Origin of the sequence: Mesorhizobium sp. M8A.F.Ca.ET.218.01.1.1, from assembly GCF_004791165.1 — a bacterium.
In the GTDB taxonomy this organism is placed as follows: Bacteria; Pseudomonadota; Alphaproteobacteria; order Rhizobiales; family Rhizobiaceae; genus Mesorhizobium.
This window is the reverse complement of sequence record NZ_SRUZ01000008.1, coordinates 176,516-230,924: the sequence shown is the minus strand read 5'-3', so window position 1 is coordinate 230,924 and position 54,409 is coordinate 176,516. Positions and strand designations below refer to the sequence as shown.

The window sequence follows — 54,409 nt, the reverse complement described above, 5'->3', positions numbered from 1 at the left end:
AGCCCGCCGCGAGCGGCGGCGCGGCCGGGCCTGACGCGATTTCTTTTGCGGCTATTCGCTGTTGTCGGCGTAGCTCGACTGCGCCGACCTGAAATCGACGACATTGTCGCCGCGCATTGTCGCCAGCACACCCGATGCGCCCGGATCGGTAATCTGCTCCAGCATGGCGCGGAAGCGGTCATTGGTCAGCGCCGACATGGCGGTGTGACGCGCCTGCGCGACATCATCGCTGATGCGTCTGGATTCGGCTGACGGGGCTGATGAAACCGCCGAAGCATCCCGTGCCGGCGGAGTCGAGTTGGCGATGGTTCTGATCTGCAATTCCGGCTCCCTCAAGCCTTAGACATGACCGGTGTAGCGAGAGGAAATTGCTATCCGGTACCGGAAATGCAGCGCAATTTAACGATCCGGCGCGCTGCCCTAGGATCTGTTGAGATTCAGGTCAGGCCGAGCCGAAAACAGTGACTTTCGAGAACCGGAGCGGAGCGTACTTAAGTACGTGAGCACCGGAAGCGCAGGGGGCGTACTTAAGTACGTGAGCACCGGAAGCGCAGGAAGCCACTGTTTGCAGGCCGGCATCACCTGAATATCAACAGATCCGAAAAAAAGGCCGGCAAGGGAAAGTATCCCTCGCCGGCCTGCCTCACCCGCCCGTGGGCCGGCTATCAGAACGATCCCATCATCTGAAAGAAGCCGGCCTTCATCGCCACTACCGGTTACCGCCCAGCGCCGAGGCAAGGCGCACAAGCGAAAGGAACTCGGACCTGTACCCAAACGGGTCGGCTCCTCGGGCGGCAGTGGCAATCTCCATGATCTTGTCGTAGCCGAGCTTCGCGGTCGCATCCTCGTCGCGCAGCTTCTGGCCGAAGGCCGCCACCGCGACGGAGAAACGCTGGTCGGTGCTCGCCTGGTCGAAGGAAGCCACCTCGTTGGCAGAGGTCACCGGCGTGGTGATCAGCTTCGAGACGTCCTCGTTGGGCAGCTTGTAGCGTATCTTGACGAAGGCATATTCGTCCGCATTGGCAACGCCGCCATTGTTGACCGTGGCCTGACCATAGCGCAGCGGATCGATCTGCTCGCCGCCACTGCCTTTGGGCGTGATCTCATAGATCGCGGTGACCGAATGGCCCGAGCCGATATCGCCGGCGTCGACGCGATCATTGTTGAAATCCTCGCGGTTGAGCGCCCGGGTTTCGTAGCCGATCAGGCGATATTCCGAGACCTTGTCCGGATTGAACTCGACCTGGATCTTCACATCCTTGGCGATCGGGAACAGGGTCGAGGAGGCATCCTCGACCAGCACCTTCTCCGCCTCGGCCAGCGTGTCGATATAGGCGGCGGTGCCGTTGCCGTTCTGTGCGATGGTCTGCATCATCTGGTCGTTCAGATTGTCGTGGCCGAAGCCGAACACCGACAGGAAGACACCCGACTTGCGCTCCTGTTCGATCAGGCGCTTCAGATCATCGTCGTCGCTCTGGCCGACATTGAAGTCGCCATCGGTGGCCAGCATCACCCGGTTGACGCCATCCTTGACGAAGGATTGCTGGGCAAGCTTGTAGGCCTCCTTGATGCCGGCCTCGCCGGCCGTCGAACCGCCGGGCGTCAGATTGTCGATGGCGTTGAGGATCTTGTCCTTTTCGGCCGCCTTGGTCGGCATCAGCACGGTGCCGGCCTCTCCGGCATAGGTGACGATGGAGATCGTGTCGTCGGCCTTCAGCTTGCTGACCAGCAGGCGGAATGCCGATTTGAGCAGCGGCAGCTTGTCCGGCTCGTCCATCGAGCCCGAGACATCGATCAGGAAGACCAGATTGGCCTTCGGCTGCTCGGTCGGCTTGATGTCGAACCCTTTGATGGCGACATGCATCAGCTTGGTGTGCTCGTTCCACGGCGTCGGCATGACGCTGACGGTCGAGTTGAACGGCGTCGATGCCGAGTCCGGCCCCTTCCAGTCATAGGGGAAGTAATTGATCATCTCCTCGACCCGGACCGTGTCGGCCTGCGGCACCGACCCTTCCTTCAGCGAACGGCGCACGAAGGAATAGGAGGCGGTGTCGACATCGATCGAGAAGGTCGAGACCGGGTCTTGCAGGGCCGCATGCACCGGATTGGTCTTGAAGTCCTCGATGCGGTTGCGGTTTTCCTCTTGCGGCGCGATCTGATCCGCCGGTGCGGTCGGCTGCGGCGCCATCAGCTTGGATTCGGCAGCCGGCATGCGGGCAACCCGCGACGGCGCGCTTGTCGTGCCGTCGACCGCGAACTCGCCTGTCGGGGCCGGCGCTGGCTTGTAAGCCCGCAAAGTGGCCGACTCGGGTTCGTTGACCGTTGCCGGGGCCTCATTCGGCGTCACGTCACGCGTGCGTCCGTCCTGCTGCGCCACGCCGCCTGCGGCAGTCGTCTGCGGCTGCGGCGGCGAGGCTGGTGGCGCAAGCGCGTCGCTGGCATCGCGGCTTTCCACATCCGCGTCGGCCTTCTTGTCTTTCGCCAGTTCCGTCGGGGCCTGCTTCGGCTCGGCGGTGGTCGGCTTCACGGTAGCCGGCTTGTCGGCCAGCGTTTCGGTGATCTTCTGGTCGCCGCCAAATTTGGGCGGCTGTTCCCTCAGCATATGGAAGGTGGCGTATCCGGCGATCGGCAGGGCGACGAGCCCGGCAAGGGCCGGCGTGGCAATGAGTTTCTTTTGCATGATCTCGCTCCAGAGCTTTTGTGCTCGCTCTGTGAGACGAAGGCCGCCGGCCGATCCTTGGGTGACAGCAGAAATATTTTCCTGGTCGTAGGCGCGCAGGGCGGCCTCGAAGGCACGCGCCTTCGCGCTCTCGCCGGGTGCGGGTATTGCTGCGTCACGCAGCTTTCTGAGTTCGTTGTCGTCGACCATGGTCACACTTCCCCGGCTGAACGCATCAACGTCTTCAGCCGTTTCTTCGCTTCATGGATGTGCCAGGAAACCGTCGTCTCCGAGATCGCCATCGCCTCGGCGGCGGCCGCGTGGCTCAAGCCTTCGCCATAGACAAGCATCACGGCATCGCGCTGCTTGTCCGGCAATTGCCGCACCGCCGCCCACAGCGCTTCGGCAGGGTCTTCGCTCTCGGCCGGGGCCTCACCCGAAATCAGCGCATGGACGCCATAGGCCTCGGTCTTGACCGTCTCGCGCGCGGTCTTGCGCATCATATCGCGCGCGGCGTTCATCGTCATGGTATAAAGCCATGTCGTGAACGCACCGCCGCCGCGATAATCGCGGATCGTCTTGCCGAGCCGGACGCAGACTTCCTGGGCGATGTCTTCGGCATCGGCCTTCCTGCCGCACCAGCGATAGGCGGCGCGATAGACGAAGTCGTAGTGACGCTCCAGCAATTTGCCGAAGGCCCCCCTGTCTCCGCCCTTCGCCCGTCCGATCAGTTCGGCGTCGGAGGCTTCGCTCTCATCCAGCATCATCGCCATCATTTGCCTGTTGGACGAAGGCTAATGGCTAATCCTTGGGGTGATGGAAAGATTTTTTTCGAACAGGGCCTTTTGCAGCTAGGGGCAGGTTGAGATTCAGGTCAGGCCGGCCTCACCTGAATATCAACACGCCTGGCCCGCCGCCCAGCCCGACGACCATGCCCACTGGAAATTATAGCCGCCGAGCCAGCCGGTGACGTCGACGACCTCGCCGATGAAGAACAGACCAGGTATCGATTTCGCCCGCATGGTCTTCTGGTCGAGCCCGTTGGTGTCCACCCCGCCGAGCGTCACTTCCGCCGTACGGTAGCCCTCTGACCCGGCTGGCTTGATGCGCCAGTCGTTGACCGCGGCCTCGATGGTTTTGATCTGGGCCTCGGAAAGATCGGCAAGATTGCCGTCGAGCCCGGTTCGCTCGGCTATCGCCTGGGCAAGCCGTTTCGGCAAGTGATTTGCCAGCACCGTCTGCACCGCTTGCCGGCCATTGCCGCGCTTGGCGACGCGGACGAGCTCAGCCACATCCGTGCCCGGCAGCATGGCGATGCGGATTTCATCACCCTCGCGCCAGTAGGAGGAGATTTGCAGGATGGATGGCCCGCTTACGCCGCGATGCGTGAACAGCATCGCCTCGGAAAACCGCGCCCTGCCGCAGGCAATCTCGGCGTCGACGGCGTTCCCGGCCAGGGGCGAAAGCCGCTCGAGCGTTTTTGCATCGAAGGTCAGCGGCACCAGGGCAGGCCGTGTTTCGACGACGGCAAGGCCAAACCGATCGGCAAGTTCGTAGCCGAAGCCCGTCGCGCCCATCTTGGGGATCGACTTGCCGCCACAGGCCACCACCAAGGACCGGCAAGAGACCGAGCCGGTGGAAAGCCTGAGTTCAAATCCTTCCTCGGTTTTGCTGACGGTCTCGACGGAAGTCGACAATACCAGCTCGGCGCCCCTGCCCTGCATTTCCGAGACCAGCATGTCGATGATCTGGCGCGCCGAGCCGTCACAAAACAGCTGCCCCAGTGTCTTCTCGTGATAGGCAATGCCGTAGCGTTCGACGAGCGCAATGAAGTCGCGCTGCGTATAGCGGCTGAGCGCCGAGATGCAGAAATGCGGATTCCTCGAGATGAAATTCTTCGGGCTCGCATGGATGTTGGTGAAATTGCACCGACCGCCGCCGGAGATGCGGATCTTTTCGCCAGGTGCCGCCGCATGATCGAGGATGAGCACCGAACGGCCGCGCTTGGCGGCCTCCACGGCGCACATCAATCCGGCGGCGCCGGCGCCAATGATCACGACATCATAGGATTGCATCAGGCTGATCGTTCCCGCATGACCCGCGCCGCTTTAGCGGGCGAGCCGGTCATCCGCCTGATACCTCCAATGTGGCGCGCGGCCAACAGGGTGGCGAAGGCTCAGACCAGCGTTTCGGCGAACAAATCCGTCAATCGCTTCCAATGCCGCTCGGCACCGGCTGCATTGAAGACACTATGGTCGGGCACACACCAGCCATGCGCCATGCCGACATAATTCTCGATCGTGTGGTCGACTTCAGCATTCCGCAGCGCCTCTTCCAGCCTCGTCGACTGTTCCGGCGGAAAGCTCCGGTCGACGCCCGCCATACCGACATAGATGCGCGCCTTGATGGAAGCCGCCTTGCGGTGCGGACTGTCGGCGGCATCGCTGGCGAGGTTGCCGCCATGGAAACTGGCGGCGGCCCGGATCCTGTCGGGATAGGTCGCGGCGGCGTTGAGCGCCCGCGCGCCGCCCATGCAATAGCCGACGACACCAACAGGTCCGGCGATCCTCTCGGCGGCCAGAGCATCGAGGAAGGCGCTGCCGTCGCGGATGGTCATGCCCTGCGTCGTGCCGCCGCTCAGCATCAACAGCAGGGCCTTGGTCTTTGCCTCGGCAAAGGCGGTTTTGGGATCGAACGGGCCATACGGCGCATAGCGGTAGAAGAGATCGGGCACCAGCACGGCATAGCCATGCCCCGCGAGGCGCTCGGCCATCTGGTCGAGCACCGGACGCGGACCGAAAATATCCATGTAGATGATGATGCCGGCCCTGGCGGGCGAGGCTGGACGAAACAGCCGTGCCTTCGCCGTGCCGTCCAGGGTCTTGATCTCGATGTCCTGCTTCGTCATTGCGCGCTCCGCCGGTTGCCAGGCGATAGATATCCGCGCCGCCCGCCAGGGCAAGCCGCAACCTGCCGATCTCGGTCAAGTTTCCGTGCGGTTCGGAGGAATGCCTATACTCCGGCGAACGCCGCCATGTGGAAAGCCTGGACATGGGCCGGATAGCGATGCTCAGCGCCGTAGGGACAGGCGTTGCGGTCGAGGCAGCCGCCGGCACGGCAAGGCGCACCATCCGTGCCGCGCACATGCGCCAGGCACGCCTGGTGCGCGAAGCCGTCCACCGAATAGGCGCCGACTGGACAGGACTTTAGGCAGGGTTTTTCGATGCATGCGTCGCAAAGGTGAATCGCTGCGTCAGCTTCGGGGGTCGCGATCTCCCGATCGAACAGCAATGCGCCGCGATAGGCGTGCCAGAGCCCATATTTCGGATGCATCAGGATCCCCAGCGGCGACGGTTTCAGCCCCTCGGCCCGCATCGCCCATCGCTGGAACGGCAGATACGGGCGGTCCGAAGGCGACACAGCGCGCGCGCCGAAATCGTCGGCAACGGCGCCGATGACCGCGCGCGACCATGTGTCGAGCGGATTGATGGCGGACGGTGGCTGCTTCTCACGCCACCGCAGGAAGTGCGGCCACGGCGCCGCGCCCGCCTGCCCGACCAGCAGCACCGACCTGGCTGGGACGCCTGATGAGCCTAGGGGAACGTCTTCGCCATCGACGAAATTGAAGCCGCCGCGGACAATTAGTCCATATCGGACCAGGGCCCCGCTGAGATGATCATAGCTACGGATCATCGGGCTTCAGCTTCGCTTTTAGCTCGCGAACTGCGTCGCTCTCGTTTTGGATCGTGCGGGTGAGAACAGCCGTAGACCTTGCGAATCCAAGCTTGTCCTCGGTCGTCAACGATCATCACAGCGCACGTGTATCCGGTTTCGTCCGCCGAGCACTGCCTGGTTTTCGGGAGATCGAACTCAATTTCAATTTGGCTAGAACAAACCCGAAGACCCTTTGCGGCAGTTTGAGTTTCGATCATTGACCGGTATTTGGCGGCTATCGAAGCGAATTCCGACAACGTACCTGATAACTGGCCTGATAAGTCAATCAGGATTTTGGCCGTAGAGTGCTCTCGTGCGTGCGCGTGAAGTTTGCCGATGGCCCAATAACCATCGGCGTCGTTGTTGCGGCTGATGAATGACGCGGCGACATCAGCCGCGATCCCCCTCAATGCCTTTCGACCCATCTCGATCTCCGACCGCCCGCCCGGAGAATAGCGGCGGCGTCGGCAAGAATCATCCCTTCCGGTCCGGATCGGAGAACGCGCTCCGCCAGACTTCCTTGTGGATGATGTTGGCGACTTTAGCCCCGCCTGACTCGGGCTCCTTTCAGGTGAAGGCGTCGGGCATCGACCCTTTCTTCTTGGCGATGAAGTCCTTCAGGGCTTCGTCGATGCCTTCATCAAGGTGCGGCGCCTCGTAAGCCTCCAGCCAGCGGCGGGCGAGATCGTTGGCACGCTGCGGGGCGGTCTTCTGGCCTTCGGCCAGCCACTGCTCATAGGAGTTGTTGTCGGCGATCGACGAGCGGTAGAAGGCGGTCTGGAAATTGGCCTGGGTATGGTCGCAGCCGAGATAGTGGCTGCCCGGGCCGACCTGGCGAATGGCATCCATCGCCTGGCCGTTTTCCGACAGGTCGACGCCTTCGCAGAATTTCTGCTGCATGCCGAGCTGGTCGATATCCATCATGAATTTTTCGTAGCAGGACGCCAGCCCGCCCTCGAGCCAGCCGGCCGAATGCAGCACGAAATTGGTGCCGGCGAGAATCGTCGAGTTCAGCGTGTTGGCGCTCTCATAGGCTGCCTGTGCATCCGGAACCTTGGACGCGCAGAGCGAGCCGCCGGTACGGAACGGCAGTCCGAGGCGGCGGGCGAGTTGCGCTGCTCCATAGGAGACCAGCGACGGTTCCGGCGTGCCGAAAGTCGGCGCGCCCGACTGCATCGATATCGACGAGGCGAAGGTGCCGAACAGCACCGGGGCGCCCGGACGGATCAGCTGCGTGAACGATGCGCCGGCCAGCACTTCGGCCAGCACCTGCGTCAGCGTACCGGCGACCGTCACCGGGCTCATCGCGCCGGCGAGGATGAACGGCGTGACGATGCAGGCCTGGTTATGCCGCGAATAGACTTTCAGGGCGCCAAGCATGGTCTCGTCGAACACCATCGGCGAGTTTGCGTTGATCAGGCTGGTCAGCACCGTGTTGTTCTCGACGAAATCGTCGCCGAACACCAGCTTGGCCATCGCCACCGTGTCCTCGGCGCGCTCCGGCGCGGTCACCGAACCCATGAACGGCTTGTCGGAATATTTGATGTGCGCGTAGACCATGTCGAGATGGCGCTTGTTGACCGGCACGTCGACCGGCTCGCACACCGTGCCGCCCGAATGGTGGATCGACGGCGCCATATAGGCGAGCTTGACGAAATTCTGGAAATCCTCGATCGTCGCATAGCGCCTGACGCCGTCCAGATCACGCACGAAGGGTGGGCCATAGACCGGCGCGAACACGGTCGCATTGCCGCCGATCTGCACCGAGCGCTCCGAATTGCGGGCATGCTGGGTGTAGATGGACGGCGCGGTCTTCAAGAGCGAACGGCAGAGCCCTTTGGGAAAATGCACGCGCTCGCCCTTGACGTCGGCGCCGGCCTCTTTCCACAATTGCAGCGCTTCCGCGTCATCGCGAAAAATGATGCCGATCTCCTCCAGCACCGTGTCGGTGTTCTTCTCGATCAGCGCCAGACCTTCCTCGTTCAGCACCTCGTAGACGTTGATCTTGCGCTTGATGTAGGTGAGCTGGGTGCCGGGACCGCCGCCGGAACGCGCGGCCCGGCGGGCCGCCGCTCCACCGCTGGCGCCGCGCCCACGCCGCGCGTTGGACGCTTCCTGGTCGACTGCCGCGTGTTCGCTCATGATCGCTCTTCCCTGAATATGGCCTGCCTGACTATGGCCGGTCCGTAACCGTTGCGGCCGCATGGCGCGGCTTTCGCCGGATCGTAGCCATGCACCCTATTCGAAACGGCCCGTCCGCGCCAACGCCTGTCGCAAAATCGACAAGAAATCCGATAGATTTTCCAGTCGCTTTCCTTTTGCGGGAAGTCGCAAATCAGCTATGGATACCCGCCCGTTGCGGGTTAGGTATGAACGCCATTATTTTGTGCCTTGCGACACAGTCGCGATGCCGTGAGGAGCTGGGATTAAAATGTCCGACGACGAGATCATCCTTTCTGAACTTTCCGACGACGAGTTGGTGCAGCAGATGCACGACGATCTCTATGACGGTCTGAAGGAAGAGATCGAGGAAGGCACGCGCATCCTGCTCGAGCGCGGCTGGGCTCCTTACAAGGTGCTGACCGAGGCGCTGGTCGAAGGCATGCGTATCGTCGGCGAGGATTTTCGCGACGGCATCCTGTTCGTTCCCGAAGTGCTGCTGTCGGCCAATGCCATGAAGGCCGGCATGTTCATCCTGCGTCCGCTGCTCGCCGCCACCGGCGCGCCCAAGCAGGGCAAGATGGTGATCGGCACCGTCAAGGGCGACATCCACGACATCGGCAAGAACCTCGTCGGCATGATGATGGAAGGCGCCGGCTTCGACGTCATCGACCTCGGCATCAACAATGCGGTCGAGAAGTATCTCGATGCGATCGAGCAGCATCAGCCCGACATCATCGGCATGTCGGCGCTGCTCACCACCACCATGCCCTATATGAAGGTCGTCATCGACACGATGAAGGAAAAGGGCATCCGCGACGACTATGTCGTGCTGGTTGGCGGCGCGCCGCTCAACGAGGAATTCGGCAAGGCCGTCGGCGCCGACGCCTATTGCCGCGACGCGGCGGTGGCGGTCGAGACCGCCAAGGATTTCATGAAGCGCAAGCACAACGTGCGCGCTTCGGCCTGATAGATTCTCCAATGAAATCAGCGAGTTAAGCTGATTTAGTGGCGCCTAAGTGATTGCAACACGTTGCCTCTGAAACCCGCAGATTTCCGGGCTTTCCAACGTGTTGCAATTTATTCCGTGCAACATTGTTGCAACACGGCGCCCTAGGCCCTACTCGCCGTCGTCAAAACCCAGGCCGATCACTTCGTCCTCGCGAAACCATTCGCCCACAGATTCCCCGTTACGGTCGAATCGCGCCAGGCACATGCGCCGCCCCTCCTCCATCTTGATCTCAATCACAGCCGCGGTGATGGTCACAAGCTCGCCAACCACTATCCCCTTACCCTCTGCAGTCATTTGATTTTGCTTTCTAGTTTGGCTTTCCACAGCCATTACCGGTCACGCGGCCGGCAGCCGGGAGTTGGAAACCAGCTAGAAACTGGTCGGACGCTTTTACGGTTTCCCGCTGGACATAGCCATCCGCTCCCGGCATATTACGCCGAGTGAGGATGGCCTGCTAAGGCGATCCTATGCGCCAAGCCCCGGCAAGGGCCGCGCTTCATCCGGTCGCCGGCAAGCGACGGGATATATTCTAGTCAGGGTTTTCCACACCCGCTGACAAAGTTGCGCCTGATTCCCTAAATTTGCAATAATAATCCCCTCGCGGGGAAAGCAATTCTGTTTGCCTATAAGCAGTCACCGCTTTACCGCTTTAATGTCAAAATAAAAGCGGTAGTAGAAAAACGCCGATTATCAGTATATGGACTCCTCATCTATCTTGAGGAGTCGTTTGTGAATGACAGAAAGACTCAAAACACTTTCCGAAGCCTCTGAGATTTTGCGACTCACCAACCGCGGCGTCGCTAAGCTTGCCAGGCAACACGGCCTCTGCATGGTGCGCGGTCGCACTCTGCTATTCAGCGGTGCCGACATCGAAGGCATCAAGGACACATTGCGTGTCGAGCCGACGTCGCCAAGGTCGGCGTCGATAAAACCAGGGCCGTCTGAATATCGCCTAACCAAAAGCCTCATCGAGCTTTCGCGAAAGAAATCTGTCTCGCCCAAGGCGCGCGAAATCGTTCTTGGTCGATCGGGGCGCAAATGACTTTAGAGCCCCGCACCGTCACCAACGACGCCCTAGACAAGCTGCCGTTGTTCGCCAGCGACTTGGAAATCGCAGTCGCGATCGTCGGAAAGAATTACGCCTCGCTATGGAAGCGCGATGCGCTTCCGGTGCTCGAGCGTAGCGGATTCCCGCGCTTTGACGCGCTCCATCAAGGACGACCCGTACCTCTGATCAAACAGTTTTACGGGCTGTATTTCGGACTGACGCAGGGTTTTACGCTGGCAAGGCCGGACGGCGAGGAGCGGGAGTGGCTCGGCAAGCGCCTCGAAAAGAAGATTGATGACGAAGAGCGGAGGCGCGCTGCCGGCGAGGATGTACCCGAGCAAGATCCGGGCAGTCACAGTACGAAGAAGCTAACGGCGATAGCGGAATACAGAGCAAAGAAGGCTACAGAGTATGCAGCGAGGAATGCTCGTTGACATCCTTGTCTGTCGGGCGCCTGCTGATACGGGGATTTGGGAGGGGATAATGAAATACAAGGCAATTCTAATACTGTCTATTGGGCTGGCTTCCTGCGCTACACCACCAAATGACATCAAACCCATCGCGGCGGCGACAACGTATGGCGGCCTGTCGTGCAGCGAACTCTCCGCCAGAGCACTCAGCACAAACAGCAAACTCGGCGACCTAACCGCCATTCAGAGCAGAACTGCCTCCAACGATGCCACTGGCGTCCTTTGGCTGGGGCTTCCAGTCGGGAGCATGGGCGACAAGAACGCAAAACAACGCGTGGCAGAAATCGCCAGGCTGAAGGGCGAGTTGGACGCCATTCAGAAGGCCCGTGTCGCGGGTAAGTGTTAGCCACCTGACATCGGCAACCCGATTGGTTGCCCATCTTGCCTTCCTACTCAGGCGGAGGACGCACCGGTCCCGTGGTGTTCCACTGGATGAACGCGACTTCTTTGCCGGTCACTTCCCTTACCGCCTTCAGCAGCACCTCATGCAGGACGCGTGTCTGCCTGTAGTGGTCGCAATGTGGCGATATAAACGGCTTGATGATGCTTAGATGCAGCGCTTCCGCCGCCACCAAGAAGCGATCAATTTCAGCCTGCGACAACTGTTTCGACGGTTTTGACCTAGCCATTGCGACACCTTCCAAGGGTCGCCCCACCCAAGGAATACAGTCCTACAGTGTTCGATAGGTGTAAAGCGGCGTGCGGCTTATCCACAAGAAGAACGAAAAGAGAACAAAAACCTTGTGGGAAAAGCCAGCCGTGGCGGGCGGCGGAAGCTGAGTGGCTGTACATTAGGTAGCACTGGCTGGGGTTTACGGTGTCGCCTAACGATCGACTGAAACCGCAAACCCCGCGTACCAGGTGGCTCCCCGAAAAAGGGTGGTCGTTCACAGCGACCACCCTTTTTCGGTGTAACCATTTTGGTGACACGTTGCGTTTTTCGCAACTACCCAATTTTTAAATCACACCATTTTTGAAAGCACTGCTTTCACCGGTCAGCGCATTAGCAATCGCTTGACTACAGCGCATGCCGCGCCAGAGTCCCCTTTTATGGCGAAGGGTATCAAAATCGGCGACGAGGTTGCCATCACGGCGACGGTGCGCCGACGCGTCACTGAGGATCGCGTCAGCGTGTCAATTCCGTCCTACGGCTTTCCGCATTCGATTGTCGACCGAACCTCAAAGGTGAAAAAAGGCCAGCCGATCGAACTAATTGGCGACGTCACTCACATAGATGGCGAGTGGGTGACTGTGAACCTTGGCGTGCCGGTGACGGTGAATATGGACACGCTTAGACTTGTGACCGCATACAAGCCACCAGCGAGGAAATCCCCGCTGGTGGACAAGCCGACGTGACTAGATCATCTCTATCGAAAGCTGGGCGTCGCCAGCCAGCACGTCGGAATTGCTGCCGGTCGATGTGCCTTGCAAATTAATAGTCAACGTACCGCTGGCTGTGACACTGAGAACGCAGGAGATCACCTGAGCTACACTTGCGCTAGCTGCTTGAGCCATTCGCTGTAGGATGGCACCGCGGCTGTCGTTGAATACTGCCGTCGCCGTGCCAGTCTTATTGACCGTTGTAAGGAATTCGCCTGCTGTGGCCCCCTTAGTCGTGTTGATCATGGCATGAACAAGGAAGCGCTCGCCCTTGTTCACGTTGAGCGACCCCGACGTGGCCACAGTCGTTGGCGATGCCAGTACCGTGATCGCGCTGTTGGTTGAAGAGACGACTTTCCTGCCTCCTCCCAAACGCGAATTCACCCCGGAAGAGGTGTCAAGATAGGGTGCGACTGTCGCGCCGGTATAGACACCATAGGTCCGGATGTCGCGCGTCTCGCCGCCTGTGCTTGTCCCTGAAATTGCTACCGTGCGGGATGGACGCTCCTGTTCTGGCCCTTCGATTTTGAAGTAATTTGTATTGATGATCTGCACACCATCCCATTCGCCGTTGGTGGCCTTGTCCGTGCCTTGGTTGATCAACCGCACGTTCGGCCCGATGGTCGAGAAATCGCAAGTATCGAGCTTTATTGCCACGGTGTCCGTGTTCGTAAGCTGGATCTTGTAGATAAGCATGTCGGATATGTTCGACTGCGGCGAGTTCTTCAGGTCAATGCCGAACTCGAAGCAATTGATATGACCACCGCGCACTTGGACCAGAGGACGAGTTGTGGTGTGGCGCGTACTGATGCCAGTCACCATGCCGACCAATTCGGGGCGGTCAATCTTGATGCCTTCGGACCCTTCGCCGTCGCCGTAAATGCCTACCTGACAACTGTAGATACGGGGGCATTCGATGTTGAGATCGGCAGGGAATGCGCCAGATGTGTTGGTCAGGTATATCCCATAGCGCATCAAATTGAAGCTTCGCTTATCGGTGAAGTTCAAATCCCGGCGCCCATTGATGCAGGGGCGAATAATGCTCAGATTGTGGACATCGGTAGCTTTAATACCGTCCTGCCACCCAGCCGCGAGCGTTTCCCCCCGAATGTCGAGGTCCATCAGCAGGCAACGCGGTTGATTTCGATTGTTCACACTGTCTGTGTTCGAATATGTGACTTTGAGTCCGGCGCCGGTTTCCTGCCCCAGAGTTGTCAGGGTTAAACTCTGTGCACTGGTTACGTGCTCGAAAGTATCCTGGCTGATCACGAGCCCATCAGTTGCGCCAGCACCAAAGACAATCCGCCCCGCACCATAAGAGATGCCGCTAAGCATGAAATCCATGTTGGTGGCTGAAAGCGTAGCGTTGCAGTAGTAGCCCGGACCATCAGACAGACGCATCGAAAGACCGGCTAATTTCGCGACCGCGATCATGACCTGGAGCGCAGTCGCGTTGTTCGTGCTGGTCCCAACTGTCCCGGTCCAGTCCGAGATGGCGCCGAACATTTCTGGAATCAAGGAAGTTGCAGCGCGTACCCATGCACCTGCCGTAGCGGCAATCGCATCTGCCTTGACGTAGACGCCATTTACGGTGTCGGCCGCCACATGTGCAGAGAAGTCGCCAGACGTCCAAACAAAATCGCCATATCGGCCGGAAAGTTTTAGTGTCGCCTTGGTAAAGGTCGTGGTGTCGATAGCCTTCAGTGCGGCAATGCTGCTTACCGTGGCGGCGGCAAGGCCGCCTGAAATGACGCCCTCAAGCCAAGATCCCCAGGCTCGGACGTCAGGTTTGTATGGCGCCCACTTGCCGGAAGCCGGCACGCCGTCCGTGACGAAGTCGCGAAAAATTGTTGATGCAGGTTGGACCAAAGTGAATCTCTAAGAAAAAGACCCGCTAAGAGCGGGCCGAAAGAAGTGTCAGGGTTTGTGGAACTGGCTATTATTGGTCGTAGCCGGCACCGTCATCGAAGGCGCTACCGTCGTCGTGGGTAATGCCGTCGTCGTAAGGAGTTGGAACGCACGGAGGCGTTTCCGTCTCGTCGGCGGTTTTCGGATCTGTCATCATCGATTTTCCTTTTAGAGGCTGGGCGATCACGCGCCGGCCTCGCCTGCCTTTCGCTGTTGCCAAGCCACATTTTTGTCGATAATATTGTTAATATAATTGGTAATGGAGGTGGGAAGGTGCCTATCGCAAAGCGAGTTATTCCCGACCAAACTGGGATCGACGGTTCACTATCTCATGCGTTTCGGGAGCGGATCAGGCGACTGCGAAGCGAAGCGCGCCTCTCTTTGGCGGCTATCGCATACGAGATGAACATTAGTGGACCATTCCTCAGTCAACTACTTAGAGATGACCATCCCGGCCGCATAAGAAGTATCCACATTCCACGGCTTCGAACTGCCGTCGAAACTCTTGAGGCTCGGCATGGGACAAGCCAGCAGCCCGCCGCAGAGGGGGGTGATATAGAAGGTGGCGCAAAGAACGAAGGTGAGGAGGAGAATGATCTACTTGCGAAGCTAATCCGTCATGCTAACTCATTGGGGTTCGCGGTTACACTTACCCCACTCCAAAAAGCGGAAGGCTAAACAATTCGCCGACGTGCGGGCCATCAGGCTGCGATCGCGCCGAAGCGCGTTGGCTGGTGATCATGGGATGTCCTAAATCAGAAAAAGAAGGCGTCTTCGGACGCTGTTTCGTACATGCTAAGACCGCTTGCGCCGGCCACAGCACGGCCGCAACTCATGATGGCAGCGACGGCAGGGTCGATACGATCTGCAGACCGTGCCTTGTTCGGCCTGCGGTTGCCGGACTGGTCAGTCATCATCACAACGTTGCCGATAGCCCATCGCAAAAGTGGATTTCCATCGTGCACAACGGCACGCGTAAGCATGAGCTGTTCGAAGTCATCGACTGGCTTTGCGAAGTTGGCGAGCGTCTGCGGAAATGCCGCGACCGGTATGTCGTCAGCCTCGAGATTTTCCATAATCTCGCGTGCAAGGTATTGGTCGAACGCGACTTCCCGCACGTCCAGAAGATCGGCAAGCTTACGGATATGATCCTCAACGATGAGGCGGTCGACAATGTCGCCAGGGCAAGCCGTCAAATAGCCTTGGTCACGCCATAGCGGGTAAGGCGCACTATCGTTATCGGCTCGCCTACGAATGCCTTCCTCGGGCGCGAACGACTGCACATGCAGCGCGTAACGGCCGACGTCTATCTCGATGCAGGCCGCCACGGCACACAGGTCAGTCCTCTTCGCCAAATCCACGGCCAACCAGGCCGGCTTACCACGAAGGGATTCAAGATCGACGGGGCTTGTGCACTCGTCCCAAATGGATAAGTCCCACTCGGGATTTGCAGCGCCGTCCTGCCAGATATTAAGGTGCAATTGCTGAAACATCGCCCGATCGGCTGGCCGATGTTCCGCCTCGCGGACCATCTGTCGTAAGCCGTCGATATCGGGATACGGCGGCACGCAACTGAGGCCGGGATTGACCCTGTGCCACACGGCCTCATCGCGCCAATCCTCGTCCTTGTCCGCCTCGAACAAGATCGGCAGGAAAGCTTCGTCCACGATCGCACCAGATGCCACCTGCTTGGCATAGGAGTACATGTCGTAAGCGATGTTTTCGCGGCCAATGCCTGCCGTAGTAGTGACGACGAGCAGGCTGCCAGGCGTCTTCACAAGGCCGGTTTTAATCGCGTCCCAAAGGTCTCTCTTCTTCCAGGCGTGAAGCTCATCAACGAGCGCAAAAACCGGCGTACGTCCGTGCGCCGTGGCAGCATCTGCGGACATTGCACGATAGAAAGCACCGCTCCGCTTATGCGTTATGCGATTCTTGGTGTCCTGAATCTGGAACGCTTCCTCGGTGCGAGGATGGGCCCTGATAACGCCGACCATTTCTTCCAGAGCGATACGGGCCTGGTCGCGATCGACCGCGGAACTAACAACCTGACTGCGCGGAATGCGCTCCGGTCCTAAGTGCAGCATTGCCAGCGCGGCGCCGAGAGTGGTCTTGCGGTTTCCGCGCGGGATTAGCGCAAAGACCGTCTTGATTTTTCTGGTACCATCCGGACGCGTGTCCCCGTATACGCGGCGAATAATGCGCTCCTGCCAGCGATCAAGCTGAAACTGCCTGCCGGTAAGCCGCGATTTAGGGTGGCGTAGAGCCCTGATAAATCGGACGGCACGTTCGCCTTTTCCTTCGGGATCCGGTATTTCGCTGTCATCGAAAATCCAGTCGTTAAATGTCGCCGAGGTCGTCGTCTTCGTCATTGCCAACGGCGCCTCCCTTGTTCTTTGTGCGGCTGGCAGGCGTCAGTCCAAGCTCGGCTGCGAGGCGCCGTGCGGCCTCGATACTTTCCTTAAGGATGGTGGTTTCTGGCCGGCGCTTAGGGCCGTTGCCGGTCTCGAAGGTCAGGCCATGCTTTTGCAAAGCGGCCTCGGCTTCGCGCATGCGTGCAACGGCAACGCAGTAGCTTTCAACGGTGCTCAACTCGTGCGCTGCAATCTTGCGATCAGCCACCAGTTGCGGCACGACTCGACGCCACTCAGCCTTGCCATGAGCCGGCAGCCACGACGGCGCCTTAGGTGCCTGTGACAGCGCACCATCGAGAGATGTGATCTCAGCTTTCCGACCGCGCATGCGTCCTCCTTGTAGCCGTCAAAACGAATAGTTCCGCCGTTGGCGCACGACATCCCAAACGCCAAGCGGCGTCTCCGCTACAGCATTGTCCTGCACGGCCTCACGGTATTCGTAACGTTGGGCAGCCAACTGCATGACGGCGCCGACCAAGTCGGCCGGAACCACAAGCGGATCTGCAAACTCAGTCTCGATGGTAAAGCCGAGTAGCTGTTCCAAATGCGCCTGGGCGGCATCGATTTGCTGCGTAATCATGGCGTCGTCGTCTTCAAAGTCGACGCGCACGAAAGCCTTCTGCTCGGCAAGGGTGACGATTGCCATGGCGTGGAATTCCTATTTCGTGTGAATTGCGAACTTTTGGGACCGCGTGGTCCCGCTGGGATGGCGGAAAGTTGTCGACCGGGTGGGGGTTGTGCGATGGTGGACAGACGGGGAACTAGGGAGCGCCGCAATGAGATTGTTGGTCGTACTATGTGCGATGCTGATCTGCGATCAATCACAGGCGCAGTCGACATCAGATTTGGTCAAGCTCTCCGAAAAGTCGTACGCCGCGTTTGAATGCGCCGCGCTAGCTTCAACAGCGAACTTTAGCGATGAGCAGGCACGCCTGTTCAAACTGGGCTACGAGCAAGGGAAAGTGTTTCTGCAAGCCTATGCTGACGGTAAGATCAAAGATTCTGACGTTGAACCCATAGGGTTTTGGGGAAATATGCACGATGGCCCAAACATCGACTTCAAGTTGGGCGTCATCTGGGCTAGCGCCTACCGCAACACGCACGAAGATATTTGGAAAAAGCCAGACGGCAGTAACGTGAATATTGCGGATTGGACCGACCTTGCGATCCTAAAATTCACCCATCAGGATTGTCGCTCACTCCTGTGATCTATTACGCCCAAACCCACCTTCGCTCTTGATGTTCTTGCGGCGATTGCACAGCCCATTGTAGGGCTGCCAATTGGTGCGATCCCAGAATAGGCGCATGTCACCTTTCGGCGCGATCTTGTGATCAACCATGTCGGCCGGCTTGCCGCATCCACAAGCGCATAGTGGGTTGCCAAGCGATGCTAGCCAGGCCTTGCTTTCGCGTGCCCATTTGCCATCGTAACCACGGCTCGCCGCGCTGCCACGCTTAACGTCATTGGCTGCTTGACGCGCCGTAGCCTGCTTAAGGCGGCAGTCGCACTTAGTGCCCTTGGGCACGCTGAAGCCGCACGGGCATATCACGTTCGGCATGTGTTCTTCCGTGAGGTAAGCAGACGGCAGCGCGAAGCATGCCGCCTGCTAATGACCCTTGGCCGCAGCACGCCGAAACGTGCCAAAGGAGGAGCGGCTGGTATCTGGACAAATGGACAATTGAACAGTCAAAGAAGACCGCTTAGCGGTGGCGCGCTGCATCGTCCTTTCCGTTGTTGGACGTGCCCATTACGTGGTCGCCCTCAATGCCCGCGCCAGATTAGGAAACAGGTCGCGACGCAGCTCGTCCCTTAACGACTACAGCGCTAGCCGCAATGCTTGTGCCACTGTTAAGCGTCAGCACGGTGCGCACATATCGACGATTGCCGATGTAGCCGACCTTCAGTGCGCTTGCCGCAACAAGAGCCGCTGGGAACGAGCCGATTAGGTCGCCGGCAGCGACGTCGGTAAACGTGGTTCCGTCGTCCGACTCCTGCAGTTTGGGCGTGAAGTTGCCCGAGCCGGCAATGGCGCCAGTGTTGATGATTACAGCCGCACCATTGAAGCCGAGCAGGTCGATAGCAGCCGACGTATTGGTGGCGGTGAGTACGGCAGGCGCAACGGCCTGCACAACGCCAAGAGAGTTAGCGAGATCGCGCATTGCGGATCCTTTCAAGAGAGTGGCGGGCGGGCCGAAGCCGCCCTTTATGGTGATGATTAAGCCGAGACCTTGAGCTTACGGAAAGCTTCAGCCTGCGTGTTTGCACCGCCGACGCGACGGCGAGCGTGGAAGCGCACCTTGCCGCTGGTGGCCTGCGAGTACGGGTCGCGAAGGATCGACATGCCGACGCGGTCGAAGATGCGATAACGGCTGAAGTCACCAAAGATGATCGGGAACGTACCGGCTGCGGTGTCGGGCATATCTGGCGCCTCGATGATCGGGCGGCCGAGCAGCGTGGCCGGCTCGCCAGCCTGGAGGCCGGGCTGCCAGATATATTGTTTTGTGGAATCCTTCAGGCGCCTCACCTGTGCAATGGTCGTGCCATTGGCCATCCACACGCCGTTGGCGCGATACTGCGGCTTGAGGGCGTACATAAGGTTGATCAGGCCATCCGCCGTGCCGTCCGCGTCGGCGATAGTCGCGGCCGAGCCAGACACCGTAAACGGAATGCCGGCGTCGGTCATAATACCGGTGGGCTTCTTGAAGCCATCGCCATTGACGAAGGCCACGGCCTCCAGGCGAGCGAACTCTTCAGCCAAGTCAAACGCTACTTCGCTTTCGACATTGACCGCGGCATCTTCAAGCAACTGGAGCGACACGTCGACATAGCACGCCGATTCATTGACCGGGATTTCGACCTGGCCGTAAGTCGAGCCAGTCTCGTTTCGGGCTTCCGTCTCACCGACCCACGACGCAGTGGGCGTGCCAGTGCGCTTCGGCAGAATGACCGATGCGGACGCGGTGCTGCCAACGCGAGCAGCCTGGCGCACAGGCGAAAGCTGCACAATGTTCTTGATGATTTCCGTCTGGAACTCAGCCGGCGCCAGGTAGCCGCCGCGAGTGTCATCCGAGACAACGAGGCTCTTCGTTTCCTCGCCAGGCATGCGCTCGACGCCGTACTTAAGGAAGCTCTTGAACGCCTTGCGCTCTGGCGAAAGCTCCTTGTTGTCGTTGTCGCCCTTGAGGATTGCCGGGCGGTTAAGCTTCGTCTCAATAGCGTCGAGCCGTTCAACCAGCTTAACGTTGTCGTTGGCGGCAGCCTTGGTCTCGACAGCCTTCAGGCGGTCATCGACTGTCTTCTGCAGATCGGCAAGCGCCTTGGTGACCACGGAATCGGTATCGTCTTCGCCCTTGATCTCAAGGGCGTTATTCAGAATGTGCATTATCTAAGGATCCTAGTTTAGATGCGGATGGACTGAGCCAGCCGGTTGATAGCCGTAGCGATCTCGAGTGCTCGCACGGCGGATTTGGCGTCGGTAACGCGAGCGCCGGGGTGCATCGGGATAGCGCAAAGCGACGCCTCCAGAAGCTCCAATTTCGTGATAGTGCGGCCACCGCCCTTGCGCGGCATGGCCTTCTTGGTGATAAAGCCGATCGACAGTCCGCGAACAGCACCGGCCCTTACGAGGCTGCGCACTTCATCCGCGCGCCGCACCTCTCCGACAAGGAGGCGACCCTTTAGCCGCAATCCGTCGCTTGCTTCGGTAGCTTCGGTCCATGCGCCGACAGGGTCGTCAGGGTCGTGACCGAATAGCATAGGCAGCGGTAAGGTAGCGTTCGCAAACGCACCTTTCTCGATGACATCGCCAACGCGGTCAGGCGTAGCGAATGGCCAGGCCAGCCCCTCGATCTCGCCAGCATCGCCGGCAAGAAACTTGGTTTCAAAAAATAGCCGTTCCATTCTTAGGCCGCCTGCTGTTGCGCAATGGGTGGATTGTTGTCGTTGGCGGGCTTGGCCGGCGTTACGTTGGGGTTCGCAAATGCATTGCCCTCCGCATAGGACGGCAGGCCTTCCCATTTGCGGGCTTCGTTGGGATTGATGACGCGACTGGTGATCAGTGAAGAATAGGCAGTGGCTCGTTGGCCGATGTCAGCCCTCGTCAGATCGTCGCGCTCGAACCAGATGCGGAACGTGCGACGGTCGCCAGGGTCGATTAGAGCACGGGTCAGTGCGGCCTCAAGTGCGCGCAGATGTGGCTCCAGACAATAGGTCAGAAACTCTCTGCCCATCTGTTCCGAGTTCGACCACGTGGCCCGATCGAGGCTATAAATCATGGATGGCGGGACACGAAACGCGCGTGCTATCTCGTCTACCTGAAACTTGCGCAATTCTAGGAATTGGCTATCCACCGAAGAGAAGGACAACGGTTTCCATTCCGCGCCGTCCCAGGTGATGGCCGTTCCAGCACCATTGCCGGACCCACCAAACGCAGCGTTCCAGCCAGCTTTGATCTTCGCCAGCGCGGAGTCGCCAAGCTTCACACCTGCAGGAAACTGCAGAACGCCGGCCGGCCTTGCGCCATTAGTGAAAAGCCTCGCGGCGTATTTTTCCATCTGCCAGGCGACGCCGATTGCCTCGGCAGCGAGGTTGAGCGGACACCTCCCGAATGGTCCCGTTAGGTGGATAATGTCTCGAGTAGGTACCACCTGGCCGCTTAGCCTATAAGTCGGTTCGCCTGTATCGGGGGCGTATTGGACCGAAATTATAGCTTGCCTGTAGTGGATGATTTCGGCCGGCTTACCATCAATCCGGTTGACCCAAGCGAGGCCCCCAAAGTCTCGCGTCAAGGATTCAGACACGAGATCGCGGATGGTTTCGAATCCGGATAGCCAGGGCGATGCAAAGCCACGCAATAGCGGACAGGCGGGATGCTCTTCGTCGTCAACCCACGTGTCGCCGTCCTTGCGCTGGACCTTCACCTCAAGGGTTGCGACTGCCTCAGAGATGACGCGTATCGCTGCCGATACGGCAGGCACCGTAAGCGCCGTGCTGGTGGACACAGCGGCAGTGCCGTTCACGGTGGCGCCAAGGATCGCGAGAAGCTCGGCGTCCGGCTCGGCGAGGGATTTGGTCTCGACCGCGGGCGCGGCCTTTTTAGTGAACGGCCACAACTTCGGCCTCCTTCAAAATGCTGGAAACTATGCGGCCGATTGGCACGATGATTTCGCTTCGCTCAAAATTCAGCCGCGGCACGTCACGGTCGGCGATGATGCGAGGGCGACCGCAGCCACGCTTCTGGACCGCGGGAGCGATGAGCAGTGAATCCGAATCCGGTGGATGCTCGAGGTTGTCGAACGCTGCGCCGATCGCAGTCAGCCATGTGCGTCCAGCGCGTTCCAAATCGTAGGCAATGCGCAACACGGCTATGTCGCGTAGCGAAAACCAGCGGCGGCTTCCGCGCTTTTCGCAGAACAGCACGGCGACGGCCTTGGCGCGATGGATAAGCAGGTCAAGCTGACCGCGATGCAGGCCGCACAATGCGGCAGCCTCCGCGGCGGCGAAGCCACGGGTGGTCCAGCCGTTCATGGCGGCCTCCTATTTCAGGTGCAAGATTTTCGATTGGGCAAAATAAAACCGGCCGCCAGCGTCACGCTGGGGCGCGGTTCAACATCAGCGTCACGCTGACGAAATTGGCGAAGGATGAATGCCCTTCTATATATACTGCAGGCTGAGGGGCCAAAAAGCGCCATTTGGCCAGTAAAAATCGACGTCAGCCGAAATTGTTCAATGATTTCGGTCGAAAAGAAAAAGGGTATCCCGTTGCCGAGATACCCTTGCTCCTTACGCCATCCGTACCAACCAAAGCATGACCGAGGCCAAGCTTATGTTCAGTACAAACCGATAGCAGTTGCTATCAGCTGAACGGCTGGCCTCGAATTCGAAAGTGACCACGGTCACCTCCTATCGATCGGCGCGGGGTCCCTTATGGTAGCCGCCTCGCGCTTTTGGCCAACGTATTTGAGGGTTCTCTCCGATTCTCTGCCAGTCTGTAGAAACCCACAACCCGTGCGGCTATTTCGTAGTCAGCATGAATCTGGAGGTGTTCGGTCTTGCGCGCAAGAGGGCGATCAGAAAAATCTTAGGCTGCCCACTCCGGTGTCCCATGATAGCTGTGCTTCGGATCTCTAAACGGGACGACTTTATCCATGCCGGAAGCTCGCCACGCGGCCTGTGCGCTGGTGCGCCAATGTTCGACTTCCCGTTCAAGTTTGGCGATCGTCGCCGCCGTTCCCTTACGCTCGTCTAGGAGCGCATAGGTGCGTCGGATAGACTGCAAGATTGACAAGAGCCGTCCTGCCGCCCAGGCGCGCCGCTGAGCGCGATCTAGGCAAGGGCCGCTGTCGCCCACTATCTCGAGCGCATCGCCCACCAGCAATGCGCTGTGTGCGAATGCGACGGCATCCTCGTCCAACACTTCGTCAACGGCTTGGCGGTTTGCATCGGCGCAGTACTTCGCAGCAACGCGGGCTACGTCAATCGCGTCGGCGCGAGCACGGATGGCGGCACGAATGTTCTTTGACCGTTGCCTCATGGTGCGCGCTCCGCCTTGCGGTTATCGTTAGCAGCCAGTCGGCGCAGTGCGTCGACCAGCTCGGATTTGTCTTCATGGAAACGATGCGGATCCCGGTGCGATGGCACCAACCTGGCAAGCCGATCAGCAATTTCGTGGAGGCGGTCAGCGAGCGTCATGCTGCCTCCGCCAATTCAACCGGCATCGGCTTGAAGTCACCAGAAGCCGTTACGGTCAGAATGCGGCCTATGAGTTCGTCTGTGTCGGACAGGCTATCTAGGCCAACCGCAGCTATAAGCTTCCGCAGCCGCGCCTGACCTTTTTCCTGCTCATGCTTGTCATCGGACTCATACGTGATTTCGATGCCACCTTCCGGCTTCCCGTTATCATCGGTGACCTTCGCAACAATCATCTTGCAGTCGTCCAGGTCAACCGGCGCGGCCGACACGATTTTAACCCGTCTGTCCGGCCGCCGCTCTGGCAGGAGGTCGACAATACGGTCGCCATCCATCTCCAACCGCAATCGTTGGCCGGGCCATTCATCAGCGTCACTGCCAAAGGCTCGTTGCAGTTTGTTAAATACCTCGTTGTCCTCGCCGGTGCCGGTATCGGCCAGAACCTTTAGGATGTGTTCTTGGTCCCCGCCCGGCCCGTCAAGCTTCAGCCGCATCCGATAGTCGCCAAATGGGCTGCCGATGAATTCGGTCTCGAGCAGACGCAACTGGTCGGTTAAGTGGCCTCTGGTCTTGGATGCCGGCTTGCCGTCATCAGGTTTGGCCTTCCGCTCCTTCGGCTTGTAGGCGGTTGGCGGAGTGCACTCGTATTCTTCCCGCTCTAGCCACTTGGTCAGCGTGAACCGCGGCGCGTCGGGCTTGTCCTGTGCGGCCCATGTCTCTCGCCATGCTCGAGCCGACTCCACCATCTCGGCGTGAAGATCGGCGCTAGGCGCCAGCTGGGCATATGCTCGCCTGGCTTCCGGCTTGCCGCGCTTGTAGCCGTAAGCATCCCATAGCTCGTCAAAGCCGGTCTTGGCGATTCGCGTCTCGTCTTGCGCCGTTCCCGCCGCCGTGGCGGCCGATAGGCCAGCCGCAGGCGGTGGCGCCAAAGGCGCGGCGCAGTCAATATCTCTTTCCGTAGCCCCGTCCTGTAGGACGGTCCCGGTAAGAGAGTCTTTGTTACCCACAGGGGATACGCTAAAGCGATTAGCGTTTACCTCGTAGGTACACGCATCTGTGTCCCCATTAGGGATACACAAAATCTCGTATCCGTTGTGTGTCCCTACACGGGATACGCTACAGGTAACTTCACCATCTACAAACTTGGCGAAGTTGCCTGTGTCGGCGATGTTGAACACGGCGTAGTTGGGGAGAAAGCGGCTCGCGTGGCGACCACTTCCCTTGTCCAGTTCAAAAAGCCATCCCCATTCGCATAGCTCGCGATTGCCGCTGTTGATGTGTCGCGTTGTCATGCCCGGCTGGCCGAGCGGGTTGCGCTCCGTCAATACCGAATGCATCCGGCGCACGCTGGCAAGCGAGGTCCAGTCATACTTCTCATGCGCCCAGCCCCAATGAAACTCGATAAGGGCCATGTGCTTATACGACGCGCGCTTGTCGCTGCGCATCAAAGCAACGGCCCGCGTCTGACCAAGCAGCCCGCGCGGGTCGTCAATCTTCCAATATGGAGGGGAGATATCATCTTCCGACATTGGCTTCGCCCTCCAGCGCGGCTACGGCAGCGCGGGTAATCTGGTCAGCCAGAGAGGGATGAAAGCTCGCAACACGCACGCCGCTATTGCGGGGCGCATAGGTGCGCCAGGCGCCATCGGCGTTCTTGGTCAGGCACAAGCCAAACAGGCGCAGCTGGTCGGTGATGGCAATATCAAAACGCGCGTCAGCGCCCGACGCCTGCAGGCGTCGAATGGAAAGGATCTGCAATGTAGGATTTCCCGTTGAACTAAGGGTTAGCCGCCCGCGGCGCCCTTGTGATGGGCTTGCGAGGAGATTGAGGCCGCGGGGCGGATCTGACTGCGCTATCTAGCGAGCCTGTCGAATGGCGGAGTGAATCGACGGCGCTCTAAAGTTGTTGAGGCCGCACTCTAAGGCCATCTGATAGAACGTGTTTGCATCGTAGATGCGGCCAGACTCTCGCCAGAGGCGCCGCGCCATTTTTGTAAGCTCCGGCATGTCGCCAGACGACACTTGACCACAGTCCAGAACCGCCTGCCGGAACTCATCAATTATCCGCTTTGGGATATTCGGCCCGTGGATGAAGTAGCGAAGATACGGCAGGAAATTGTTGTGCCGAAGGATATCCTCATATGAGTTTCCGTTGGCTACCCAATTGTCTCGCCGCGACTTATTGCGTCCGCCTGGGTGGTAATCCGGGTCCGTAAAATAGCGTAGCCTGTGATCCGGCACGGCTTTGCGTTTCAGGATTGAGTGCGCCAGTTGAGCCGCCAATTCGCTGTTTCGTTTCCAGTCTTCGTGGTCGCGAACTTTGCCGGGGTCAAACTCGAGTTTCTCGGCCAGAGATTCCTCATCCGCAGTCAGTTCGATTTTCATGCTGCTGCCCTCCCCTCCTGCTGGGCAATCCACGCCAGGAGCGTCGACTTGCGCGCGCATACCGTCTCGCCCATGCGGAAGTGCGGCAAATGCCCATTGGCAACCGCATGATAGACGGCACGCCTTTTGAATCCAGTCCATGCCGCTATGGCTGCCGCGCCTTCTAGAATGTCGGCTGCTAGATTGTCGTTTGCCGGTTCCACGAAATGCTCCTCCGAAAAAAGTTCTTGACAGGGTTTGGTAAAACTGCGAAAGTGGTGCTGTGATGGGTGCTTTGCGTTCGATTGGACGCGCACCGTACCGCTTTACCGTGATAATGTCAAGATGCTTCGCGCATTCCGCGTGTTGCAAAGATTCCGCGCTTCGGCTACGCCGTGACTATGGCGCTGCGCAAACGAATCCTCCCATCTGGAAAGATAGCCTGGCTCGCCGAATACCGCGATGGCGCTGGCGCGCGTCGATTCAAGCAGTTCGAACTTAAGAAGGACGCAGACGCTTACCTGCTCACGGTTCGCGGTGAGGTTCGCGACGGCAAGCACGTCGCAGCGCGCGCATCAACAACAGTGGCCAAGGCAGCCGAGCTATGGTTGAAGTCATGCGACGCGCGCGAACTGGAGCGCGCCTCTGTGCGCGAATACAAGACCCATGTCCGCAAACACATCGTGCCGCTGATCGGCGCCTCTGTGCTTTCCAAGATGACGGTCGCGAGCATCCGCGCCTTCGAGGACGCGGCGCGCGATTCAGGCTGCAGCGCCGCGATGGTGAAGCGGCTGCACGTTTCGCTTTCGTCTATATTCGAAGACGCGCGCGAGCGCGGGCTAGTCGCCCATAACCCCGTTCGCGATATGCGGCGCAAACGCGGCGGAAAGGATGCTAAGGTCGAGAAACGGCAGAAGCGGAAGGTGCAGGCTGGCGTTGACTTCCCGCTGACCACGGAGGTTAAGGCAATTGTCGGTGCGCTGGATGGCCGTTGGCGCCCTCTCTTACTAACCGCAATCTTCACGGGCCTTCGCGCATCGGAATTGCGCGGTTTGCGCTGGCAAGATGTCGATACTGGCAAGCGCGAGATTCACGTGCGGCAGCGTGCCGACCGCTGGAACGACATTGGATCCCCAAAATCCGACACCAGCGAGCGCGACGTACCGTTGCCACCATTAGTCGCCAACACGCTGCGGGAATGGAAACTGGCATGTCCGAAAGGCAAACTCGATCTCGTATTTCCGAATGGCGAAGGCAATGTCGAGCGGCTTGCCAACATCGTACAGCGCGGCTTTTGCCCTGCTCAGGTTGCGGCGGGTGTTGTCGTAACCGGCGAGGACGGCGAGCCGAAAGCTAAATATGGTGGGATGCATGCGCTGCGGCATTTCTATGCAAGCTGGTGCGCGAACCGAAAGGAAGATGGAGGTTTGGGCTTGCCAATGAAGACAGTTCAGGAAAGGCTCGGCCACAGCACGATTTTGATTACCGCTGGCACTTATGCGCATTTGTTTCCGCGCGGTGACGACGCTTCCGAACTTGATGCAGGTGTGGCGGCAATCCTCGGATAGCCGAAAAAAATGCAACACAATGGAACATTTTCGCGATTTCATAAGAAAAATCAAGGGCAAGAGGCAAGCACAACGTGCGCGCTTCGGCCTGATCCAAGGCATCGGGACGACGAAAAGGAAGCCGCGCCTTGCAGCGCGGCTTTTTTGTTCCCAGATGAGGGACGTGGCTGCCGATCAATTGGCGACGGTGTCTTTGACCGCCCTCGCCGTCGATTTGACATCCTTGCCGACACCCCGAATGGTGTTGGCGCAGGCCGTGAGTGCAAGCGCGCAGGCAAGGATGGCGATCGGCGCAATGCGTAGCAGTTTCATGGACGGTGTCTCCCTCGACAGATAGATTAGCCCCGCAGCGAAAGCCGGTTCTACTTGGTCAAGACGAAAAAAACCAAACCGAATCAGACAGACAGGCTGCTCGTCATCGCCTGCGGAATGATTGCGCGTGAGGTATTGGCCGTCAAGGAACAGCTCGGGCTGAGCCACCTGGAATTGACCTGTTTGCCGGCGGAATTTCATTTCTATCCGGACCGCATCGCGCCGGCCATGGACAAGGCCATCGAAAAGGCCAAGGCGGAGGGTTACGAACACATCTTCGTCGGTTATGCCGATTGCGGTACGGGCGGTCTGCTTGACCGCGTGCTGGAAAAGCATGGCGTCGAGCGCATGGCCGGCCCGCATTGCTTCGCCTTCTACCAAGGCATGGACGCCTATGCGAAGGTCGCCGACGACGACATGATGTCTTTCTACATGACCGACTTCCTGTGCCGTCAGTTCGATGCCTTCTTCATGAAGCCGCTCGGCCTGGACAAGCACCCGGAGCTGATCAAGGACTATTTCGGCAACTACGAGAGACTGATCTATCTGGCGCAGACCGATGATCCTGAACTCGATAACGTCGCGGAAAAAGCCGCTGCTCTGCTCGGCCTCGCCTACGAGCGCCGCTCGACCGGTTATGGCGATCTGAAGCCGGAGTTGGCGCGGGCCGCAACAAACGCCTGAAGGCGTCAGGCTGCTTCTTCCGCCGCCAGCGCCGTCAGCACATCGGCAAAGCTCGTCCTGCAGACAAAACCCAGCCTGTCCCTAGCCCGCGACGCGTCATAGACCCGGTCGATCGAGGAAAACATCGTCCAGCCCTTGCGCGCATAAAGGGCGGGAAATTCGGGATAATAACGCGCCACGACCGATGGAGCGTCGGCGATCAAGTCCGCGCAATCATCGGGCTGGAACGGCGTTGGCGCACAGGCGATGAAGATGTCGAAGCCGAGCTCCGGCGCCTTCTCCAATGCCGCGACATGCGCCCGCGCCGCATCGTCCACCGTCAGCCGCCGAAACAGCAGTTCGTTTGCCTTGGTGTTGGCGTCCGACTGTTCGATCGCATGCGCCATGTCGTCGGCTTCGGGAAAGAAGCGCGCCGTGCGCAGCACGACCACCGGCAGGCCATGCTGAAGATGGTAGAGGCGGCAAAGATGTTCGGCCGAGAGCTTGGTCACTCCATAGATGTTGCGCGGCTCGGGCGACATCGCTTCCGTCAGCCACGCCGCCCTGCGCGCACCGCCCTTGAAGCCGTCGCGTATCGCCTGCGAGATCATCAGCGAAGTCGTTGACGTAAAGACGAAGCGTTGCACATTGGCCGCCACCGCCGCATCGAGCAGGTTTAGCGTGCCTTGCACGTTGGTCGCGATGAAATCGCTGTTGGCATGGCTTTCTATGTTGGGCTTGTGCAGCGCGCCGCTGTGAATGATGGCCTCGATCCGGTTTTCCCCAACGGCACGCATCACGAGGTCACGGTCGGCAATCGAACCGACGATCCGCGTTTCGGCCGACGGAACGGGATCGAGGCCGGTGACGTCATGTCCAAGCCCGCGCAGGCGTGGCGCCAACGCGCTTCCCAGCCAACCCGATGATCCCGTAAGCAAGATTCGCATTCGTCACACCATGAATTTCGATCGTGACGCTGTTAAGCATGGATGACAGGCGCCAGCGACCCGGTAAGTTATGCACCAGACGGCAGCGGCGCCGTTCCAGACAAAACAGGGAATCCTTCGATGAACCTCCGCCCCTTGCTTGCCGTTGTCGGCCTGCTCTGCTGCTCCTTGCCCGCCCTTGCCGACGGTCAAGTGCAGAAACTGATCACCGCCTCCGACAAGGCGCGGCTCGACAAATATGGCGACACCCGCAAGGCAGCACTCGCCGAGGCAAAGGCGGGCAAACCCGCCGAGGTCAAGCAACTCGACGCGCTGCTGGCCAAGCCGCTGGTCGCCTTCTCCGACAAGGATCTCACCGGCAACTGGCGGTGCCGCACGATCAAGGTCGGCGGACTGAGCCCACTCGTCATCTATGGCTGGTTCAAATGCAGGGTGACCGATGATGGCTCCGGCTGGCGGCTGGAAAAGATCAGCGGTTCGCAGCGCACCCAGGGCCGCTTCTTCGACGATGGCGACAAGCGCTCGATCTATCTTGGCTCCGGCTCCGTCAACGACGACCGGGCAAAGCCCTATGGCAGCGGTCCGCAGACCGATCAGGTCGGTTACGCCTTCCGCAACAGCGCCAAGGAATGGCGCATCGAATTCCCCGCGCCATATTACGAATCGAAGCTCGACATCATGGAGTTCAAACGCTGACCGGCCTTCATGTCCTGGTAAGGCTTCCGGCATACCAAGGATTAACCCGCCTGCCCTAAGGTCCGGCCACGTCAGCCGGTCCTTGGAGCATGGCAAGATCAATGGCAGCGTCGGAATCCAATCCGCGACCGATTGTAGTCGTCACCGGCGGCGGCGCGCATGTCTGGGCCATGATCAACGATCTCGCCGACCGCGTCGGTCCTGTCACCGTCGTCCTCGAAATCCCTGAATCTAAAAAACAATTGCTGCGCGGCCGCGCCCGACGCCAGGGCTGGATCTCCGCCATGGGCCAGCTCGGCACCATGGTGCTGAGCAGGCTTGGCAAACGGCTCAACGTCAAACACGCCGCCCGGTTGATTTCCGAGGAGAAGCTTGAAACGGAGCCTCGGCAAGGCCAGGTCATCGTCCATGTGGAATCCGCCAACGGGCCGGAATGCCTGCAGGCGATCGAGACGATCAAGCCCGGCGTCGTGCTGTTGAACGGGTGCAGGCTGATTTCCAGGGAGATGCTGGCCAAAATGCCTTGCCCGGTACTCAACTATCATGCCGGCATCACGCCGAAATACCGCGGCATGAATGGCGGCTATTGGGCATTGACGTCAGGCGATCCGCAGAATTTCGGCACGACCGTCCATCTGGTCGATGCGGGCGTCGACACCGGCGGCGTGTTGAAGCAGGTGCGCGGCAAGCCCAAACAAGGCGACACCATCTCTAGCTATGCGCTGCGCCAGGCGGCGTTTTCGCGCGACATCTGCGTCGAGGCGGTCAGCGATGCGCTGGCCGGAAAACTCGCAACGTTCGATCCAGGGCTGCCATCGAAACAGTGGTACCACCCAACGATCTGGTTCTACGTCTGGACAGGGCTGAGAACCGGCATCTGGTGACGCATCCAGCCTCGGCAAGAGCGCAAACTCGGCCGCCATATTGCTGCATTGACCCCGCCGCGACATGGGTCGCAAACGAATAAACCCACCTTTCATTTTACGACATCCAAATGCGTCGCTTTTGAATGCGCGCGCGTCGTCCCATAACAAGCAGCCTTACGGCGCTTGCGGCAATGCTCGGAATATCGAGGAGCGAGAATTCATGGCCGATCTTATCGTCGTCTACTGGCGCGACATCCCTGCCCAGGTCATCGTCAGGAAAGGCCGGCAGAACGCCAAGCGCGAATTGCCATTGCGCTTCACCGAGGCGATCGACATGTGCGCCATGCGCACCGGCGCCGGTGGCACCGACGACTATCTCGCCGAATGGCGCAAGGCCGAACCGGTTGCGGTCGGTGACGATCTCGAAGCCGAGGTCGAAAAGGCTTTCCACGAGCTCGACGCGAAATACGACCGCGAGCGGCTGGTCGCTCTGGTCAAGGCGGGCGGGAAAGAAAATGTCTGACGAGAACCCGACGGTTACCCAAGCCACGTTGGTCAAGAAGGCTGCGGCGAAATCCGACTACAAGCCGGCCGACGTCTCGCCGCAGCGCCGCGTGCAGCGCTCGTTCGCGGTGAGATTATGGTCCATTCGGCACTCGCGCCTGCTCGAATGGTTTTATGCCCGCTTCGCCGACATGTTCCTGCTGCTGCATCCCTTGTGGAAGGGCATCGGCTATGGCCGCGTCGAGGCCCCGGTGAAATTCATCGAGAAGCGCGTAAAAGGCTTTATGTTCGACTGCCGCATGTGCGGCCAGTGCATCCTGTCCTCCACCGGTATGTCGTGTCCGATGAACTGCCCCAAGCAGTTGCGCAACGGCCCTTGCGGCGGCGTGCGCGCCAACGGCAATTGCGAGGTCGAGCCCGATATGCCCTGCGTCTGGGTCAAGGCCTGGGAAGGTTCGCAGAACATGGTCAACTCCGACAGGATCCTCACCGTGCAGAAGCCGGTCGACCAGTCGCTGCGCGAAACCTCGGCCTGGCTGCGCGTCACCGCGCAGGCGGCGGCAACCCGCGAAGCCGCCGCCGCGCCAAAGACCGGAGCCGCCGCATGACCGGCCGTCAGCGTGACGAGAACCCGGCCGGCATTCACCTGCCGCTCGATCCCCTGCCCGGCCACACCTCGCGCGGCCGGCTGGAGCGCGTGCTGCGGCGCGGCGAATTCGCCGTGACCACCGAGCTCAACCCACCCGACAGCGCCGATCCCGAGGATGTCTACAACAGGGCGAAGATCTTCGACGGCTGGGTCGACGCCATCAACGCAGTCGATGCGTCCGGCGCCAACTGCCACATGTCGTCGGTTGGTATTTGCGCGCTGCTGACCCGCATGGGCTACGCACCGATCATGCAGATCGCCTGCCGCGACAAGAACCGCATCGCCATCCAGGGCGACGTGCTGGGCGGCGCTGCCATGGGCGTCGCCAACATGCTGTGCCTGACCGGCGACGGCGTCCAGGCCGGCGACCAGCCGGGAGCCAAGCCGGTGTTCGATCTCGATTCCATGTCGCTGCTGGAGACCTGCCGCATCATGCGTGACAACGGCAAGTTTCTGTCCGGCCGCAAGCTGACGACGCCGCCGCAGCTGTTCCTGGGCGCTGCCGTCAACCCGTTCGCGCCGCCCTTCGACTTTCGCCCGATCCATCTCGGCAAGAAGATCGCCGCCGGTGCGCAGTTCGTGCAGACGCAGTATTGCTTCGATGTGCCGATGTTCAAGACCTTCATGCAGAAGGCGCGCGATCTCGGCCACACCGAGAAAGTGTTCATCCTGTGCGGCGTCGGCCCCTTGGCCTCGGCCAAGACGGCAAAATGGATCCGCTCCAACGTGCCGGGCATCCATATTCCGGATGCCGTCATCAAGCGGCTGGAAGGCGCCCAGGACCAGAAGAAGGAAGGCAAGCAGCTCTGCACCGACATCATCAACGAGGTGAAGGAAATTCCCGGTGTCTCGGGCATCCATGTGATGGCCTATCGCCAGGAGGAATATGTCGCCGAGATCGTCGATGAATCGGGCGTGCTGAAGGGCCGCCAGCCATGGAAGCGTGAAATCCGCCGCGACGACCAGATGGTCGCCGACCGGCTGGACCGCATCCTGCACGAAGATATTACCGAAACCCAGGTGGACATGGTGAAGACCGCGCATTGACCCGCGCGGAACGCACCATTCGCTTGATCGACAAGAGATAACGATATAAAGAACTCTTTATATCACGACGGAGAGATTTCATGACCCGGACCATCGTTGCCTCGGCGACACGAGAAATCATCATTGGCTTCGACCAGCCCTTCTGCGTGATTGGCGAACGCATCAACCCGACCGGCCGCAAGAAGCTCGCCGCCGAGATGGTGGTTGGCAATTTCGAGACCGTCATCAAGGACGCGCTGGAGCAGGCCGCCTGCGGCGCCACCATGCTCGACGTCAATGCCGGCGTCACCTCGGTCAACCCGAACGAAACCGAACCTGGTCTTTTGGTGCAGACGCTGGAAATCGTCCAGGGCCTGGTCGATCTGCCGCTGTCGATCGACAGTTCCGTCACCGCCGCGATCGAGGCCGCGCTGAAGGTCGCCAAGGGCCGCCCGCTGGTCAACTCCGTCACCGGCGAGGAGGAGAAACTCGAGGCCATCCTGCCGCTGGTCAAGAAATACAACGTGCCCGTCGTCGCCATCTCCAATGACGAGACCGGCATTTCGATGGATCCGGACGTGCGCTTCGCCGTCGCCAAGAAGATCGTGCAGCGCTGCGCCGATTTCGGCATTCCGGCGCACGACGTCGTTGTCGACCCGCTGGTCATGCCGATCGGTGCGCTTGGCGATGCCGGCCGCCAGGTGTTCGCGCTCTTGCGCCGCCTGCGCGAGGAGCTCAAGGTCAACACCACCTGCGGCCTCTCCAACATCTCCTTCGGCCTGCCGCACCGCCATGGCATCAACGCCGCATTCATCCCGATGGTAATCGGCGCCGGCATGACCTCGGCGATCATGAACCCGGTTCGCCCACAGGAAATGGAAGCCGTGCGCGGCGCCAACGTGCTCAACGGCACCGACGAGAACTGTACCAACTGGATCCGCACCTACAAGGACTACAAGCCGGCCGAAGGCGGTCACCCGGTGGCGGCGCCGACAGCGGTCAATGCACCGGGCGAAGGCGGCGGCAATGGCGGCCGCCGGCGCGGTGGCCGTGAAGCCCGGATGGGCCGGGGATAAGCGCGCAATCGTGAATTCACCTGCAAACATTACCGATCCGCTCGTGCTGTTCATGCCGTCAGGCAAGCGCGGGCGGTTCCCTGTCGGCACGCCCGTGCTCGACGCCGCGCGTCAGCTCGGCGTCTATGTCGAAAGCGTGTGCGGCGGGCGCGCCACTTGCGGGCGCTGCCAGATCGAGGTGCAGGAAGGTAATTTCGCCAAGCACAAGATCACCTCCTCAAACGACCACATCTCGCCCAAAGGCCCCAAGGAAGAGCGCTACGAGCGTGTGCGCGGCCTGCCCGAACGGCGCCGCCTCTCCTGCTCGGCGCAGATCCTCGGCGATCTCGTCATCGACGTGCCGCAGGATACCGTCATCAACGCTCAGACCATCCGCAAGGATGCCGACACCAGGGTGATCGCCCGCGATACGGCGATCCGCATGTGTTATGTCGAGATCGAAGAGCCCGACATGCACAAGCCCCTGGGCGATCTCGACCGGCTCAAGATCGCGCTGATGAAGGATTGGGGCTTTAAAAACCTCGAATTCGACTTCTACCTGCTGCCGCAGGTGCAGGGCATATTGCGCAAGGGCAACTGGACCGCCACCGCCGCCATCCACAAGGATGCCGACAGCGACATAGCGCGCGTCATCGCGCTATGGCCGGGCCTCAAGAACGAGGCCTATGGCCTGGCCTGCGACATCGGCTCGACCACCATCGCCATGCATCTGGTGTCGCTGCTGTCGGGCCGCGTCGCCGCCTCTTCGGGTACGTCGAACCCGCAGATCCGCTTCGGCGAGGATCTGATGAGCCGGGTCTCCTATGTGATGATGAACCCGGATGGCCGCGAAGGCATGACGGTTGCTGTCCGCGAGGCGATCTCCAGCCTCGTCGATAAGGTCTGCGCCGAAGGCAACGTCCAGCGCAACGACATCCTGGATTCCGTCTTCGTCGGCAATCCGATCATGCATCACCTGTTCCTCGGCATCGATCCGACCGAGCTCGGCGGAGCCCCCTTCGCGCTCGCGGTCTCCGGCGCGGTCCGCATCAAGGCATCCGATATCGGCCTCAAGCTCAACCAGGGCGCGCGCCTCTATATGCTGCCTTGCATCGCCGGCCATGTCGGCGCCGATGCGGCGGCGGTGACGCTGTCGGAAGGCCCGCATCGCCAGGACGAGATGATGTTGATCGTCGATGTCGGCACCAATGCCGAGATCGTACTCGGCAATCGCGCGCGTGTTGTCGCTGCCTCCTCGCCCACCGGTCCGGCCTTCGAAGGCGCCGAAATCTCAGGCGGCCAGCGGGCAGCGCCCGGCGCCATCGAGCGCGTGCGCATCGATCCCGACACGCTGGAGCCGAAATACCGCGTCATCGGCTCGGAACTGTGGTCCGACGAACCCGGCTTCCTCGACAGCGTGCAGGCGACCGGCGTCACCGGCATCTGCGGCTCCGGCATCATCGAGATCGTCGCGGAAATGTATCTCGCCGGCATCATCTCGGAGGACGGTGTCGTCGACGGTTCGCTTGCCGCGCGCTCGCCGCGCGTCGTCGCCAACGGCCGCACCTTCTCCTACGTGCTGAAGGAAGGCGAACCCAAGATCACCATCACCCAGACCGACGTGCGCGCCATCCAGCTTGCCAAGGCTGCACTCTATGCCGGTACCAAGCTGTTGATGGAAAAGCAGAACACCGAGCATGTCGACCGCATCCATTTCGCCGGCGCCTTCGGCTCCTTCATCGATCCGAAATACGCCATGGTGCTCGGCCTGATCCCCGACTGCGACCTCGACAAGGTTTCGGCCGTCGGTAACGCCGCCGGTGCGGGCGCGCGGATGGCGCTGCTCAATCGCGGCTATCGCCGCGAGATCGAGGAGACGGTGAGCCAGATCGAGAAGATCGAGACCGCGCTGGAGCCGAAATTCCAGGAGCATTTCGTCTATGCCATGGCGCTGCCCAACAAGGTCGATCCGTTCCCGAAACTGTCGGCGGCGGTGAAACTGCCGCCACGCAAGACGGTGAGCGAGGACGGCATCGCCGGCGACGCCGCCCCGCGCCGGCGCTCGCGCGAGGGCCACGCGGCACGGCGCAGCCGCGAATAGACCCGCCGGCCTCTCCCTCGATTTCATTTGTATGCAAATGTTTCCGGATCGAACCGATCCGGAAACCGAAACGCTGCTTCCGCGAAATCCATCCGATACATGGCAGGCGCATTTACCCCGCATCGAACGGCGGCCGAGGATAGTCCTTGGCCACGGCCGTTCTTCAAGGGAGATGAAAATGTCGATGTTCGAAAATCTCGGCCGCTTCGGTGTGACCATCAGGCAAGCCCATGCCAGGAACAAGGCGATCCGCGCGCTGAACAGCTTGCCGGCGCATGTCCAGAAGGACATCGGCTGGCCGGCATCGCCGCCGAACGATCCGCAGGTGACGCTCGCCTCGCTGCTTCTGGGTACGACGCGCTGATGACGTTCGCCGACAAATGCAAATTGCTCGGCATCCGCCGGGGATCTCGCACATCCCCGGTGGCCACCAGCAACCGATTGCGCGCGGCGCTTTTGCCGCGGCGCCGACGACAGCGCGCGGATCACACCAGCGTGTGGGCACAGCGTAAATCTTGACATTTTCGGCCAAGGTACGATCTTCGCTTGGAGGGGGAAATCTCTTAGTCGGCTGCCGCCGAAGTTCGTGTCTCCGCATGCCAAGTTTGAAAAGCCACGTCGTATCCTTCGTGCTCAGGCACAGCCGCAAGCAGGCCTTTTCCAGCCCGGAAAACTTGCGGCGCTGGATCGCGGCCGCGCGCAAAACCGAGGATCACCATCCACCGGCCGCGCTGCAGCAGCGTTACGACATCCAGACGCGCAGCGTGGACGGTTTCCCGGTCTACGAAATCGCCCCCCGGGCCGGAGAGCACAAGCGAATTCTCTACCTGCACGGCGGCGCCTATGTCTTTGAGATCACGCCCTATCACTGGTATCTGATCGCCGACATGGCCGACCGGCTGGGCTACGGCATCACCGTGCCGATCTATCCCATCGCACCGGAACACGATTTCCACGCCATGTTCGGCATGGTCGGCAATGTCTATCGCCAGATGATCGAGGAGACGGAGGCGGAAGAGATCATCTTCATGGGCGATTCCGCGGGTGGCAACATGGCGGTGGTACTGACCATGATGGCGGCGGAAGAGGGCCTGCCCATGTGCTGATTTCACCCGGGCTCGACGTCTCGCTCGCAAACCCCGAAGTGTTCGAGGCGGAGCGAAACGACCCATGGTTGGGCATTGCCGGTGGGCGGGAGGCAATCCGGCTCTATAGTGCCGGCATGGATCCGGCAGACTGGCGCATCAGCCCGGTCTATGGCGATCTGTCGGTGTTGCCGAAGACATTGCTCCTGACGGGCTCCCGCGATCTTCTCACACCCGACAATCTGATCTTCGCACAAAAAGCCCGCGCCGCCGGTGTCGAGGTGGAGCTGGTCTACGAGGAAGGCATGTTCCACGTTTGGCCGCTGATTGACATGCCCGAAGCGCGGCGCGCGCGCCAACACATCGTTGCTTTCCTGCGCGAGAGCTCTTCGCCGATCGTTCAAGGCACGGCGGCAAGGTTCAAGGCGCCCTCCGCGGAGGCCGCAGAGCAGCACCTCCAGTCCGGGTATCCCGGATAATCAGAACTTGCCGGTTTCCCGGAACACTTCGAAGGTCGCGCGGATGTGGTCGGCGACGGCCTTGACCGGCGCGCTGGCGTCCGGCGCCACCACCATGGCAAGATTGTAAGTGCCGATATCGGGCATGCCGTCCTTCGGGCAGAGTTCGACCATGTCATTGCCGAGGAACGAACGCGGCAGCGGCGCGACCGCGAGGTCGGCCATGATGGCGGCGCGCTGGCCGGCCGTATGGGCGCTCATGTAAGCGACGCGGTAATTGCGGCCCTCGCGGCCCAATGCCTCGAGCGCACCGGCCCGCCAGGCGCAGCCTTCTTCCCAAAGCGAAACCGGCAAAGGTTCGCGCAGATGCGCGCAGCCACCCTTGGCGCCGGCCCACACGATCGGCTCGGTCAAAAGCACCTCGGCGCCGAGCGCGCTGGTCTTGTACGAGTTCGTCAACAGCGTGATGTCGAGCGCCCGGTCGTCCATGCGGCGGCGCAGATTGCTGCTCTGGTCGATGGTGACGTCGACGGCGATCGAGGGATGCGACTGCGCGAAACGTTTCAGCACATGCGGCAGCACGCGCTCGCCATAGTCATCGGGGGAGCCCAGCCGCACAACGCCGACAATATCGGGGATGATGAACTTCGACACCACCTCGCGGTTGATCGACAAAAGCCGGCGGGCATAACCGAGCAGCATTTCGCCGTCCGTGGTCAGCGTTACCGAACGCGCATCGCGCGCGAACACCGAGCGGCCGAGAATATCCTCCAGCTTCTTGATCTGCATGGAGACGGCCGACGGCGTGCGGAACACCGCATTGGCCGCAGTGGTGAAACTGCCGGTCTCGGCAATCGCCACGAAAGTGCGCAAAACGTCGAGGTCGAGCAGCGGCAGCGGATGATTGAGCGGCGCGTTCATGTCGATCAGCCTTCAATTTTTCTGATACAAAGCATCATTCCATTTCGTTTGATTGAACATCAGATCAGGAGCATAGTCAACTCCATCGAAGCAGCATGCTGCCAAAAGCGGTCACCAAACGACCACGACGCAGACCTGCATTCGGCATGAAATGAAGCTGAAACAGACCTGACGTAACGCATTGCCGGCGCCTCCCGCGCCGCTGCAAAGGAGATCGAAATGTCTATCCTGTCGTCCCTCGGCCGCATCGCGACCGAATTCAACGCGGCCCGCGCCCGCTACCAGACCGAACGCGCCATCCGTTCCCTGCCGATCGAGTTGCAGAAAGATATCGGCTGGCCGGAAGCTTCCGACGCCAAGACCGGCATTCGCAATGGCGTTGGATCCTGGGCTGGAGCAAAGTAGATCGTGTGTACCCCGTGCTGAAGGCCTGCCGCGCAAACCGCCCGGCAGGCCTTCTCTATTTTATTTGTATTCAAACGAATTCAGGAGCCATGCCGCCGCTGCATGGCGCATATGAGCAAGCCGCATAGCAGCTCGTTTTTGAAGCTAACCGTCTGTAAATATTCGTAAATATTGGGCACGACAGCTTCACTCTGCCCAAATTTGTCGCATTTGGTGTCGCTTTTCATATCAAGCGCTTCGCTTTTGCGATTTAGTTTCCGCTCACACAAGCCTATATCACCGTCAGCAAACGAGCTGCCCCACTCCATCAAGCGAAGGCGACCCGTCTGAGCAACCGATTGGAGATGATCATGAAGCTTTTTGCCCGCCTCTTCGCCCGCCGCGAAATGAACCTGACCACGGCGCTCGAGCGTCAGCGCCTCGCCAAGACCATGCCTGGCCAGACCGGCGCCATGGCTGCGGCGCGCCTCGGCTTCGTCGCCTGAATAAGACTAGTTCCAGGAAAATCGTGTAACGGTTTTCCGTTCGGGACTGCATAGAAACACAAAATACCTCCAGAGCCGCGCTCCCCTGCCACGGCTTCAGAGTTGACTGCCGCCGCTTCGGTCCGCCGAGGCGGCGTTTATTTTGTTGCGCTTCCATCGTCTTTTCACAACCTGACGGTGGCCTGGTTTGAGCAGCACCGCGCGGCGATTGCCCATTTGCGACCCATGTCGCAAATTTAATCTTGCCAAAGCCACCTAGCCGATTGACAGGAATGGTTTTTCCTGATGACGCTATGCTATTCGCGACATCCTGTTCGCGTCATGGCCAGATGAGGTTCCCCGTGAACGCCGTCAAGCATCCGATCAAGCGGTCGTTTGTGTTCTTCCTTGTTCCCGATTTCACCATGATCGCTTTTGCGACCGCGCTGGACCCGCTGCGCTCCGCCAATCGGATGCTCGGTTACGAGGCCTATCGCTGGCGCCTTGCCAGCATCGACGGCAAGCCGGTGCGCGCCTCCAACGGCGTCGAATGCGCCGTCAACACCTCGCTGGAAGAGGAACGCAAGAAGATGGCGGGGCCGGATCGTCCCAACATGGCCATCGTCTGCAGCGGCATCAATGTCGAACGCTACCAGAACAAGTCGGCCTTTGCCTGGCTGCGTGAGGAATACAATCGCGGCGTCGCGGTGGGTGGCCTGTGCACCGGTGCGCATATCCTCGCCTCCGCCGGGCTGTTGTCGAACAAGCGCTGCGCCATCCATTGGGAAAACCTGCCGGGCTTTTCCGAGGCCTTCCCGAAAGCCAATGTCTTTGCCGACCTGTTCGAGATCGACCAGAACATCTACACCTGCGCCGGCGGAACCGCCGCGCTCGACATGATGCTGAAGCTGATCGGCGACGACTTCGACGAGAACCTCGTCAACCGCGTCTGCGAGCAGGTGCTGACCGACCGCGTGCGCAGCCCGACCGACCGCCAGCGCCTGCCGCTGCGCGCCCGGCTTGGTGTGCAGAACTCGAAAGTGCTGACCATCATCGAACTGATGGAGGCCAATCTGTCCGAGCCGCTGTCGCTGATCGAGATCGCCGACCATGTCGACCTGTCGCGCCGCCAGATAGAGCGCCTGTTCCGAACCGAGATGGGACGCTCCCCTGCGCGCTACTATCTCGAAATCCGCCTCGACCGCGCAAGGCATCTCTTGATCCAGTCGTCGATGCCGGTGGTCGAGGTGGCGGTCGCCTGCGGCTTCGTCTCGGCCTCGCATTTCTCGAAATGCTACCGTGAGCTCTATGCCCGCTCGCCGCAGCAGGAGCGCGTCGACCGCAAGCAATTGCTGGCGGCCTGACCCAAACCATACGCGCGGAACGACCGAACGTGAGCGGTTAGTGCGCGTCCGCGGTCCGCATCGCCTCGACGCGGATGTCCTCGGTCAGCCGCGCCTTCAACGCCGAGAATTCCGGACTGGTCTTCAGCGTGTAGTGGCGCGGATGCGGCAGGTCGATGGCGACATCCGACTTGATGCGGCCGGGCCGCGCCGTCATCACGATCACGCGCGAAGCCATGAAGATCGCCTCCTCGATGTCGTGGGTGACGAACAGCACCGTCTTCTTGCGCCGTTCCCATATGCCGAGCAGCAATTCCTGCATCAGCCCGCGCGTCTGGTTGTCCAGAGCCCCGAACGGCTCGTCCAGCAACAGGATTTCCGGATCGTTGGCCAGCGCCCGGGCGATCGCCGTGCGCTGCTGCATGCCGCCGGAAAGCTGCTTCGGCCAATGGTTCTCGAACCCTTTCAGGCCGACGAGATCAACATAGGAGGCGACGATCCCGTCCCGCTCCTCTTCGGCCATGCCGCGTTCGCGCAAGCCAAAGGCGATATTTTCGGCGACCGTGAGCCAGGGAAACAGCGTGTAGGACTGGAAGACCATGCCGCGGTCCGGTCCCGGTCTCGTCACCGCCTTGCCGTCAAGCAGAACGCGGCCTTCGCTTGGCGCCTCCAGACCGGCGACGATCCGCAACAGCGTCGACTTTCCGCAACCCGACGGCCCCAGAATGGTGATGAAGTCATTGGCCGCGACCGCCAGGTCGACCGGCATCAGCGCCCTGACGGGTTCTGCGCCTCGCACGCCGGCAAAGGTGCGCGACACACCCTCGATGAGAAGCTTGCTCACGCCAGGCTCCACGGAAAGAGCCAGCGGTTGAACGCCTTGAAAGCGAAGTCGGACAACAGCCCGATCAGCCCGATGACGATGATGCCGAAGATGATCTGCCCCGTCGCCAGCCGCGACTGGCTGTTGATGATCATATAGCCGATGCCCGACGACGAGCCGATCAGTTCGGCAACGATGACGTAGGTCCAGGCCCAGCCGAGCACCAGCCGCAGCGTCTCGGCGATTTCGGGCGCATTGGCCGGCATGATCACCCGCTTGACAATACTGTTGTTGGTCGAGCCCAGCGTATAGGCCGCCTCGACCAGGTCACGCCGCGTTGATCCGACCTTGACAGCAATGATCAGGATGATCTGGAACACCGAGCCGACGAAGATGACGAGCAGTTTTTCCAGTTCGCCAATGCCCGCCCACAGGATGAGCAGCGGAATGAAGGCCGAAGCCGGCAGATAGCGGGCGAAGGAGACGAACGGCTCCAGAAAGGCTTCCACCGGCTTCCAGGCGCCCATGGCGATGCCGAGCGGCACGGCGACGACCGAGGCCAGCACAAAGCCGCCGAAGACCCGCCAGATGGTGATCAGTATGTCGAGCCAGAAACGATCCTCGACCAGCAGCCGCCAGCCATCCCGCAGCATCGACAGCGGATCGGCGAGGAAGATGCGGTTGACGTTGCCACCAAGCGTGATCCAGGCCCAGAAAACCACGAACAGCACGAAGAAGGAAATGCCGAGCACTGTTCGCAGGCCCGGCGAGACAGGATGCAAGGGGCGCATCTTCGTCCTTTGTCAGCAGGAAGGCGGCGGCGCTCTGCGCCACCGCACGGTATCCAGGGGTTGAGCCGTCAATTCGCCACGGCGCTGGTGTCGGCCAGCGTGGCGACGTCGGGCGCCTCCTTGATCAGCCCCATCTGCAGCAGCAGGTCGCCGGCGGTCTTGGAAAAGTCCTGGAATTCCTTGGTGAAGAACTGCTTGTTGTCGGCCTTGTCGGCCCATTTCAGGTACTTCGCCGAATCCTCGAATTCCTTGGCCGACTGTTTCACGTCGGCGCCCATGATCTCGTAGGATTTCTGCGGATCTTTCTTGATCAGGTCGAGCGCATCGAAATAGCTGTCGGCAAGCGCCTTGGCGGCGTCGGGATTGGCCTTGAGGAATTCGGGCGTGCAGCCGACCGTATCGAGAACCATCGGATAGTCGAGCGTGGTCGCCAGGATATGGCCCTGGTCGGCCTTGTCGCGCACGGCCGAGATGAAAGGCTCATAGGTAACAGCCGCGTCATTCTGGCCGGCGAGGAAGGCTTGTGCCGCCGCGTCAGGCTCGAGATTGACGACCGTCACGTCCTTGGTCGACATGCCGTTCTTGTTCAGCACCCAGGCCAGCATGAAATAGGGCGACGTTCCCGGCGCGGAGGACGCTACGTTCTTGCCCTTGAGATCGGCGACGGTCTTGATGTCGTTGCGCACCACGATGCCGTCGGCACCATAGGATTTGTCGAGCTGGAAAATCTGCTTGGTGGTCACCCCGCTGGCGTTCCAGACCAGCCAGGTCTCGACCGTGGTGGCGGCGCATTGCAGGTCGCCGCTGGCGATGGCAAGCGGCCGGCTGGCCTGCGGCACCTTCTTCAAGGTCACGTCGAGTCCATGTTTCTCGAACAGCCCTGCCTGCTTGGCGAGTGTCAGCGGCGCGAAGCCGGTCCAGCCGCTAATGCCGATGGTGAGTGACGTGGCGGCCATCACCGGAGCGGATAAGCCCGCGGCAAGCGTCAATGTCGCGGCAAATACGGTTATCCTGTTCATATCAGTTCCCCTTTGTTTTTCTGGGGGAAATTGTTCACAGAGGCCGATGGGCTTGTCAATCAACAGGAACGTGTTCGCGCGGAAAGCAGCCGACAACCCGGTTTGGGATTGCCCTACCGGCTGTCGGGCATCCAGTTGCGGTTGCGCCACATTTTCTCGCCGATCTGGCAGTCGGCGGCGGACTTGTCCTGCGCCAGCACCACCGGCGGGTGATCCGCCTCCGCCGCCGCCCATTGCGGTGACGCTGGGCCGGCAAGCTCCAGCACCAGCTTGCGGCGGATGGCTTCGGGAAATTGCGTCCAGTCGTTGACCGGGATCATGAAGGCGCCGGCGCCGCCGATGACGCAATCACTGTAGTAGCGGTCGAGATCGTTGACGTCATAGACGCCGGAAAAGCCGCCTCGGGTCATCAGCGGCAGGCCGTTGATGACGATGCCTTGCCTGACCACCCCGTCGCGGACGAGATTGACCGGCGCGCCCTGGTTGTTTGGCCCGTCGCCCGAAATGTCGATGACGCGCTTGGTTCCCTGGTAGCCGCTTTCGGCGAAAAGGTCGCTGCCGAACTCAAGCGCGCCGGAGATCGAGGTGCGCCGCGCGCTGTTGGGCGGCTGGGCCGACAATTGCGCCACCACCCGCTCCGCGTCGGCCCGGGTCGCGATCACCGTCCACGGCACGATGACGCGTTGCCAGCTGGTGCCGGCCCATTCGACATAGGTGACGGCGATCTTGCCATAGGCGCCATCGGCGATCGCCTGCAGCACATTGTCATGCGTCAGCGCCGCCGCGTAACCATGGCGCTGAATCTCCAGCTCCTCCGCCGACATCGACAGCGAAACGTCCACCGCCAGCACCAGCTCGACATCGACCGGCTCGTCCGCGCGGGACGTTGGCGCCAGCCAGAGCACCAACGCCAGTGCAGCAGAGGCGGAAAGCAGATGTCTTGCGCAGGGCAAACCAGACATTGCGCAAGGGTAAGCGAGAATCGTCCACCGAAAAAGAGAAAAGCCCGGCCGTGGTCGGGCTGATCCAATCTATGCGAGCCCTACCGCTGGGCGATCAGCTCCGCGGCTTCAGATTTTCCGGGTCGTAAAGCGGCCTGTAACCGACGCCGACGACTTCGACCGGATAGGTCTCGCCGAAATACTCGACCATGAGCTTGCGGCCCTCCTGCGCATAGGCCCAGGGCAGATAGGCGAGCGCGATGTTCTTGCCGATCGTCGGGCCGTAGGCGACCGATGTGGTGAAGGAGCGACGGCCGAGTTCGTCGACCAGCGTTTCTCCGCTCTCCGGGTCAATCACCGGCATGATGCCGACGGGATAACGGGCAACACCCCTGGAATCCGTATTCTCGGTCATCACCAGCGTGCACAGCATGGCCGGCTGATGCGCGCGTTCGCGGTATTCGACATGCTTGGCCTTGCCGCAGAAATCGTTCTCCTTGACCTTCGGACGGGCGAGATCGGCCTCCAGCAGATTGTACTCGGTCAAGAGGTCGGCATTCTGCAACCGCAGGCTCTTTTCCATGCGGCGGGTGTTGGCATAGGTCTCGACACCGAACGGCATGACGCCGGTCGAGCGCAGCGCGTCCCAGACGGCGAGGCCATCCTCGTAGCGCATATGCAGTTCCCAGCCTTGCTCGCCGACATAGGATATGCGGAACGCGGTGACATCCTTGCCGCCGATGCGGACCGGCTTGATCGCCGCGAATGGAAAATTCTCCGGTGAAAGCCCATCCGGGTTCTCGACGACCTTTTGCAAGGTGGTGCGGGCGTTCGGCCCCCAGATGCCGATGGTGACGTACCTCTCGGTCACATCGGTGATGGTGACATCGAACCCTTTGTCCTGAGCCGTGCGGCGCATGTACTGGAAGTCGCGCGGCCCGGCATCGGCGCCGTCGATCAGCCGGCAGCGGTCGGCCATGCGGATCACGGTGAAGTCGGCGCGCACCATGCCTTCCTCATCGAGGAAGTGGGTGTAGATGCCCTTGCCGATGTTGTTGTCGCCGCCGATCTTGGCCGCGCACAGCCATTCCAGCAGTGCGACATGGTCGGGTCCCTCGATGTCATACATCGAGAAATGCGAGAGGTTGACGATGCCGCAATCCTCGCTCATCGCCAAATGCTCTGCGTTCGAGACGCGCCAGAAGTGGCGGTTGTCCCACTCGTTCTCGCGCACGGGCACCCGGTTGCCATACTTCTCGAGCAGATGCTCGTTGGCGGCGTAACCATGCGCGCGCTCCCAGCCGCCGAGCTCCATGAAATAGCCGCCGAGTTCCTTCTCGCGCTCCCAGAACGGCGAGCGCCTGATGTTGCGGCCCTTGGAGAAGGGTTCGCGCGGATGCACCGCCGGATTGTAGACCTTCATCGCCGTCTCGGTGCAGCGATCCCAGATGAACTGCTCCTTGGTCTGATGCAGGTAGAAGCGTGCATAATCGATGGCGTGATGGTCGATCGCGGTGCGGCCGTCGGTCATCCAGTCGGCGATCAGCTTGCCCATGCCGGGGCCGTCCTTGACCCAGATGGCGACGGCGTACCAGAGACCCCTCACCTTCTGGCTCTCGCCCATCGACGGCCCGCCATCGGCGGTCACCTGCAGCAGGCCGTTGAAGGAATGGCCCTCGTTGTAGCCGAGTTCGCCCAGGATCGGCGTCAGTTCCATGGCGCGTTCCAGCGGCGCCAGGATCTGCTCCATGTCGAGATCGCGCTGCGACGGCGACAGCCGTGCCTGGTCCTTCTCAAGCAGATCGCGCGGGTGGCAGAGGCGCGGATTGGTCTCCTCGTAATAGCCCCATTCGATCTGGCCGCCCTCGGCGGTCTTGGGGTCGCCGGTGTCGCGCATATAGGCCGAGTTGCCCTGGTCGCGCAGCAGTGGCCAGCCGATCTCCTTGCCGGTGCCGGCAAATTCGGTGTAGGGCCCGAAGAAGGTCAGCGGATGGTCGATCGGCATGACCGGCAGATCCTCGCCGACCATCTCGGCGATCAGCCGTCCCCAGATGCCGGCGCAGACGATGACATAGTCGGCCTCGATCGTGCCGCGGTCGGTCACCACGGCGCTGATGCGGCCGTCCTTGACGACAAGCGACTTCGCCGGCGTGTTGGCGAAGGGTTTGAGCTTGCCGGACGCTTCCGCCTGGTCGACCAGCTTGCCGGCAACCGTCTGCGAGCGCGGGATGACGAGGCCGGCGTCCGGATCCCACAGGCCGCCCTGCACCAGATCCTGTTCGATCAGCGGGAATTTTTCCTTGATCTCGGCTGGTTCGATCAGCCGGGCGCGCGTGCCGAAGGCCTTGGCCGAAGCGATCTTGCGCTTGATCTCGTCCATGCGGCTGTCGTCGCCGACGCGGGCGACCTCGAGGCCGCCGACACGCGCGTAATGGCCCATCTTCTCGTAGAAATCGATCGAATAGAGCGTCGTCCAGCAGGACAGGAAATCGTGGCTGGTGGTGTAGCAGAAGTCCGACGCATGCGCGGTCGAGCCGATATCGGTCGGGATGCCCGACTTGTCGATGCCGACAATGTCGTCCCAGCCGCGTTCGATCAGATGATGAGCGATCGATGCACCGACAATGCCGCCGAGGCCAATGATGACGACCTTCGCCTTTTTCGGAAATTCTGCCATTGCCCGCGACTCCAAGTGCTGTTGCGGGCGGCGTCGGCGCCCGTTTGATCGGCGCACAATATGCAGGCGGCGGGCACTGCGCTACCGCCTGTTTGCGACACGCCACGGATGCGGCGCGACCCGTCGTGGCTCAGGAAAAACAGCTACCGTCAGGCAAACGCCCAGACGTCCTCGGCCTGGAAGCCGACCTGGTAGCCGGCGGTCTTCAGCTTGACCACGACCTGGCCGATTTCCAGGGCGGGCAGCGCACCGACCTCGATCTTGATCATGCCGGGACGGTAGCGCTTGAGGTCGAGCTGTTCGAAGACGATCCAGTCGGCGCCTTCGCAATCGACGAGGAAGGCGTCGATATGGCTGACGCCGTTGCGGTCGAGCAATGTCTGCAAGGTCTCCGACGGCACCTCGATGTCTTTCAGATGCGGCGCGAACTTGTTGAAGTTGGCATCGGCCTCGCCCCAGGCGTTCTTGCCCGACATCAAATTGGTGTCGGTCACCGACGAGCAACCGATGAACTCGATCGGCAGCGTGCCGGCCTCCAGGGCAGCGGCATCGAAAGTGTGGACGGTGATGGTGCCCTTGGTCCTGGTCACCGCCACAGGCTCGATGATGAAGCGCTCCGTATCTGGATAGTTGGCGCGTAGCCGCTTCTGATTGTACGGGATCGGCTCGACCAGCACGGCGCGGGCCCTTGGGATGCGGTGCAGCCAGGGCGTCACGTCATCGAACAGCGCGCCATCGCAGGCGCCGACATTGACCATCTGGAATGGCCGGCCGCCAACACCGAAATGCGCCCTCAGCGCCGCCTTGACCAGGAATTTGGTGCCGCGCAGTGACGGCCCGCGATCGAGCAGGCCGGCGGGAAGGCCAAGCGACAGGGCAATGCGCGCCAGGCTGGAAACCGAACTCATGATTTGTCTCCGGGAATGACGTGCAAGGCGGCGCGATGCTGGCCACGGGCGACCGCCGCCCACAGTTCCATGAAGGGCGGTGCCAGCAGCAGGAATGGCGGGATCAGATGCGGGAAATAGATGCGCGTATCGTGGATCGGAAAGACGGTGAATTTGGCTAGCGCGCCGAGCACCAGCGCCGCGAAAAGGATACCGGCGCGGCGATCGAGCTTGAAGCCGGCACGGCTCGCCGCATACCAGCCGGCCAGCGCCAGCACCGAAACGCCGATCCAACTGTTCAGGTTGACGGCGCGCAGCAGCGACGTGGCGAACGCCCTGAGATAGGCGATGACCGAGAAGGCCGGCTCGAACCCGTCCATATTGTAGTGCTGTTCGATGCTGGAGAACCAAAGATGCGGCCACCAGCCGGGATGATGGGCCCAGTGCGAAATGGCGAAATAGGCAATGAAGGACGCGGCAAAGCCGGCCAGCGCGCCCCATGCCTGCTGCCGGAAGACGACCAGCAGCACAGCGAAAAAAGCAAGGAAAACAATATTGTCCGGTCGCACCATGAAGGCGAGAAAGAGCAGGATCGCCGTCGCCGCCTCGCGGCCTCTGACGTAGGCGTAGAGCCCGCCGAGCAGCAGCGCCGAGGTGAGCAGATCCGGCGTCGAGGCGCGCGCCGCATCGCCGAAATCGGCCATGATCAGCACCGCGCCGACCACCGGCGCCAGGGCCAATGCGTTTTGCGAACGCAGCCAGAGCAGCGTGATCGCGCCGAACAGCAGTGCCGAAAACACCTGCACCAGACGCATCGCCTCGACCGGTGACATCACCCCGCTTAGCGTCGACAGGATTTCGGCATAGAGGAACTTGATCCGGTACATGCCGAGCAGCGAATGGAAGTCGGCGGGGTTCTGCGCCATGTGGCTGCGGAAGCCGCCGCCATCGTCGGTCAGCGCCTTGTAGTCGCCGGCCGAGACACCCGATTTGACGGTGTCGTAGGCATAGTCATGCAGCGCTTGCGCATCGGGGTAGGTGCTCTCCTCCGATATGGCGAGATAGGGCAGCATGTCCCAGTTGGCGTCGGGCATCACCCAGGCCGTGAACGCCGTCAGAAGGATATAGAGCGCGAAAGCCGCGGCGCCGATCGGAGCCGCCAGCCGCGCATAAGTTCCCTCACCCCACGCCAGACCGGCCTCGACGAGCCGGTCGAGTGGATTCTTTGCAGAGGGCGACTTGGTCAGCATGACAGTGTTCAGCGAACCTCGTTAACGGACTTGGCTTTTGACGAAATCCTTCACGATCGCCACGATGCCGCGCGACAAAAGGCTGTCGAAGGCGTCGACGAAGCGGTCGACATGCTCGCGCTGGCAGATCAGCGGCGGCTCCAGCCGGATGACGTTGCGGTTGTATTCGGTGAAGGCGACGAGCACGTCATAGTCGCGCAACAACAGCGCGCCGACGAAGCCGGATAGCGAGCCCTTCAGCTTGTCGTCGAGCACGCTGACGATGGGGCGCAGTACCATAGGCAAGGTCTGCGAGAAGTCGTGGAACTCCAGGCCAATCATGAAACCCTTGCCGCGCACGTCCTTGATGATCTTGGGGTATTTTTCCCTGAGCGCCTGCAGGCGCTGCAGCAGGTAATCGCCGGTAACGGCGGCGTTGTCGATCAGCCCCTCGTCGTAGAGCACGTTGATGCCCTCGATCGCGGTGGCGCACGCCTCGCCCATGCCACCGAAGGTGGCCATGGCATGGATCATCGCCGTCTTCGGCGTGCCGTAGGCCTTCATGTAGATTTCGCGGCGCGCAATCATCGCACCGACCGCTGCCTTGCCGGCGCCAAGCGACTTGGCCAATGCCGTCACGTCAGGCACGACGCCGTAATGCTCGAAGGCATAGAAGCGGCCCGAGCGGCCATAGCCGCACTGGACTTCGTCGGCGACCCACAGCACGCCATACTGGTCGCACAGCGCCCGCAGCTTTTGCCAGTATTCAGTCGGCGCCTGAATGATGCCGCCGCCGCCCTGGATGGTTTCCAGCACGATGACGCCGACTTCCGGATCGGAGCGGAACAGGCGCTCCACGGCTTCGACGTCGGCGAAGGGAATGCGCACCGTGTTGTCGGCCATCTTGAAGTCGGCGCGATAGAGCTGGCCGTCGGTGATGCCCAGCACACCCTTGGTCTTGCCGTGGAAGGAATTCTCAGCATAGACGATCTTCGGCCGCTTCGGACCGGCGGCGCGCTCGGCGAGCTTCACCGCCGCTTCCATCGCTTCCGAGCCGGACGAGCCGAGGAACACCATATCGAGATCGCCAGGCGAGCATTTGGCGATGTTGTGCGCCAACGCGGCCGCATATTGCGACATGAAGGCGATGGCGATTTCCTGCCGCTTTTCCTCCTGGAATTTTTTGCGGACTTCCAGAATGCGCGGATGGTTGTGGCCGAAGGCCAACGAACCGAAGCCGCCGAAGAAATCGAGGATCTTGCGGCCGTTCTGGTCGATGTAGAACATGCCCTCGGCACGCTCGATCTTGATCTTGTGGAAGCCGAGCAACTTCATGAAATGCAGCTGGCCCGGGTTGAGATGCGCCTTGAACAGGTCGGTCATCCCTGCGACATCCATCGCCTTGGCCTGCTCGACGCTGATCAGGTCGGGCTTGGCGATGGTGGCGGGCGACAGCGTCGGCGCGCTGACCAGGGTGCGCGTATTCGTCTGCTCCGGCTTGGCCATGACGGTCATTTCAATCTCCTGTCAGCGCTCCGACCAGCGTCGTGCGCAATAAGCTGTGTTGGCAGGCCGCTATTCGCCGGGCACATGTTTGGTGGCGACAGCGGGACCTGCCTTCTTGGCGCGGTATTCGCTGTAGGCGGCGATCAGCATGTCCTCGTCGCGGTATTGCGGCACCCAGCCGAGCTGGCGCTCGGCCTTGGATACATCGAGCACGCATTCCTCGTCGGCGATCAGATATTGCTCGGGATCCATGATCGGCAGGTTGATGAGATCGAGCAGGTCGAGCGTGCGCTTGACCGCCCAGCCGGGCGTAGGCAGCAGGATCGACTTCGAGCCGGCATGCCGGATCAGGTCGCCGAGCAATTTTCTCACCGGCGGCGGGTTGAGCGAGCCGAGATTGTAGGCCTCGTTGGGCACACCGGCCTTCCAGGCCGCGCGTGCGGCCTCGGCGCAGTCGAACACCGAGATGAATTGATAAGGGTTGCGGCCCGAACCGATCATCGGCACCGGAAAACTCCAGTCGATCAGCTTGAACAGCTTTTCCAGGATGCCGAGCCGGCCGGGTCCGATGATCAGGCGCGGACGAAACAGCGAGATCGACATGCCGCGCCTGCGCCATTCGGCGGCCAGTTCCTCGGTCTTCTGCTTCGACCAGCCATATTCGCCGAGCGGCGCGATCGGATGCTCCTCGGTCATCGGCTGGGTGACCGTGTGGCCGTAGATCATGTCGGTCGTGTAGTGGACAAGCTTCGGCGCGCCAGCCTTGTCCATGGCCTGCATGATGTGCTCGGTGCCGTGGACGTTGACCGGAAAGAAGAAATCGTGCCGCTTGGCACGCACCTGGATAGGCGACAGCATCTTGGCCGACAAATTGTAGACCATGTCGTCGGCTTTCAGCCCGACCGCGGCAACCGAGCCCGTGTCGGTGACGTCGCACTTGATGAAGCGGACATTGCGGTAATGCGCAAGGTCGCTCTTGGCGATGTCGACGACGACGACTTCCTCACCATCGGCCACAAGCTTCGGCGCAAGGTGGCGGCCGACGAAGCCGTCACCGCCGAAAATCACATGTCTCATCGAACGATCTCGTTTGCTTGTATCTTGTCGGAGGTGATGGACGCGCTCTGCTCCTCATGCCCTCGCCCACTTTGCGCGATCAGCACCGTGCCGACGCAGATGCAGGCGATGCCGGCGATGCGCCAGCCGTTGAGATCCTCGCGGAACACGAAATAGGCGAAGATCGCGACGGCGACGTAAGCCAGGCTGAGAAACGGATAGGCAAAGGAGAGTTCGACTTTGGAAAGCACATAGAGGTGCGAGACCATCGAAATGACGAAGGTGCACAGGCCAAGGAAGACCCAGGGGCTGAAGACGATCTGCAACAGCTTGATCAGCGGATTGGTGCCCTCGAACGAAATCGGTCCGAGCGACATCATGCCTTGCTTCAGCATAAGCTGCGCGGCGGCATTGGTCATGACCGTAAAGAGAATGAAGACGATATATTTCATTTCAACCCGCGACCCCCGCAATATCAGGTAATACAAACCTGAAAAGATTCGTGAACTCACGAAACTGTTTTGAGTAAACCTTGCCGTTAAGCATTCAAAAATCATGATTCATTCCAATTTTATCTATTCGGCCGCCTCGGCGCCGCGGCGCCTCTGGTCGATGCTCCCGGCCGTCCGCGCCCAGAAATCGGACATGAAGGCGGGATCGCGCAACGCTTCCAGTCTCGGCCAGTCCGGGAACGAAGCTGTGAAGGTCGCAGCCGACATGCGTGCGTCCTTGTAAGGGTTGACCGCCCCGCCGGCCACGATGGTCATGCGGTCGAGCTCGCCGAGCAGGGCAAGCGTCGCCGCTCCCCTGTTGGGGAAGTCCAGCGTCAGCGTGTAGCCCGGCCTCGGGAACGACAGCAGTGCCGGCGAGCGGACTCCGCCGAAGCGCTTCAGGACGGTGAGGAACGACCCCTGCCCGGACTGGCGGGCAGCCGTCAGCAATGCCGGCACGATCGCGCGCGCCGCCTCTTCCGGGACCACGCTTTGATGCTGGAACAGCCCCTTCGGGCCATAGAGCCTGTTCCAGTCGTGCACACCGTCGAGCGGGAAGAAAAAGCCCTGGTATTCGACCTGGCGCGGCACGGTAGCCGGGCGTTTTTTCCACCTGTAGGCAGCGTTGAACGCGGTCAGGAACGGCCGGCTGAGCACGTTGAAAGGCGGCTGGAACGGCACCGAGAATTTCCCGTTTGCAGGCGCGGCCGCGTGCGAGCCATGCTCGGCGTGGTTGCCGGTAAACAGCAAGCCCCGTCCGCTGTTGCGGCCACCGGCAAGCTGGTCGATCCAGGCGACGGCATATTCATTGGCCTGGTCCGCAGCCTCGGCAAGGTCGAAATATTCGCCGAGATCGCGAAACCGCGCCGTCTTTTCGATGATGTCGAGCGACGGAACCCGCATCAGCCGGATCGAGGCCGACAGAATCAGGCCCGTGAGGCCCATGCCCCCGATGGTCGCCCGAAACAGACGCGGATTGTCGGTCGCCGAGCAGCGATAGCTACGCCCGTCCGACCGCAGCAGGGTGAAGCTTTCCACATGGCAACCGAACGTGCCGCGCCGGTGATGGTTCTTGCCATGGACATCGTTGGCGATGGCGCCGCCGAGCGTGACGAATTGTGTGCCGGGGACCACCGCCGGAAAGAAACCGTGAGGCGCGGCATGTGCAATGGCATCCGCGAGCAGCACACCGGCATCCGCTTCGAGCAGGCCGCTCTCGGCGTTGAAGCCGCGAATGCGGTTCAGGGACCGCATGTCGATGACCGTGCCGGCCTGGTTCTGGCAGGAATCGCCATAGGACCGGCCATTGCCATAGGCAAGCAGCGATGCTTGCCTGGCCTGGCCGCCTTTCAGCAGTGCAATGGCGTCATCGGCATGCATCGCCCTTGCCGCAGGCGGCGTGGCAAGGCCAAAGCTCTGGAAGCGTTCGGCCATGCCTACCAGCCCCCGATGACCAGCAGCACGGCGCCGATCGCTACCACGATCTGGCTACGCCAGTCGCGTATGATGAAGACGACCGGGTCATCGTGCATTTCGTCGCGGCGCGCCAGGATCCAGACGCGCATGGTGAGGTAGAGCACGATCGGCGCCAGCGGCCAGATCAGCCAGGGATGCGGATAAAGTTCGCGCACCGCGACGCTGTCCATGTAGAGCGCCAGCACCAGCGCCGAGGAGAAGGCCGAAGCCATGCCGGCCTGGGCGACGATCTCCTGGTCTTCGGTGCGATAGCCGCGGCCGGCAATGCGTTCGCCTGGCGGAATGGCGGTGGTGCGCAATTCGACGAAGCGCTTCACCAGCGCCAGCGACAGGAAGAAGAAGATCGAGAAGGCGAGCAGCCAGAACGAGACGTCGACGCCTGTAGCGGCCGCGCCCGCCAGCACACGGATCGTATAGAGCCCGGCAAGCGTCAGCACGTCGACCAGAAGCATGCGCTTGAACGACAGCGAATAGGCGGTCGTAACGACCATATAGCCGCCGAGCACCCCGAGGAATTCGATCGGCAGAAGGCAGCCGGTGCCGACGCCGATCGCCAGCAGCACCGCGATCGCGCCAAGGCCGAACGGGATCGAGAGCGCGCCGCTGGCGAACGGCCTGTTGCGCTTGGTGACGTGC

Annotated in this window: 62 protein-coding genes and 1 pseudogene (2 of these 63 cut by a window edge); 21 read left to right on the top strand and 42 right to left on the bottom strand. The window is 60.9% G+C overall.

What is annotated here, in order from left to right:
* A protein-coding gene (gene bmt / locus EN861_RS27215) for a betaine--homocysteine S-methyltransferase (protein ID WP_189343755.1) crosses the window boundary here: on the top strand, positions 1-34 show its 3' portion. 989 nt of this gene lie to the left of the window's left edge; only the last 34 of its 1,023 coding nucleotides appear in the window; its start codon lies off the left edge, out of view; its stop codon occupies positions 32-34.
* A gap of 17 nt (positions 35-51) precedes the next feature.
* Here bmt and EN861_RS35585 read toward each other — a convergent pair whose 3' ends face one another.
* From EN861_RS35585 to EN861_RS27170, 8 genes are all read right to left on the bottom strand, one after another.
* Positions 52-321 (bottom strand): hypothetical protein, encoded by a 270-nt coding sequence (locus EN861_RS35585; protein WP_167531374.1) that lies wholly within the window; start codon positions 319-321, stop codon positions 52-54.
* Between the two features lie 388 nt (positions 322-709).
* Positions 710-2,869 (bottom strand): VWA domain-containing protein, encoded by a 2,160-nt coding sequence (locus EN861_RS27200; RefSeq protein ID WP_135866728.1) that lies wholly within the window; start codon positions 2,867-2,869, stop codon positions 710-712.
* Between the two features lie 2 nt (positions 2,870-2,871).
* Positions 2,872-3,432 carry an RNA polymerase sigma factor gene (locus EN861_RS27195; protein ID WP_135866726.1) on the bottom strand — a complete coding sequence of 187 codons (561 nt, stop codon included), beginning with the start codon at positions 3,430-3,432 and terminating at the stop codon, positions 2,872-2,874.
* Between the two features lie 123 nt (positions 3,433-3,555).
* Positions 3,556-4,734, bottom strand: coding sequence for an NAD(P)/FAD-dependent oxidoreductase (locus EN861_RS27190; protein ID WP_135866724.1), 1,179 nt, complete (start codon positions 4,732-4,734; stop codon positions 3,556-3,558).
* 101 nt (positions 4,735-4,835) lie between these two features.
* Positions 4,836-5,567 carry a dienelactone hydrolase family protein gene (locus EN861_RS27185; RefSeq protein ID WP_135866722.1) on the bottom strand — a complete coding sequence of 244 codons (732 nt, stop codon included), beginning with the start codon at positions 5,565-5,567 and terminating at the stop codon, positions 4,836-4,838.
* Between the two features lie 104 nt (positions 5,568-5,671).
* On the bottom strand, positions 5,672-6,352 hold the full coding sequence (locus tag EN861_RS27180; protein ID WP_127278061.1) for a 4Fe-4S dicluster domain-containing protein: 681 nt from the start codon (positions 6,350-6,352) through the stop codon (positions 5,672-5,674).
* The gene (locus EN861_RS27175) at positions 6,349-6,798 is read right to left on the bottom strand and encodes a hypothetical protein (protein WP_127278060.1); all 450 of its coding nucleotides are present in this window, start codon (positions 6,796-6,798) and stop codon (positions 6,349-6,351) included. The genes EN861_RS27180 and EN861_RS27175 overlap by 4 nt, the downstream gene beginning before the upstream one ends.
* A 142-nt stretch (positions 6,799-6,940) precedes the next feature.
* Positions 6,941-8,515 carry a trimethylamine methyltransferase family protein gene (locus EN861_RS27170; protein WP_127278059.1) on the bottom strand — a complete coding sequence of 525 codons (1,575 nt, stop codon included), beginning with the start codon at positions 8,513-8,515 and terminating at the stop codon, positions 6,941-6,943.
* 289 nt (positions 8,516-8,804) lie between these two features.
* Here EN861_RS27170 and EN861_RS27165 point away from each other — a divergent pair, with 289 nt between their 5' ends.
* Positions 8,805-9,503 carry a B12-binding domain-containing protein gene (locus EN861_RS27165; protein ID WP_032930649.1) on the top strand — a complete coding sequence of 233 codons (699 nt, stop codon included), beginning with the start codon at positions 8,805-8,807 and terminating at the stop codon, positions 9,501-9,503.
* 150 nt (positions 9,504-9,653) lie between these two features.
* Here EN861_RS27165 and EN861_RS27160 read toward each other — a convergent pair whose 3' ends face one another.
* Positions 9,654-9,875, bottom strand: coding sequence for a hypothetical protein (locus EN861_RS27160; protein ID WP_135928195.1), 222 nt, complete (start codon positions 9,873-9,875; stop codon positions 9,654-9,656).
* 403 nt (positions 9,876-10,278) lie between these two features.
* On the opposite strand from EN861_RS27160, the gene EN861_RS27155 reads away from it, so the two are divergent.
* The 3 genes from EN861_RS27155 to EN861_RS27145 are packed head-to-tail and all read left to right on the top strand — an operon-like array spanning position 10,279 to position 11,409.
* On the top strand, positions 10,279-10,587 hold the full coding sequence (locus EN861_RS27155) for a hypothetical protein (RefSeq protein ID WP_135866719.1): 309 nt from the start codon (positions 10,279-10,281) through the stop codon (positions 10,585-10,587).
* Positions 10,584-11,027, top strand: a complete 444-nt coding sequence (locus tag EN861_RS35580) for a hypothetical protein (protein ID WP_189343745.1) — start codon at positions 10,584-10,586, stop codon at positions 11,025-11,027. Before EN861_RS27155 ends, EN861_RS35580 begins: the two co-directional genes overlap by 4 nt.
* Before the next feature lie 49 nt (positions 11,028-11,076).
* Positions 11,077-11,409: a hypothetical protein gene (locus EN861_RS27145; RefSeq protein WP_135866717.1), complete on the top strand. Its 333-nt coding sequence runs from the start codon at positions 11,077-11,079 to the stop codon at positions 11,407-11,409.
* A gap of 43 nt (positions 11,410-11,452) precedes the next feature.
* Here EN861_RS27145 and EN861_RS27140 read toward each other — a convergent pair whose 3' ends face one another.
* Positions 11,453-11,692, bottom strand: coding sequence for a hypothetical protein (locus EN861_RS27140; RefSeq protein WP_135866715.1), 240 nt, complete (start codon positions 11,690-11,692; stop codon positions 11,453-11,455).
* Positions 11,693-12,113: 421 nt separating this feature from the next.
* Between EN861_RS27140 and EN861_RS27135 the strand changes: the two genes are divergently transcribed.
* Positions 12,114-12,419: a hypothetical protein gene (locus tag EN861_RS27135; protein WP_135866712.1), complete on the top strand. Its 306-nt coding sequence runs from the start codon at positions 12,114-12,116 to the stop codon at positions 12,417-12,419.
* Here EN861_RS27135 and EN861_RS27130 read toward each other — a convergent pair whose 3' ends face one another.
* The 5 genes from EN861_RS27130 to EN861_RS27115 all read right to left on the bottom strand — a co-directional run bounded on the left by EN861_RS27130 (position 12,420) and on the right by EN861_RS27115 (position 17,408).
* Positions 12,420-14,312: a hypothetical protein gene (locus tag EN861_RS27130; RefSeq protein WP_135866709.1), complete on the bottom strand. Its 1,893-nt coding sequence runs from the start codon at positions 14,310-14,312 to the stop codon at positions 12,420-12,422.
* Positions 14,313-14,382: 70 nt separating this feature from the next.
* Entirely contained in the window at positions 14,383-14,505 is a 123-nt protein-coding gene (locus EN861_RS36695; protein WP_281041227.1) for a hypothetical protein, read from the bottom strand.
* A gap of 601 nt (positions 14,506-15,106) precedes the next feature.
* Entirely contained in the window at positions 15,107-16,720 is a 1,614-nt protein-coding gene (locus tag EN861_RS27125) for a terminase TerL endonuclease subunit (protein ID WP_135866706.1), read from the bottom strand.
* Positions 16,689-17,090 (bottom strand): phage terminase small subunit P27 family, encoded by a 402-nt coding sequence (locus EN861_RS27120; RefSeq protein WP_135866704.1) that lies wholly within the window; start codon positions 17,088-17,090, stop codon positions 16,689-16,691. Before EN861_RS27120 ends, EN861_RS27125 begins: the two co-directional genes overlap by 32 nt.
* A gap of 18 nt (positions 17,091-17,108) precedes the next feature.
* The gene (locus EN861_RS27115) at positions 17,109-17,408 is read right to left on the bottom strand and encodes a head-tail connector protein (RefSeq protein WP_135866701.1); all 300 of its coding nucleotides are present in this window, start codon (positions 17,406-17,408) and stop codon (positions 17,109-17,111) included.
* A gap of 130 nt (positions 17,409-17,538) precedes the next feature.
* Between EN861_RS27115 and EN861_RS27110 the strand changes: the two genes are divergently transcribed.
* Positions 17,539-17,970 carry a hypothetical protein gene (locus EN861_RS27110; protein WP_135866699.1) on the top strand — a complete coding sequence of 144 codons (432 nt, stop codon included), beginning with the start codon at positions 17,539-17,541 and terminating at the stop codon, positions 17,968-17,970.
* Here EN861_RS27110 and EN861_RS27105 read toward each other — a convergent pair.
* The 12 genes from EN861_RS27105 to EN861_RS27055 all read right to left on the bottom strand — a co-directional run bounded on the left by EN861_RS27105 (position 17,959) and on the right by EN861_RS27055 (position 26,038).
* Positions 17,959-18,321, bottom strand: coding sequence for an HNH endonuclease (locus EN861_RS27105; RefSeq protein WP_135866697.1), 363 nt, complete (start codon positions 18,319-18,321; stop codon positions 17,959-17,961). The two genes, EN861_RS27110 and EN861_RS27105, sit on opposite strands and share 12 nt — an antisense overlap.
* Before the next feature lie 220 nt (positions 18,322-18,541).
* Positions 18,542-18,922 carry a hypothetical protein gene (locus tag EN861_RS27100; protein ID WP_135866695.1) on the bottom strand — a complete coding sequence of 127 codons (381 nt, stop codon included), beginning with the start codon at positions 18,920-18,922 and terminating at the stop codon, positions 18,542-18,544.
* Between the two features lie 56 nt (positions 18,923-18,978).
* Entirely contained in the window at positions 18,979-20,145 is a 1,167-nt protein-coding gene (locus tag EN861_RS27095) for a phage major capsid protein (protein WP_135866693.1), read from the bottom strand.
* Between the two features lie 17 nt (positions 20,146-20,162).
* Complete coding sequence (locus EN861_RS27090; protein ID WP_135866691.1) at positions 20,163-20,663, bottom strand: HK97 family phage prohead protease; 501 nt, start codon at positions 20,661-20,663, stop codon at positions 20,163-20,165.
* A gap of 2 nt (positions 20,664-20,665) precedes the next feature.
* Positions 20,666-21,874 carry a phage portal protein gene (locus EN861_RS27085; RefSeq protein WP_135866689.1) on the bottom strand — a complete coding sequence of 403 codons (1,209 nt, stop codon included), beginning with the start codon at positions 21,872-21,874 and terminating at the stop codon, positions 20,666-20,668.
* Entirely contained in the window at positions 21,858-22,289 is a 432-nt protein-coding gene (locus EN861_RS27080) for a hypothetical protein (RefSeq protein WP_135928194.1), read from the bottom strand. The genes EN861_RS27085 and EN861_RS27080 overlap by 17 nt, the downstream gene beginning before the upstream one ends.
* Before the next feature lie 553 nt (positions 22,290-22,842).
* Positions 22,843-23,295: a hypothetical protein gene (locus EN861_RS27075; protein ID WP_135866685.1), complete on the bottom strand. Its 453-nt coding sequence runs from the start codon at positions 23,293-23,295 to the stop codon at positions 22,843-22,845.
* Positions 23,292-23,453 (bottom strand): hypothetical protein, encoded by a 162-nt coding sequence (locus EN861_RS35575; protein ID WP_189343744.1) that lies wholly within the window; start codon positions 23,451-23,453, stop codon positions 23,292-23,294. The genes EN861_RS27075 and EN861_RS35575 overlap by 4 nt, the downstream gene beginning before the upstream one ends.
* Positions 23,450-24,979, bottom strand: a complete 1,530-nt coding sequence (locus tag EN861_RS27070) for a hypothetical protein (RefSeq protein WP_135866682.1) — start codon at positions 24,977-24,979, stop codon at positions 23,450-23,452. The genes EN861_RS35575 and EN861_RS27070 overlap by 4 nt, the downstream gene beginning before the upstream one ends.
* Positions 24,966-25,208: a hypothetical protein gene (locus EN861_RS27065; RefSeq protein WP_135866680.1), complete on the bottom strand. Its 243-nt coding sequence runs from the start codon at positions 25,206-25,208 to the stop codon at positions 24,966-24,968. The genes EN861_RS27070 and EN861_RS27065 overlap by 14 nt, the downstream gene beginning before the upstream one ends.
* A gap of 99 nt (positions 25,209-25,307) precedes the next feature.
* Positions 25,308-25,835 carry a hypothetical protein gene (locus EN861_RS27060; RefSeq protein ID WP_135866678.1) on the bottom strand — a complete coding sequence of 176 codons (528 nt, stop codon included), beginning with the start codon at positions 25,833-25,835 and terminating at the stop codon, positions 25,308-25,310.
* Positions 25,832-26,038 (bottom strand): DNA-binding protein, encoded by a 207-nt coding sequence (locus EN861_RS27055; RefSeq protein WP_135866676.1) that lies wholly within the window; start codon positions 26,036-26,038, stop codon positions 25,832-25,834. Before EN861_RS27055 ends, EN861_RS27060 begins: the two co-directional genes overlap by 4 nt.
* Positions 26,039-26,215: 177 nt before the next feature.
* On the opposite strand from EN861_RS27055, the gene EN861_RS27050 reads away from it, so the two are divergent.
* Positions 26,216-27,382, top strand: a complete 1,167-nt coding sequence (locus EN861_RS27050) for a site-specific integrase (protein ID WP_135866674.1) — start codon at positions 26,216-26,218, stop codon at positions 27,380-27,382.
* 174 nt (positions 27,383-27,556) lie between these two features.
* Here EN861_RS27050 and EN861_RS27045 read toward each other — a convergent pair whose 3' ends face one another.
* Entirely contained in the window at positions 27,557-27,694 is a 138-nt protein-coding gene (locus tag EN861_RS27045) for an entericidin A/B family lipoprotein (protein ID WP_019858698.1), read from the bottom strand.
* 54 nt (positions 27,695-27,748) lie between these two features.
* Here EN861_RS27045 and EN861_RS27040 point away from each other — a divergent pair, with 54 nt between their 5' ends.
* Positions 27,749-28,378 (top strand): DUF1638 domain-containing protein, encoded by a 630-nt coding sequence (locus EN861_RS27040; RefSeq protein ID WP_127278058.1) that lies wholly within the window; start codon positions 27,749-27,751, stop codon positions 28,376-28,378.
* Positions 28,379-28,383: 5 nt separating this feature from the next.
* On the opposite strand, the gene EN861_RS27035 is transcribed toward EN861_RS27040, so the two are convergent.
* Positions 28,384-29,304, bottom strand: a complete 921-nt coding sequence (locus EN861_RS27035; protein ID WP_127278057.1) for an NAD(P)-dependent oxidoreductase — start codon at positions 29,302-29,304, stop codon at positions 28,384-28,386.
* 120 nt (positions 29,305-29,424) lie between these two features.
* Between EN861_RS27035 and EN861_RS27030 the strand changes: the two genes are divergently transcribed.
* The 9 genes and pseudogenes from EN861_RS27030 to EN861_RS26990 all read left to right on the top strand — a co-directional run bounded on the left by EN861_RS27030 (position 29,425) and on the right by EN861_RS26990 (position 37,765).
* Positions 29,425-30,000, top strand: coding sequence for a DUF4893 domain-containing protein (locus EN861_RS27030; RefSeq protein WP_127278056.1), 576 nt, complete (start codon positions 29,425-29,427; stop codon positions 29,998-30,000).
* A gap of 101 nt (positions 30,001-30,101) precedes the next feature.
* Positions 30,102-30,884 carry a formyl transferase gene (locus EN861_RS27025; RefSeq protein ID WP_127278055.1) on the top strand — a complete coding sequence of 261 codons (783 nt, stop codon included), beginning with the start codon at positions 30,102-30,104 and terminating at the stop codon, positions 30,882-30,884.
* A gap of 202 nt (positions 30,885-31,086) precedes the next feature.
* Positions 31,087-31,389, top strand: a complete 303-nt coding sequence (locus EN861_RS27020) for a virulence factor (RefSeq protein ID WP_127278054.1) — start codon at positions 31,087-31,089, stop codon at positions 31,387-31,389.
* Positions 31,382-31,978 (top strand): methylenetetrahydrofolate reductase C-terminal domain-containing protein, encoded by a 597-nt coding sequence (locus EN861_RS27015; RefSeq protein ID WP_127278053.1) that lies wholly within the window; start codon positions 31,382-31,384, stop codon positions 31,976-31,978. Before EN861_RS27020 ends, EN861_RS27015 begins: the two co-directional genes overlap by 8 nt.
* Positions 31,975-33,066: a methylenetetrahydrofolate reductase gene (locus tag EN861_RS27010; protein ID WP_127278052.1), complete on the top strand. Its 1,092-nt coding sequence runs from the start codon at positions 31,975-31,977 to the stop codon at positions 33,064-33,066. The genes EN861_RS27015 and EN861_RS27010 overlap by 4 nt, the downstream gene beginning before the upstream one ends.
* An 80-nt stretch (positions 33,067-33,146) precedes the next feature.
* Positions 33,147-34,121 (top strand): methyltetrahydrofolate cobalamin methyltransferase, encoded by a 975-nt coding sequence (locus tag EN861_RS27005; RefSeq protein WP_135866672.1) that lies wholly within the window; start codon positions 33,147-33,149, stop codon positions 34,119-34,121.
* Positions 34,072-36,201 (top strand): ASKHA domain-containing protein, encoded by a 2,130-nt coding sequence (locus EN861_RS27000; RefSeq protein ID WP_135866668.1) that lies wholly within the window; start codon positions 34,072-34,074, stop codon positions 36,199-36,201. The genes EN861_RS27005 and EN861_RS27000 overlap by 50 nt, the downstream gene beginning before the upstream one ends.
* A 178-nt stretch (positions 36,202-36,379) precedes the next feature.
* A complete protein-coding gene (locus EN861_RS35570; RefSeq protein WP_167531375.1) occupies positions 36,380-36,565 on the top strand; it encodes a hypothetical protein in 186 nt (61 codons plus the stop codon).
* Positions 36,566-36,797: 232 nt separating this feature from the next.
* Positions 36,798-37,765, top strand: a pseudogene (locus tag EN861_RS26990) (alpha/beta hydrolase).
* Here the strand turns inward: EN861_RS26990 and EN861_RS26985 are convergent.
* Positions 37,766-38,665, bottom strand: a complete 900-nt coding sequence (locus tag EN861_RS26985; protein WP_015317416.1) for a LysR substrate-binding domain-containing protein — start codon at positions 38,663-38,665, stop codon at positions 37,766-37,768. It lies immediately after the preceding pseudogene.
* Between the two features lie 219 nt (positions 38,666-38,884).
* On the opposite strand from EN861_RS26985, the gene EN861_RS26980 reads away from it, so the two are divergent.
* The 3 genes from EN861_RS26980 (at position 38,885) to EN861_RS26970 (ending at position 40,898) form a co-directional block, all read left to right on the top strand.
* The gene (locus EN861_RS26980) at positions 38,885-39,070 is read left to right on the top strand and encodes a hypothetical protein (protein WP_127280941.1); all 186 of its coding nucleotides are present in this window, start codon (positions 38,885-38,887) and stop codon (positions 39,068-39,070) included.
* A 350-nt stretch (positions 39,071-39,420) separates the two neighbouring features.
* A complete protein-coding gene (locus tag EN861_RS36690; RefSeq protein ID WP_127281166.1) occupies positions 39,421-39,555 on the top strand; it encodes a hypothetical protein in 135 nt (44 codons plus the stop codon).
* Positions 39,556-39,959: 404 nt separating this feature from the next.
* A complete protein-coding gene (locus EN861_RS26970; RefSeq protein ID WP_348630721.1) occupies positions 39,960-40,898 on the top strand; it encodes a GlxA family transcriptional regulator in 939 nt (312 codons plus the stop codon).
* Positions 40,899-40,935: 37 nt separating this feature from the next.
* Here the strand turns inward: EN861_RS26970 and EN861_RS26965 are convergent, their stop codons facing one another.
* From EN861_RS26965 to EN861_RS26910, 12 genes are all read right to left on the bottom strand, one after another.
* Entirely contained in the window at positions 40,936-41,721 is a 786-nt protein-coding gene (locus EN861_RS26965) for an ABC transporter ATP-binding protein (protein WP_135866666.1), read from the bottom strand.
* Positions 41,718-42,491: an ABC transporter permease gene (locus EN861_RS26960; protein ID WP_127279859.1), complete on the bottom strand. Its 774-nt coding sequence runs from the start codon at positions 42,489-42,491 to the stop codon at positions 41,718-41,720. Before EN861_RS26960 ends, EN861_RS26965 begins: the two co-directional genes overlap by 4 nt.
* A 68-nt stretch (positions 42,492-42,559) precedes the next feature.
* On the bottom strand, positions 42,560-43,510 hold the full coding sequence (locus tag EN861_RS26955) for an ABC transporter substrate-binding protein (protein WP_127279860.1): 951 nt from the start codon (positions 43,508-43,510) through the stop codon (positions 42,560-42,562).
* Positions 43,511-43,623: 113 nt separating this feature from the next.
* The gene (locus EN861_RS26950; protein WP_189343743.1) at positions 43,624-44,472 is read right to left on the bottom strand and encodes a DUF1194 domain-containing protein; all 849 of its coding nucleotides are present in this window, start codon (positions 44,470-44,472) and stop codon (positions 43,624-43,626) included.
* A gap of 94 nt (positions 44,473-44,566) precedes the next feature.
* A complete protein-coding gene (locus EN861_RS26945) occupies positions 44,567-47,128 on the bottom strand; it encodes an FAD-dependent oxidoreductase (protein ID WP_135866664.1) in 2,562 nt (853 codons plus the stop codon).
* Between the two features lie 149 nt (positions 47,129-47,277).
* Positions 47,278-48,036, bottom strand: a complete 759-nt coding sequence (locus tag EN861_RS26940) for an FkbM family methyltransferase (protein WP_127277688.1) — start codon at positions 48,034-48,036, stop codon at positions 47,278-47,280.
* Complete coding sequence (locus EN861_RS26935; RefSeq protein ID WP_135866662.1) at positions 48,033-49,265, bottom strand: DUF2029 domain-containing protein; 1,233 nt, start codon at positions 49,263-49,265, stop codon at positions 48,033-48,035. The genes EN861_RS26940 and EN861_RS26935 overlap by 4 nt, the downstream gene beginning before the upstream one ends.
* Before the next feature lie 21 nt (positions 49,266-49,286).
* Positions 49,287-50,750 (bottom strand): aspartate aminotransferase family protein, encoded by a 1,464-nt coding sequence (locus EN861_RS26930; RefSeq protein ID WP_189343754.1) that lies wholly within the window; start codon positions 50,748-50,750, stop codon positions 49,287-49,289.
* Between the two features lie 69 nt (positions 50,751-50,819).
* Positions 50,820-51,827 (bottom strand): NAD(P)-dependent oxidoreductase, encoded by a 1,008-nt coding sequence (locus EN861_RS26925; protein WP_135866658.1) that lies wholly within the window; start codon positions 51,825-51,827, stop codon positions 50,820-50,822.
* Positions 51,824-52,258 (bottom strand): EamA family transporter, encoded by a 435-nt coding sequence (locus EN861_RS26920; protein WP_127277684.1) that lies wholly within the window; start codon positions 52,256-52,258, stop codon positions 51,824-51,826. Before EN861_RS26920 ends, EN861_RS26925 begins: the two co-directional genes overlap by 4 nt.
* Positions 52,259-52,381: 123 nt before the next feature.
* Positions 52,382-53,731, bottom strand: a complete 1,350-nt coding sequence (locus EN861_RS26915) for an FAD-binding oxidoreductase (RefSeq protein ID WP_135866654.1) — start codon at positions 53,729-53,731, stop codon at positions 52,382-52,384.
* Positions 53,732-53,733: 2 nt separating this feature from the next.
* A protein-coding gene (locus EN861_RS26910; RefSeq protein ID WP_135866652.1) for a UbiA family prenyltransferase crosses the window boundary here: on the bottom strand, positions 53,734-54,409 show its 3' portion. 758 nt of this gene lie beyond the right edge of the window; only the last 676 of its 1,434 coding nucleotides appear in the window; the start codon falls outside the window, past its right edge; the stop codon is at positions 53,734-53,736.

What these genes read in the sequence shown, in the direction of transcription:
- EN861_RS27200 (WP_135866728.1), bottom strand. Translation starts at nt 2,869, where the DNA reads ATGGTCGACGACAACGAACTCAGAAAGCTGCGTGACGCAGCAATACCC.
- EN861_RS27195 (WP_135866726.1), bottom strand. Translation starts at nt 3,432, where the DNA reads ATGGCGATGATGCTGGATGAGAGCGAAGCCTCCGACGCCGAACTGATC.
- EN861_RS27190 (WP_135866724.1), bottom strand. Translation starts at nt 4,734, where the DNA reads ATGCAATCCTATGATGTCGTGATCATTGGCGCCGGCGCCGCCGGATTG.
- EN861_RS27185 (WP_135866722.1), bottom strand. Translation starts at nt 5,567, where the DNA reads ATGACGAAGCAGGACATCGAGATCAAGACCCTGGACGGCACGGCGAAG.
- EN861_RS27180 (WP_127278061.1), bottom strand. Translation starts at nt 6,352, where the DNA reads ATGATCCGTAGCTATGATCATCTCAGCGGGGCCCTGGTCCGATATGGA.
- EN861_RS27175 (WP_127278060.1), bottom strand. Translation starts at nt 6,798, where the DNA reads ATGGGTCGAAAGGCATTGAGGGGGATCGCGGCTGATGTCGCCGCGTCA.
- EN861_RS27170 (WP_127278059.1), bottom strand. Translation starts at nt 8,515, where the DNA reads ATGAGCGAACACGCGGCAGTCGACCAGGAAGCGTCCAACGCGCGGCGT.
- EN861_RS27165 (WP_032930649.1), top strand. Translation starts at nt 8,805, where the DNA reads ATGTCCGACGACGAGATCATCCTTTCTGAACTTTCCGACGACGAGTTG.
- EN861_RS27160 (WP_135928195.1), bottom strand. Translation starts at nt 9,875, where the DNA reads ATGGCTGTGGAAAGCCAAACTAGAAAGCAAAATCAAATGACTGCAGAG.
- EN861_RS27155 (WP_135866719.1), top strand. Translation starts at nt 10,279, where the DNA reads ATGACAGAAAGACTCAAAACACTTTCCGAAGCCTCTGAGATTTTGCGA.
- EN861_RS35580 (WP_189343745.1), top strand. Translation starts at nt 10,584, where the DNA reads ATGACTTTAGAGCCCCGCACCGTCACCAACGACGCCCTAGACAAGCTG.
- EN861_RS27145 (WP_135866717.1), top strand. Translation starts at nt 11,077, where the DNA reads ATGAAATACAAGGCAATTCTAATACTGTCTATTGGGCTGGCTTCCTGC.
- EN861_RS27140 (WP_135866715.1), bottom strand. Translation starts at nt 11,692, where the DNA reads ATGGCTAGGTCAAAACCGTCGAAACAGTTGTCGCAGGCTGAAATTGAT.
- EN861_RS27135 (WP_135866712.1), top strand. Translation starts at nt 12,114, where the DNA reads ATGGCGAAGGGTATCAAAATCGGCGACGAGGTTGCCATCACGGCGACG.
- EN861_RS36695 (WP_281041227.1), bottom strand. Translation starts at nt 14,505, where the DNA reads ATGACAGATCCGAAAACCGCCGACGAGACGGAAACGCCTCCGTGCGTT.
- EN861_RS27125 (WP_135866706.1), bottom strand. Translation starts at nt 16,720, where the DNA reads ATGACGAAGACGACGACCTCGGCGACATTTAACGACTGGATTTTCGAT.
- EN861_RS27120 (WP_135866704.1), bottom strand. Translation starts at nt 17,090, where the DNA reads ATGCGCGGTCGGAAAGCTGAGATCACATCTCTCGATGGTGCGCTGTCA.
- EN861_RS27115 (WP_135866701.1), bottom strand. Translation starts at nt 17,408, where the DNA reads ATGGCAATCGTCACCCTTGCCGAGCAGAAGGCTTTCGTGCGCGTCGAC.
- EN861_RS27110 (WP_135866699.1), top strand. Translation starts at nt 17,539, where the DNA reads ATGAGATTGTTGGTCGTACTATGTGCGATGCTGATCTGCGATCAATCA.
- EN861_RS27105 (WP_135866697.1), bottom strand. Translation starts at nt 18,321, where the DNA reads ATGCCGAACGTGATATGCCCGTGCGGCTTCAGCGTGCCCAAGGGCACT.
- EN861_RS27100 (WP_135866695.1), bottom strand. Translation starts at nt 18,922, where the DNA reads ATGCGCGATCTCGCTAACTCTCTTGGCGTTGTGCAGGCCGTTGCGCCT.
- EN861_RS27095 (WP_135866693.1), bottom strand. Translation starts at nt 20,145, where the DNA reads ATGCACATTCTGAATAACGCCCTTGAGATCAAGGGCGAAGACGATACC.
- EN861_RS27090 (WP_135866691.1), bottom strand. Translation starts at nt 20,663, where the DNA reads ATGGAACGGCTATTTTTTGAAACCAAGTTTCTTGCCGGCGATGCTGGC.
- EN861_RS27080 (WP_135928194.1), bottom strand. Translation starts at nt 22,289, where the DNA reads ATGAACGGCTGGACCACCCGTGGCTTCGCCGCCGCGGAGGCTGCCGCA.
- EN861_RS27075 (WP_135866685.1), bottom strand. Translation starts at nt 23,295, where the DNA reads ATGAGGCAACGGTCAAAGAACATTCGTGCCGCCATCCGTGCTCGCGCC.
- EN861_RS35575 (WP_189343744.1), bottom strand. Translation starts at nt 23,453, where the DNA reads ATGACGCTCGCTGACCGCCTCCACGAAATTGCTGATCGGCTTGCCAGG.
- EN861_RS27070 (WP_135866682.1), bottom strand. Translation starts at nt 24,979, where the DNA reads ATGTCGGAAGATGATATCTCCCCTCCATATTGGAAGATTGACGACCCG.
- EN861_RS27060 (WP_135866678.1), bottom strand. Translation starts at nt 25,835, where the DNA reads ATGAAAATCGAACTGACTGCGGATGAGGAATCTCTGGCCGAGAAACTC.
- EN861_RS27050 (WP_135866674.1), top strand. Translation starts at nt 26,216, where the DNA reads ATGGCGCTGCGCAAACGAATCCTCCCATCTGGAAAGATAGCCTGGCTC.
- EN861_RS27045 (WP_019858698.1), bottom strand. Translation starts at nt 27,694, where the DNA reads ATGAAACTGCTACGCATTGCGCCGATCGCCATCCTTGCCTGCGCGCTT.
- EN861_RS27035 (WP_127278057.1), bottom strand. Translation starts at nt 29,304, where the DNA reads ATGCGAATCTTGCTTACGGGATCATCGGGTTGGCTGGGAAGCGCGTTG.
- EN861_RS27030 (WP_127278056.1), top strand. Translation starts at nt 29,425, where the DNA reads ATGAACCTCCGCCCCTTGCTTGCCGTTGTCGGCCTGCTCTGCTGCTCC.
- EN861_RS27025 (WP_127278055.1), top strand. Translation starts at nt 30,102, where the DNA reads ATGGCAGCGTCGGAATCCAATCCGCGACCGATTGTAGTCGTCACCGGC.
- EN861_RS27020 (WP_127278054.1), top strand. Translation starts at nt 31,087, where the DNA reads ATGGCCGATCTTATCGTCGTCTACTGGCGCGACATCCCTGCCCAGGTC.
- EN861_RS27015 (WP_127278053.1), top strand. Translation starts at nt 31,382, where the DNA reads ATGTCTGACGAGAACCCGACGGTTACCCAAGCCACGTTGGTCAAGAAG.
- EN861_RS27010 (WP_127278052.1), top strand. Translation starts at nt 31,975, where the DNA reads ATGACCGGCCGTCAGCGTGACGAGAACCCGGCCGGCATTCACCTGCCG.
- EN861_RS27005 (WP_135866672.1), top strand. Translation starts at nt 33,147, where the DNA reads ATGACCCGGACCATCGTTGCCTCGGCGACACGAGAAATCATCATTGGC.
- EN861_RS27000 (WP_135866668.1), top strand. Translation starts at nt 34,072, where the DNA reads ATGGCGGCCGCCGGCGCGGTGGCCGTGAAGCCCGGATGGGCCGGGGAT.
- EN861_RS35570 (WP_167531375.1), top strand. Translation starts at nt 36,380, where the DNA reads ATGTCGATGTTCGAAAATCTCGGCCGCTTCGGTGTGACCATCAGGCAA.
- EN861_RS26985 (WP_015317416.1), bottom strand. Translation starts at nt 38,665, where the DNA reads ATGAACGCGCCGCTCAATCATCCGCTGCCGCTGCTCGACCTCGACGTT.
- EN861_RS26980 (WP_127280941.1), top strand. Translation starts at nt 38,885, where the DNA reads ATGTCTATCCTGTCGTCCCTCGGCCGCATCGCGACCGAATTCAACGCG.
- EN861_RS36690 (WP_127281166.1), top strand. Translation starts at nt 39,421, where the DNA reads ATGAAGCTTTTTGCCCGCCTCTTCGCCCGCCGCGAAATGAACCTGACC.
- EN861_RS26970 (WP_348630721.1), top strand. Translation starts at nt 39,960, where the DNA reads ATGATCGCTTTTGCGACCGCGCTGGACCCGCTGCGCTCCGCCAATCGG.
- EN861_RS26960 (WP_127279859.1), bottom strand. Translation starts at nt 42,491, where the DNA reads ATGCGCCCCTTGCATCCTGTCTCGCCGGGCCTGCGAACAGTGCTCGGC.
- EN861_RS26955 (WP_127279860.1), bottom strand. Translation starts at nt 43,510, where the DNA reads ATGAACAGGATAACCGTATTTGCCGCGACATTGACGCTTGCCGCGGGC.
- EN861_RS26950 (WP_189343743.1), bottom strand. Translation starts at nt 44,472, where the DNA reads ATGTCTGGTTTGCCCTGCGCAAGACATCTGCTTTCCGCCTCTGCTGCA.
- EN861_RS26945 (WP_135866664.1), bottom strand. Translation starts at nt 47,128, where the DNA reads ATGGCAGAATTTCCGAAAAAGGCGAAGGTCGTCATCATTGGCCTCGGC.
- EN861_RS26940 (WP_127277688.1), bottom strand. Translation starts at nt 48,036, where the DNA reads ATGAGTTCGGTTTCCAGCCTGGCGCGCATTGCCCTGTCGCTTGGCCTT.
- EN861_RS26935 (WP_135866662.1), bottom strand. Translation starts at nt 49,265, where the DNA reads ATGCTGACCAAGTCGCCCTCTGCAAAGAATCCACTCGACCGGCTCGTC.
- EN861_RS26930 (WP_189343754.1), bottom strand. Translation starts at nt 50,750, where the DNA reads ATGGCCAAGCCGGAGCAGACGAATACGCGCACCCTGGTCAGCGCGCCG.
- EN861_RS26925 (WP_135866658.1), bottom strand. Translation starts at nt 51,827, where the DNA reads ATGAGACATGTGATTTTCGGCGGTGACGGCTTCGTCGGCCGCCACCTT.
- EN861_RS26920 (WP_127277684.1), bottom strand. Translation starts at nt 52,258, where the DNA reads ATGAAATATATCGTCTTCATTCTCTTTACGGTCATGACCAATGCCGCC.
- EN861_RS26915 (WP_135866654.1), bottom strand. Translation starts at nt 53,731, where the DNA reads ATGGCCGAACGCTTCCAGAGCTTTGGCCTTGCCACGCCGCCTGCGGCA.